This window comes from Aeromonas sp. QDB63 (assembly GCF_027707425.1).
GTDB lineage: Bacteria > Pseudomonadota > Gammaproteobacteria > Enterobacterales > Aeromonadaceae > Aeromonas > Aeromonas caviae.
The window spans coordinates 1-55676 of the sequence record NZ_JAPCIS010000023.1; the positions used below are offsets into that span (position 1 = coordinate 1).

Sequence of the window (55676 nt, forward strand, 5' to 3'; positions counted from 1 at the left end):
TAAAACGGCTCGATGACTTCCACCATGTTTTGCCATGGCAGAATCTGCTCCATGCGGGACAAGAAAATCTCTTTTCTAGTCTGACGGCGCTTACTGCTGAATTCACTGTCGGCGAAGGTGAGCTGATGACTCATAATGAACCCTTTTTCATGGCTCCAGATGACAAACATGATCTCATATCAGGGACTTGTTCGCACCTTCCCTAACAGTGTGCTTGCTGGATGACAAAAAGCCTAGGACTCGATCTTGCGCTCTTCAGCCCCAAATCAACAGCCGGCCTTCACGCTGCGTCCTTGCCCCTGTGGTGAGATGATTCGTTCAGATATCTCGTGCTACATTGCTCCCCTGATAAACGCCCTGTGAACCAATGGAGTGTCCCATGTCTGTCGTCCCCTATTCCGTGCTGGATCTGGTGCCCGTTCCCGAAGGTGGTCTGCCGGCCGAGTCGTTTCGCCACTCGCTGGATCTGGCTCGCCATGCGGAGCGCTGGGGTTACCATCGCTACTGGCTGGCGGAGCACCACAACATGCCGGGCATTGCCAGCGCCGCCACAGCGGTGCTGATTGGCCACCTGGCCGGGGGCACCACGACGTTGCGGCTCGGGGCTGGCGGCATCATGTTGCCGAACCACTCCCCCCTGGTCATTGCGGAGCAGTTCGGTACGCTAAGTTCCCTCTATCCGGATCGCATCGATCTCGGCCTGGGCCGCGCCCCTGGCAGCGATCAGCGCACCATGCAGGCGCTGCGCCGCCAGCGCAGCGGCGAGGTGGATGATTTCCCGGCGGATGTACGCGAACTGATGAGTTATTTTGGCGACGAGGTCGGTGCCGTGCAGGCGGTGCCGGGTCAGGGACTCCATGTGCCCATCTGGCTGCTGGGCTCCAGCCTCTACAGTGCCCAACTGGCTGCGGCCATGGGGTTACCGTTCGGCTTTGCCTCCCACTTCGCTCCCGCCATGTTGCTGCAGGCGCTGGAGATCTACCGTACCCAATACCGCCCCTCTGCCCGCTGGCCCAAACCCCATGCAGTGGTGTGCGTGAATCTGATCGCCGCCGACACCGACCGTGAGGCCCGCTTCCTGTTCACCACCCTGCAGCAGCAGTTCCTGCGTCTTTACCGGGGGGATGCCGGCAAGCTGCCACTGCCGGTGCAGACGCTGGGGGATGAGTGGTCTCCCCGCGAATTGATGGCGATGGAGCAGACCCTGGCTCGCTCCCTGGTGGGGGAGCCGGATCGGGTACGCCACGGCCTCAAGGCCCTGCTGGCCGAGACCGGTGCCGACGAGCTGATGTTCAACGGCCCCATCGTCGATCACCAGGCGAGGCTGCGCTCCTTTGAAATTGCCGCCGAGCTGATGCAGGCGCTATAAGCTCGACTCCCCGAAGAGCAGGGCGCTATCTTGCTAGAAGCGCCTCTGTCGCCCTGCTGTCAGGTCATCGAGAGGGGGCGTTGTGGGGAGGAAAGATGGGGTTTTTGCCCTCTCTATTTTATCTAATGCACTGAATTAAAAGGAAAGTCAGGTTGGTGTCAGGCTGCTGTCGTGTCGCATGCCACCCTCCGGCCCCTATGCTGGCCCCGTCAATCAACCACAAGGAGTTCGAGATGATCGTCAGGAAGTTGAGATTGCAGCGGGGCTGGTCACAGGAGCAGTTGGCCGCCTTTACCGGCCTGAGCGTTCGCACCATTCAGCGGATCGAGCAGGGTCAGCAGCCCGGACTGGAATCCCTCAAGGCCCTGGCCGCCGTCTTTGAGCTCGAGGTGGCGCAACTTGACGGTACAAGCCAACAGGAGCATGAGATGAGAGGGAGTGACACGATGGAACGGGATCCGATTCGGGTATCGGTAGAGGAGCGGGCCGCCATGCGTTATGTGGAGGGGCTCAAGGGCTTCTATTACCACATCGCCAGCTACCTGCTGGTAATATGCGGGCTGTTTGTCATCAACTACCTGAGCAACCCGGGCTATATCTGGGCCTGGTGGCCGGCACTGGGCTGGGGGTTGGGGCTGATCTCCCATGCCATCAACCTGTTCCAGCCCTTCAAGCTGTTCGGCCCCGAGTGGGAGCGACAGCAGATCGAGAAACGACTGGGACGCAAGCTCTAGGGTGAGCTGTGCACCATAAAAAACGGGCCCGGCAATACCGGGCCCGTTTTGTTTTATTGTCTGCAGCTACTTGGCGTTGGCGGGACTGTGAGTGACGATCAGGGCATCATCTTCATGGCACCACAGGGTTGCTCAGATTCAGCCGCTTATCGTCACTTGGCGTAGGTAGGGCAGGGGGTCGCGATCAGGGCATCATCTTCATAGCGCCACAGGGTGAGGCTGTTGCCCCAGACGCACCCGGTGTCGAGTCCCTTGATATCGGATTTGCCGGTGTTGCCCATCAGGGCCGCCCAGTGGCCGAAGACCAGAATGGGGTCATCCACATGGTGCTCGCGCTGCTCGAACCAGGGGCGCAGGCCCGGGGTCGATTCGGTGGGGCCCTTCTTGCATTTGAAGTCGAGGCGCCCGTCGAAGTAGCAAAAGCGCATCCGGGTGAAGCTGTTGATGATGTAGCGGTAACGCTCTATGCCTAGCAGGTTGTCGTTCCAGCTGTCGGGCTGATCGCCATACATGTTGTGCAGCAGCCAGCTGTACTGATCCCCGCGCAGCAGGCTCTCCACCTCCCGGGCACAACTGCGGGCGGTGTGGGCGTCCCATGCGGGGGAGAGGCCCGCATGCACCATCATGATGGGCAGGTCGGGGTGTTCTGCCAGCAGGGGACGGTGACGCAGCCACTCCAGCAGCTCGTCCCGATCCGGGGCCTCCATCAGCGCCTGCAGCTTGTCTTTCTTCTTGAGCGGGGCGACCCCGTGGGCTACCGCCAGCAGATGCAGGTCGTGGTTGCCGAGCACGGTGACGGCCTGCTGCCCCAGTGATTTGACGAAACGCAGGGTGTTGAGGGAGTCCGGCCCCCGGGCGACGAGATCGCCGCACAGCCAGAGCGTGTCGTTATCGAAGTCGAACTCGGCAAGATCCAGCAGACGGCGCAAATCGTCGTAGCAGCCCTGGATATCACCGACGAAACAGTTCGCCATGAAACCTCAGTTGATTATGTTGGGGACGGCCAGCGTGAAGGGGGCGATGGGGGCTTCGAATTGTTGCCCCGATTCATCCTGCAGGATGTAGCTGCCTTCCATCACGCCAAGCGGTGTGGCTAGGGGAACGCCACTCTGGTAGGAAAAGGTCTCGCCGGGGGCGATCAGGGGTTGTTCACCGACCACGCCGGGACCTTCCACTTCCAGCATCTTGCCATTGGCATCCGTAATGAGCCAGCGTCGATGCAGCAGTTGCACCGTGCCCGGACCCAGGTTCTCAATCTCGATGCGATAGAGAAAATGGTAGGGATCTGCGGTTCCCGCCACATAGCTGGGGTGGGGGCGGACCACTATCCGGGCTTGGGTCATGGGATCAGGCCTGTTGCTGGTCGGCCAGCCAGTTGGCGATCGTGACGAACTGCTCGAGGGAGAGATTCTCCGGGCGCAGGTTGCCATCGATGCCAAGCTCGGTCAGCTGGGCGTCGGTGATGAAGTTGGAGAAGCTGTTGCGAATGGTCTTGCGACGCTGGCCGAAGCCTTCGGTGCAGACCCGGTTCAGGCAACGAATGTCTTTCGCGACGATAGTCGGGTTCTTGTGCGGGATCAGACGCACCACGGCGGAATCCACCTTCGGCGCCGGCTTGAAGGCGCCCGGGCCCACTTCCAGCACCGGCACTACCTGACAGTAGTACTGGGTCATCACGCTCAGACGGCCATAGGCCTTGCTGCCCGGGCCGGCGGCCAGACGCAGCACCACTTCCTTTTGCAGCATGAAGTGCATGTCCTCCACCCGGTCGGCAAATTCGCACAGGTGGAAGATGAGCGGGGTGGAGATGTTGTAGGGCAGGTTGCCGAAGATGCGCAGCGGCCCCTTGCCTTCCCCCATCAGGGTGCTGAAGTCAAAGCGCATGGCATCGGCTTCGATGACGGTCAGCTTCTCTTTCAGGGTGGGGTGTTCGCGCAGACGTGCGGCAAGATCCCGGTCCAGCTCGACCACGGTCATCTTGTCCATCTGGGCGGCGACCGGCTCGGTGAGCGCGGCCAGACCCGGGCCAATCTCCACCAGATTCTGACCCGGTTGCGGGTTGATGGCGGCCACTATCTGGTCGATCACATACCGGTCGTGCAAGAAGTTCTGACCGAAACGCTTACGGGCCGTGTGGCCCATGTGCACCTTACTGCTCATATCTTTTTTTCTCTACCATCTGGATGGCGTGGTTGATCGCGGTGGTGAGGCTGCCGGGGTCTGCCAGGTTCTTGCCTGCCAGATCCAGCGCGGTGCCGTGGTCCACCGAGGTACGGATGAAGGGAAGTCCGAGGGTGATGTTGACCGAGTTGCCAAAGCCCTTGTACTTGAGCACGGGCAGCCCCTGATCGTGGTACATGGCGAGTACCGCATCCGCATCCTTGAGGTATTTGTCCTGGAACAGGGTATCGGCCGGCAGCGGGCCGACCAGATCGATCCCTTCCTGGCGCAGGGCGGCCAGGGCGGGTTCGATGACATCGATCTCTTCACGGCCCAGATGACCCCCTTCCCCGGCATGGGGATTGAGGCCGCAGACATAGATCCGGGGCTGTTCGATGCCGAATTTGCGCTTGAGATCCGCATTCAGGATGCGGATCACCTTGCCAAGGCGATCCTCGGTGATGGCCTTGGCCACATAGGCAAGGGGAATATGGGTGGTCGCGAGGGCCACTCTCAGCCCTTCGGTGGCCAGCAGCATCACCACATCGGCGGTGTCGGACTGCTGGGCGAAGAACTCGGTGTGACCGCTGAACGAGACGCCCGCCTGGTTGATGATCCCCTTGTGCACCGGCCCGGTCACCACGGCGGCAAATTCGCCGCTCAGGTTGCCGTCGCAGGCGCGCTGCAAGGTAGCCAGCACATAGGCGCCGTTGCCCTCATCCAGCTTGCCTGGCACCACGGGGGCGCCGAGCGGCACGGGGCAGACGGTCAGAGTCCCCGCCCGCTGCGGACGAGTGGGGGCGCTTTCGTCATAGGGTTCAAGCTCGACGGGCAGCCCCAGCAGGGCGGCCCGTTCGCGCAGCAGGGCGGGATCGACGATCACCACCAGCTGATGGGGCCAATCCTGCTGGGCAATCTGCAGGACCAGATCCGGACCGATCCCGGCCGGTTCACCCGGGGTGATGGCAAGCCGGTGGCAGCTCTGTTGTGCCTCGGTGTGCCCTGGATGCGCCTTGATCATCTGCGTGTCGCCCATCAATTGGGTTCGATCTGGATGTAGGCTTCGTCGCGCAGCTCATCCAGCCAGGCCTGGGACTCTTCGGCGAAGCGGCGGTTGAAGATGAGCTGGTAGGCGCGTTGCTCCTGGGCCTTGCCGGTGGCGTCCTGGCTGCGGCGATCCTCGAGCTGCACGATGTGCCAGCCGTGGCTGGTGCGGAAGGGTTCGCTGATCTGGCCCGGTTGCAGGCGACCCAGCATGTCGCGGAATTCCGGCACATAGACGTTGGGATCAGACCAGCCCAGCTCGCCACCCTGCACCGCAGAGCCCGGATCCTCGGAGTATTTCTCTGCCATGCTGGCAAAGCTGGCCTTGCCGCTCTTGATGTCGTGCAGGATGCCGTCCAGGGTGCCCTTGGCCTTCTCCTCGCTCAGGATGATGGAGGGCTTGATCAGGATGTGGCGCGCCTTGACCTCGGTCTGCATGACCTGTTGCTGACCCTTGGTGTCGAAGATCTTGATGATGTGCAGACCGGCGCCGGAGCGCAGCGGGCCGACGATGTCACCCTTGCCGGCCCCTTGCACGGCTTCCGCCATCAGGGTGGGCATCTCCTGCGGGCTCAACCAGCCCCAGTCACCCCCTTCCAGCGCCTTGGGACCGTTACTCTCGGCAATGGCCAGCTTGCGGAAGTCGGCCCCCTCTTTCAGGGACGCCAGAATGCGCTCGATCTTTGCCTTGGCAGCGTTGAGCTGCTCGGCATTCGGGTTGTCCGGCAGCGCGACCTGGATATGGCCGATATGATATGACGTCTGCTGCTGGCCCTGTTTGCTCAGGGCCTCGACCACCTGCTTGACCTCCTGATCGGAGATGTTGATGCGACGGCGGACCTGGCTGCGGCGCACCTCGTTCATCAGGATCTCGCGGCGCACCTCCTCACGGTACTGGGCGTAGGTCAGGCCTTCCCGCTCCAGTTGGGCGCGCAGTTGCTCCAGGTTCATCTTGTTGTCGGCGGCAATGCTCTGGATGGCCTGTTCCAGCTGGGTGTCACTGATCTTGAGCCCCTGGCGCTCCGCCAGTTGCAGTTGCAGGCTCTCCTGGATCAGGCGATCCAGTGCCTGCTTGCGCAGGGTGACGTCATCGGGCAGGGACTGGCCGCTCTCCTGGGCAGAGGCCTTGACCTTTTGCACCAGGGCCTCCTGCTGACTGGCCAGCACCACATCCTTGTTGACCACGGCCAGCACCTTGTCCATCAGCTCGGGGGCGGCGAGTGCACCCTGGCTCATGACTCCGAACAGGCCTGCGGTCAGCAGGGAAATCAACGTCTTCTTCATATCCATCTCTCAAGGCGTTTGCCAGACCGGTTACTGGTCTCGCAGGTTAAACGGACGAATGTAAGGCAGTGCTTCGGTGTCCAGGGAAGTGCCCTTGGAGCCGGTACCCACGCTACCCAATCCTTTCATTTCAAATTGAATGCCGAGGCTGCGCTCGGACGTCGGGGTCAGGTTCACGTTGTCTGGCGTGTTGACCCATTCCAGGTTGAAGTTGATGCTCCAGCAGCAGGAGTCGTATTTCAGACCCACCTTGCGGTCCACTTTGACGTTCTGGTTGAGCTCCTGATAGTAGCCGCCATAAAGGTGCCAGCGATCGTCCAGCGGGGTGGTCAGCAGCAGGCCGATCTGGTTGAGATCCGTCACCTGGCCCTTGTGGTCGAGGTCGTAGTTGGCATCCCGCACGAAGCGGTGGTTCAACTGGCTGATCAACTTTTCGTGACGGTATTCCAGGGCGCTGTTGGCAGAGCTTATCTGGCGCTGTTCCATATCATATTGTGCCCCCGCATGGGCATACCACTGCTCGTTGATCTTGGCGTCACCCTCGAACGACAGCGGGGAGCGGGTATTGGTGCTCAGCTCATCGCTGCTGTAAAGCTTGACCCTGGGCGCCACGAAGTCGAAGGCTTGGGCAACGGCCAACCGGATTCGTTCATCCCCGGCCGGATCATAAATGCGGGTGGTGACCCCCAAGGAGAGCCGGTTTGAGTCGCTGATGCGGTCCAGACCGGCGAAGCGGCGATCGCTGAAGAGGCTGTAGTAGTCCTGGCGCATGGTGGTGGAGTCATAGACACCGATGTTGTCCTGATCCTTGTAGGGCACATAGAGGTACTGGAATTCAGGCTCCAGGGTCTGGTTGGCACCCTCGCCAAACCACTGCTGATCCCGCTCGAAGGTCATGCCGCCCTTGAGACGGAACGAGGGCAGTACCCGGGTGATGGTCCCCTCTTCCAGGGTGACGTCGCCGCCCTCTCTCGGGGTGAAACGATTGGTGAAGGTGCTGCTCATCTGGTCAGGCACCGTCTGGTCGTAACGGGTGTACATCAGCTTGTACTGGCTGTCGAGGAAGTAACCCGCCTCGTCAACGAGGGGGATAGTCAGGGTGGGGGCCGTGTAGACCCGGGTGCCGGTGTAGGCTTCACCCTTGTTCTGCTCGATGGCCTGATCGTTGTTGTAGCCGAAGTTGGTCAGCTCGGTATTCCAGGCCAGATCGTACCAGCTGCCCTGCTGGTAGTAGTTGTGGTTGATGCGCGGCATCAGCTCGTGGGGCTGCTGGGCGCTGGCCAGCAGGATCTGGTAGGTCCGTACCTCGGCATCGAGGTTCCAGTTCTGCTGGTAGTAACCCGCCTTCAGGGATTGCTGCAACTGGTTGTCGACCTGGGTCCCCACCTTGGGGGTGAAGTCGTTGAAGTAGTTGTAGTCCTGGTCCCGTACCTTGGTGTAGTCCACCGACACCCGCATGGCGTTGTCCATGAACATGGAGGTGTGGCGGGCACTGAGCAGGTAACGGTGACCATCAGAGAGATGCTGATTGAGGCTGGCCGTCTCGTCGTACTGCTTGTCGTCCGCCAGGTTCTCGAAGTAGAGGCTCCCCACGTGGGCCGGGTCCGGCATGTAGCGGAACTCGACCTGTTCCATCAGGCCCCGTCTGTCCATGAAGCGGGAGGTGATGGTGGCATCGTAGTTGGGGGCGATGTTCCAGTAGAACGGCTGGGTGATGTCCATACCGTTCTTGGAGCTTTGGGTATAGCCCGGGTAGAGCAGACCGGTCTTGCGCTCATCCTTGATGGGGAAGTTGATATAGGGGAAGTAGAAGACCGGATAGTCATAGAGCCAGAGGCTGGCGTTCCAGGCCTCCCCAAATACCTCGGACTGATCGATGTCGATGCTGCCGGCCTTCAGGGTCCAGGCCTCCTGGCCCGGTGGGCAGGTGGTGTACTGGGCCCCTTCCAGAGTGATGTTCTGGTTGTTGTTGGTCATGGTCACCTTTTCGGCGAAGCCGCGCACCGGTGAGCCATGGACCTGATACTTGCCCTCTTCCAACTCGGAGTTCTTGGTGTCCAGGTTGGATTTCAGGGTTTTGTCGCTGGTGACCGTGATCTGGCCATCGTTGTAATAGATGTTGCCGATGGCGATGACATCCCGGCTCTTCTGGTCGAGCTGGGCATAGTCGGAGTCGAACTTGCGCACGCCCTGGCGCACCTTGACGTCACCCTCGTAGACGGCGGTACCGCCCTGCTTGGCCTCCAGGCGATCGGCATCCACCTCGACGGGCTGGGCATTGGCGTCCTGGTCCGCACTGGGCTTCTCTATCTTGGGAACATAGTCATAGCAGAGGCTGTCGAGGATCCCGGTAGCGGGTGGCGCATTGAGTGGCGCTGCCTGGGCCATGAGCGGGCTCAGGGCAGGAACAAGGCTGATGGTCAGGGCGATGGGACAGGAGTATCCCAGTGTCCATTTTGTCATGTGAAAGGCTCGCGCAATCCGTAGTAAAAACGGTGGATTCAGGGCATGCATTTTATGTCAGGATCCATCGAGTTGACATTGCATGTCATTGCTTTATGTTAGCCGGCAATGATAAAGCATTATTGCGGCCAGGGCTAACAGCCAAGTGCTGCTTTCCAACTTGGTTCCCGACTCATGCACGATCGCGCTTCCCTGCTTTTGCAATGGGCTCGCCGGATTTCCGGTGACGCCAACCTCTCGTTGACGCTTATTTCCGGTGACGCCAGTTTCCGCCGCTACTTCCGGGGCGGCGGTCTGGTGTGGGTGGATGCTAATCCGAAAACCGAAAAAAATCATGAATTCGTTCGCAATGCCACCGCCCTGCACGATGCGGGGCTGCTGGCCCCCGAGGTAAAGGGGGTCGACTACGAGCAGGGATTGCTGGCGGTGACGGACCTGGGGGATACCCAGCTTATCGGCTGCCTGAACGAAGCGAGCGTACTGGCCTGGTATGGCAAGGCCATCGCCCTGCTGCCAAGGCTCGGCACTGTGGCGCTCGAGCTCGAGCCCTTCGATGAGGCCTTCATGGCCCGCGAAAATGCCATCTTCCCCGAGTGGTTGCTGGGACATCACCTACAACTGACCCTGAGCGATGAAGAGCTGCAGTTGCTGGCGGAGACCTTCGCCTGCCTCACGGCGAGCAACCAGGCCCAGCCACAAGGAGTGATGCACCGGGACTTCCACAGCCGCAACCTGATGGTGTGCGGCGGGATGAACCCGAAGGAGAGCGACCTCGCCCTTATCGACTTCCAGGACATGGTCATCGGGCCGCTGAGCTATGACCTAGTTTCCCTGCTCAAAGATTGCTACGTGCGCTGGCCGGACGCGGTGATCGAGCAGGGCATGCGACTTGGCTTCGACACCCTGCAAGGGGCCGGCCTGCTCGGCAATCTGGACTATGCCGCGTTTCGTCGCGCAGCCGATCTCACCGGCATGCAGCGCCATCTCAAGGCGGCGGGTCTCTTCACCCGCCTCTATCACCGCGATGGCAAGGCCGGCTACCTCAAGGACATTCCCCGCACCCTCGGCTATGTGGTCGATGTTTGTCGCAGCCATGGCGCCGCCTATCCGGTGCTGGCCCGCTTCGGCCAGTGGCTGGAGCAGGTGGTGCTGCCCGGATTGGCGCGCACCGGGGTGACACCATGAAGGCGATGATCCTGGCCGCGGGGCGGGGGGAGCGGATGCGCCCGCTCACCGATCTGCTGCCCAAGCCGCTGCTGGCGGCGGGGGGCAAGCCGCTCATCGTGCACCATATCGAAAAACTCAAGGCAGCCGGCGTGACCACACTTGTCATCAACCACGCCTGGCTCGGACACAAGCTGGTGGCGGCACTCGGCGATGGCAGTGCGCTCGGGGTATCCATCCACTGGTCGGCCGAAGAGAGCGCGCTCGAGACCGCCGGCGGCATCGTGCAGGCGCTGCCTCTGCTGGGCAGCGAACCCTTTCTGGTGATCAACGGCGATACCTGGCTCGACCTGGATTATCGCGCTCTGGTGAACCAGCCGCTTGGGGAGGATCTCGCCCACCTCTGGCTGGTGCCCAACCCTCCCCAGCATCCGCAAGGGGACTTCTCCCTGCAAGCGGGTCGGGTGCTGGACACCCCGGCCCTCACCTTCAGCGGCGTCGGCCTCTATCACCCCGCCGCCTTTGCCGGCTTGCCCTGCGGGGTGCGCAAGCTGGCCCCCCTGCTGCGCGACTGGATGGCGCTGGGACGGGTGGGTGGCAGCCTGCTGGCTGGCGAGTGGCGCGACATCGGCACAGTGGATCGGCTGCGCGAGCTGGACGAGCAACTGCTCGCCGGCACCCATTAACATCACGAGGTCTTGAACCATGCGTATTTGGGGCAAGGTGCTTGGCACCTTCTTCGGTTTTCTGCTCGGCAACATCTTCGGTGCCCTGCTGGGCCTGTGGATCGGCCATCGCTTCGATCGGGGCATGGGGATCCGCGGGGCCTTCCAGCGGGCACCCAGCCAGCAGCAACAGGCCGTCTTTTTCCATGCCACCTTCGCCGTCATGGGCCACATCGCCAAGGCGAGCGGCCAGGTCACCGAGCACGAAATACGGGTCGCGTCCAACCTGATGGACAGGATGCGGCTGGCCGGAGAGCAGCGGGTACGGGCTCAGGAGTCGTTCCGCCTTGGCAAGGAGGCGGACTTCCCCCTGCGCGAGACCCTGGCGGAGTTTCGCCAGGCGAGCCTGGGGCAGCGTGACATCCTGCGCTTCTTCCTCGAGGTCCAGCTGCAGGCCGCCTTCGCCGACGGTCAGGTGGAGGCGAACGAGCGGGCCATCCTGCAAACCATCGCCGACGAGCTGGGGTTCAGTCGCATCGAGCTGGCCCGCATTCTGGCCATGGCCGAGGCCCAGATGAACTTCTTCCACCGTCAGCAACAGCAGGGCAGTGGCCAGGGGCAGCAATACCGTCAGGAGCCCCCCTCCCGGGATCGCCTCAAGGATGCCTATCAGTTGCTTGGGGTGAACGAGAGCGACAGCGATCAGGAGATCAAGCGTGCCTATCGCAAGGAGATGAGCAAGCATCACCCTGACAAGCTGGCTGCCAAGGGATTGCCCCCCGAGATGATGGAGATGGCCAAGGAGAAGACCCAGGAGATCCAGCAAGCCTGGGAGTGGATCCGCGAGGCCCGCGGTATTCGCTGAGCCCTGTACCCGCCAAAAAAAATGCCCGTCGATGACGGGCATTTTTGTTTTCAGAGTCTGGTTTTTCTTTTCATGGAAGAAAAATCAGTGGGCATCGACCCAGACAAACTTGAGGACGAAGAGCAGAGCCACCACCAGCACGCAGGGGTTGATCTCGCGCCAGCGGCCGGTGCCCGCCTTCATCACGCAGTAGGAGATGAAGCCCACGGCGATCCCCTCGGTGATGGAGAAGCTGAACGGCATCATCACCGCGGTCATGAAGGCCGGCACCGCTTCGGTCAGGTCTTCCCACTTCACCCGGGTCAGCTCGGAGCACATCAGCACGCCCACGTAGATGAGGGCCCCCGCTGCGGCATACGCCGGCACCATGGCGGCGACCGGAGAGAAGAAGATGGCCAGCAGGAACAGGATGCCCACCACGATGGCGGTCAGGCCGGTGCGACCGCCGACGGCGACGCCGGAGCTGCTCTCGATGTAGGCCGTCACGGACGAGGTCCCCATGAAAGCGCCGCCGACGGAGCTGACGCTATCGACCACCAGGGCCTGCTTCATGCGCGGGAAGTGTCCCTTGTCATCCGCCAGCTTGGCGCGGTTGGTCACGCCGATTAGGGTGCCGGAAGAGTCGAACAGGTTGACCAGCATGAAGGAGAAGATGATCCCGGCGAGGCTGATGTCCAGCGATCCCATCAGATCCAGCTGGCCGAAGACGGGGGTGATGCTCGGCGGTACGGAGACGAAGCCCTTGAAGGTGACGTCGCCGAACAGCCAGCCCAGGGTGGTGGTCACCACGATGGCGATCAACACGGCGGAGTGGACGCCACGGGCGGAGAAGATGCAGATGAGGAAGAATCCCAACAATCCCAGCAGGCAGGGCAGGGAGGTGAGGTTGCCCACGGTCACCATGGTGGCGGGGCTCGCGACCACGATGCCGGCATTGTGCAGGCCGAGCAGGGCGATGAGCAGACCGATGCCGGCGGTGATGCCGACCCGCAGGGTCAGGGGAATGTTGGCGATGAGCCAGTAGCGTACCCGCAGCAGGGTCAGGATCAGCAGGCCCAGCGCACCCCAGAAGATGGTGCCCATGCCGACCTGCCAGGAGTAGCCCATGCCGGCCACCACCACGAAGGCGAAGAAGGCGTTGAGGCCCATGGCGGGAGCCAGGGCGATGGGCAGGTTCGCCAGCAGACCCATCAGGATGCTGCCGATGCCGGCGATGAGGCAGGTGGTAACGAACACGGCCTGGGTGTCCATGCCGGCCGCAGAGAGGATCTGCGGGTTGACGAAGACGATGTAGACCATGGTCAGGAAGGTGGTGATGCCGGCGATCACCTCGGTGCGGGCCGTGGTGCCATGACCGCGCAGGGCAAACAGGCGCTCGAGCAATCCCTGCCCGGCAGCCGGGCTGGCGGTCTGCCCGGTAGCGTGATGTGGTTGATTCATGTTGGATTCCAATGGGTGACGTGAAATAGGCAGCAGGAGGCCCGGCCCATCCATGCGGGGCGACGGACCCTGATTCTGGCGGTGAAGTGACCAGACTCGTCCTGATACCGTGACAGCGCGCACATTTTCACACAGGCGGCCAGGTTTACAAACCCCGGATGTGCGAGGCGGATCAATGAATAGAGTAAAAATTCAAACGTTTTCCCCCGGAGGCAGGAAAAAGGGGACCAATAGAGCCCCGTTTCCACATCGGGATCAACGGTTTTTCTGGTAGCGTTCGATAAGCTGGCTCAGCACGGCATCGCTCTGCTCCAGCAAGGGATCGAGGGCCAACCCCATGCGTTGTAGCAGCAGGGTGGCCTGGGTTTCGCTCAAGGGACGGCCATCGAGGAAGTTGGCCTGCTCGGCCAGTTGCTTGTCATGGCGGGGCAGCAGCACCCAGTGCACTCGTCGGGGTTCGATGGCGGCGAGGATCCGGTTGGCGGCCGCGCAGAAGGTATCGATGTGCTGCTTGCCATCCGGCCCCAGACAGCCGGGTTCGAGCCGGATCTGGATGGTGAGTCTGGTGGTGGAGGCTTGGGTCATGGGTCGCTATCGCTGGGGTAGAGGTGGAGATTGTAAGTCAGAAGAGGCAAAAAAGGGGAGCCCCGGCTCCCCTTGTGACGTCATACCTGGCGGCGCGGCTGTTGCCTCGCCTTACTTGGCAATGCGCTTGTACTTGGCGCGGCGCGGCTGGATAGCCTCGGCACCGTAGGTTTTCTTCTTCCACTCTTCGTATTCGGTGAAGTTGCCTTCAAAGAATTCGATCTTGCCCTCGTCCTGGTAGTCCAGGATGTGGGTGGCGATGCGGTCGAGGAACCAGCGGTCGTGGGAGATGACCATGGCGCAACCCGGGAACTCCAGCAGGGCGTTCTCGAGGGCGCGCAGGGTTTCGATGTCCAGATCGTTGGTCGGTTCATCCAGCAGCAGCACGTTGCCGCCGGTCTGCAGTAGCTTGGCCAGGTGCAGACGGCCACGTTCACCACCGGAGAGCTCGCCGACCCGCTTCTGCTGGTCGGAACCCTTGAAGTTGAAGCGGCCGATGTAGGCGCGGCTCGGGAACTCGTAGTTGCCGATGCGCAGGATGTCCTGGCCGTCGGCGACTTCCTCGAACACCGTCTTCTTGTCGTTCATGCTGTCGCGGAACTGATCCACGGAGGCCAGCACCACGGTGTCACCCAGGGTGATGGAACCGGAATCCGGCTGCTCCTGACCCGACATCATGCGGAACAGGGTCGATTTACCGGCACCGTTCGGACCGATGATGCCGACGATGGCACCCTTCGGAATGGAGAAGGAGAGATCGTCGATCAGCTGGCGGTCGCCATAGGACTTGCAGAGGTTGGCCACCTCCACCACCTTGTCGCCCAGGCGCGGTCCGGGCGGAATGAACAGCTCGTTGGTCTCGTTGCGCTTCTGGTAGTCGTTGGTGTTGAGCTCTTCGAAGCGAGCCATACGAGCCTTGGATTTGGCCTGACGGCCTTTCGGGTTCTGACGAACCCACTCCAGTTCCTTCTCGATGGACTTGCGACGGGCGGCTTCGGAACTCGCTTCCTGGGCCAGACGGGCATCTTTTTGCTCCAGCCAGGAGGAGTAGTTGCCCTCCCAGGGGATGCCTTCGCCGCGGTCCAGCTCCAGGATCCAGCCCGCCACGTTGTCGAGGAAGTAACGGTCGTGGGTGATGGCCACGACGGTGCCTTCGTAGTCGTGCAGGAAGCGCTCCAGCCAGGCCACGGATTCCGCATCCAGGTGGTTGGTCGGCTCGTCCAGCAGCAGCATGTCCGGTTTTTCCAGCAGCAGGCGGCACAGGGCTACCCGGCGGCGCTCACCCCCGGAGAGGTGCTTGATCTGGGCATCCCAGGCCGGCAGGCGCAGGGCGTCGGCCGCACGCTCCAGCTGGTTTTCCATGTTGTGGCCGCCCTGGGCGGCGATGATGGCTTCCAGCTCGCCCTGTTCGCGGGCCAGCTTGTCAAAATCCGCATCCGGGTCGGCGTAGGCTGCATAGACCTCGTCGAGGCGCGCCATGGCGCGTTTGACGTCGCCGACCGCCTCTTCGACCGCTTCGCGTACGGTCTGCTCCGGATCCAGCTTCGGCTCCTGGGGCAGGTAGCCAATCTTGATGCCGGGCTGCGGACGGGCTTCCCCTTCGATCTCGGTGTCGATACCCGCCATGATGCGCAGCAGGGTCGATTTCCCGGCGCCGTTCAGACCCAGCACGCCTATCTTGGCCCCCGGGAAGAAGGAGAGGGATATGTTCTTGAGAATATGACGCTTGGGCGGCACGACCTTGCCAACCCTGTTCATGGTGTAAATAAATTGAGCCATTGGCTAATTCTCTTCCTTTCAGCAGTTTAATGTCTTGGCATTAACAAACTGATGTCGTGGTGGGGCCGGGCCGACGGGCCGTCAACCCGGTTCCAAAAAACCCGTCGATTGTAAACCAATGGGAGAGGGGCGGCAAAGCCGGGCGCCGCAGGCCGGGACGGCCGACAGGCGCGAGGGAAGAGGGGCAACCGGGTAAGCTCAGCGCGGTGAGTTGCGGCGGGCCGGTTTGTCAGGATCCTGCCCCGAGTAGTAGAGCACCCGCTGCACATACTCCTGGGTTTCCTGATAGGGCGGCACACCGCCGTGGCGCAGCACGGCCTGCTCCCCGGCGTTGTAGGCGGCGCTGATCCTCACCCAGTCCGGACCGAACTGCTTCTCCAGCCACTTCAGGTAGATCATGGCACCACGGATGTTCTGCTGGGCATCGAACGGCCGGGTCACGCCGAAGCGGGCCTGGGTTTCGGGAATGAGCTGCATGACGCCCTGCGCCTGCTTGGGGGAGACGGCGGTACTGTTCAGATTGGATTCGGCGATGGCGATGGCCAGGGCGAGTTGAGGGTCCACTTTGTGACGCTGGGCGGCCTGGCGGATCATGACGGCCAGCTTTTGCTTGGCCTGTGACTGTCTGGCCAGGTAGCGCTCCTGATCGAAGGGGGTACTGGGGCGCACCCAGGGGGCTCCGCCACCGCCTCCAATGCCGCAGGTACCCAGGGGCGCATTGCCGACCCGCTCGTTGTAGTAACGGGCGGCTTGCTGGTTGCCAAGGCGCATGGCCATGGCCAGGTAGGCGTTGGCGCTGCGGGCATTGCGGATCCCCTGGGGGCCGCGGGCCAGCAGGCGGCCGATGCGGTAATAGGCTTCCGGGTTGCCAAGGTTGGCGGCGGTGCAGTAGTGGGCGATGGCCTGCCGCGGATTGCCCTGTTCCATGGCGGCGCCCTGGCGCAGTGCGCTCATGGCCTTGGGGGCCTGACGAAAGGGATCTGCGTGGGAAGTGGTGGCGAGCAGTATCAGGAGTCCCCAGCCCCAGAGTCGTTTTTTCATGGAAACCTCGTCGTTGGTATCCGCAACATATAGGCCCGATCCGGGGAGGGACGCCAGCCAGCAGATGGAACATCTGGTTATGTGGGTGAGCGGCAGAGATGAAAACGGTATGGAACTTTTGGTGCAGAGGAGAGGCGGTATGGCTCCCGGGTCAGTGACTGCTTTGATAGATTTGTTAATTGAAGTTCAATATGCTGACACAGTTGTTTTCTAACGCCTTGTATTTGCATGATGTCAGCCAGGCCTCGATGCAATGTCGTCGGGTCTGCCGGGTGAATCGATAGCGCCTCTGATGAGGGCAGGATGTGCATATGGTCGAATCGGTCGATATCTCTGTCGTGGTACCCGCCAAGGATGAGCGGGACAATCTGGCCCCGCTTGTCGGCGAAATAGATGCCGCCCTTGGGGGCAGGTTCGAGTACGAACTTATCTATGTGGACGATGGCAGTGTGGACGACAGCCATGTGGTGCTGCGCGATTTGCAGACGCGTTTCACCAGGCTGAGGGTGCTGTGCCATGTCCATGCCGTGGGCCAGAGCATGGCGGTGCTGAGCGGTGTGCGCCACGGGCGTGGCGACTGGCTGGTGGTACTCGACGGCGATGGTCAGAACGATCCCGCCGACATTCCCGCCATGCTGGAGGAGGCGATGCGCCGCTACCAGAGCGATCCATACCAGGTGGGCCTCATCGGCCACAGGGTCAACCGCCGTGACGACTGGGTCAAGCGCCTCTCTTCAAAGCTGGCCAACGGCTTTCGCGATCTGCTGCTGCGCGACGGCATTCCGGATACCGGCTGCGGGCTCAAGGTGGTGCGTCGCGACTGGTATCTGAAACTGCCCGCCTTCAATCACATGCACCGCTACATCCCCGCGCTGATCCAGGCACAAGGGGGGCGCATGGCGCCCTGGCCGGTCAACCACAGGCCACGCCAGGCGGGCATCTCCAAATACGGGGTCTGGAACCGGCTCTGGGTCGGGCTGGTGGACGTGGTCGGGGTCTGGTGGTTGCTGCGCCGATCCAAGGTGGTTGAAATCCGGGAGATGCTGGAGTGATGGACACCTGGCTGTCTACCCCCATCGACTGGCTGGACTGGACCGGGGTGCATGTCACCGGCTGGAAGCTGATCGGCTACACAGGGGCGCTGATGTTCGGCGGACGCTGGCTGGTGCAGTTTCTGGCGTCCAGGCGGGCGGGACGACCCGTCATCCCGCGCCTGTTCTGGTACATGAGCGTGCTCGGCAGCCTGATGACGCTCAGTTACTTCACCTTCTCTCCCAAGCAGGACTCCGTCGGCGTGCTGCAAAACCTCTTCCCCACCTTCACCGCACTCTACAGCCTCTATCTCGATATCCAGCATCGGGGCTGGCGGCGGGACAAGGCAGTGACCGGGGAGGCCCGTCATGGTGAGTGATCGCACCCTGCTCAATCAGACGTCCCTTGGCTGGTTGCTGCTGATCGCGCTGGTGGTGCTGGGGGCCGGGCTGGGTCTGCGGGATCCCTGGCCGGCGGACGAGCCGCGCTTCGCCCTGATCGCCCGGGAGATGGTGGAGAGTGGCCAGTGGCTCTTCCCCATGCGCGGCGGGGAGCTCTATCCGGACAAGCCGCCGCTGTTTATGTGGGGGATCGCGATCGGTTATGTGTTGACTGGCTCTATCAAGGTGGCCTTTCTGCTGCCCTCCCTGCTGTCTGGCTTGCTGACCATCTTGCTGGTGTGGGATCTGGGGCGCCGCCTGTGGGATCCGGCGACGGGATTTCTGGCGGGCTTGCTGCTGCTCTTTACCGTCCAGTTCACCCTGCAGGCCAAGACGGCGCAGATCGACGGCCTGGTCACCTTCTTCATCACCCTCGGTCTCTATGGTTTTCTGCGCTTCCTCCTCTGCGGTGGCGGGTGGCGCTGGTACTGGCTCGGCTGGTTTGCCGCGGGGCTTGGCGTCATCACCAAGGGGGTGGGAGTACTGGCCCTGCTGGTGCTGCTTCCCGCGCTCTGGACCCACAGGGCACAAATCCGCGCCGCGCCTTTGTCAGCCTGGCTGAAGGCCCTGCTCGGGCCGCTGGCCATGGCCCTGGCGATGGGCCTCTGGCTGGTCCCCATGCTGGAGGCCGTGACCCGAAGCGGAGATCCCCTCCTGCTGGCCTACAGAGACAACATACTGCTGCGCCAGACGGTGACTCGCTATACCAGCGCCTGGCACCACGTCAAACCCTTCTGGTACTACCTCACCTCGGTGATCCCGCCGTTCTGGCTGCCGCTCTCCCTGCTGCTGCCCTGGCTGGTGGTGGCCTGGCGGCGCGCCATCCGGGCGCAGGACAGGCGTATCCTGCTGCTGCTGGGTTATCTGGTGCTGGTGGTGCTGTTTTTCTCCTGCTCGCCGGGCAAGCGGGGCGTCTACATCACACCCGGTACGCCCGCCCTGGCGCTCCTTACCGCACCCTTCATCGGCACCCTGCTGGTCCGGGTCTGGCCGGGGCGACTGCTGGCCGGGCTCGGCTGGCTGCTGGGGGGGGCAGGGCTGGTGGGGGCTCTGGTGCTGGCATTTAGCGACAGAGTGGCCAGCCGTCTGGGGGAACTGGGGCCGGATCCCTGGCTTCCCCTGCTGGTGCTGGGGGGATCCTTGCTGCTGATCAATGCCTGGCTTCGCCGGGCGCCACTGACCGCCATTCTCAGCTCCCTGGCGGTGGGGTGGTTGATCTACTCCTGCTGGATCAGCGTGCGCCTCAACGAGGTGCGCACCCCTCAGGCAGTCATGGCATTGGCGGCGCAGAAGGTGCCTGCGGGGGATGAACTGCTGCTGGCGGGATTCAAGGAGCAGCATCTGCTGTTTAGCCTGCAACCAGTGAAACATTACCCTTATCTGATGGGGGACGGGGAGCAGGCCCGGGAAGCTGCCGCCTGGATAGGGGCTGCCCCCGGGCGCTGGGTACTGGGGAGCGCCGACCTGATGGTGAGGTGTTTTGACCCCGCGAAGATGGAAAACCTCGGCAACCGTCACCGCACCGACTGGCTGCTGGCAGGCCCGCAGGCCCTCAAACCCGCCTGTCGTGGGCTCTCCCCCACCATGGTGCCCTTCAGCTATACCCCTTCATCCTGAGCGCAGGGTCTGAGCCAGGGGACCCTGCCACCTCGTTTGGCTCAGACCCGGTAGTAGTCCCGATACCAGCGGACAAAGCTGTCTACACCTTCCTTGAGCCCGATACGGGGGCGATAGCCCGTGGCGTCGAACAGCGAGCGGGTGTCGGCCCAGGTGGCGAGCACGTCGCCGGGCTGCATGGGCAGCATGTTGCGGATGGCCCGTTTGCCGAGGGCCGACTCGATGGCATCCACGAAGTCCAGCAGCCTGACCGGGCTGCCGTTGCCGATGTTGAAGAGGCGATAGGGGGCCGGGCTGGCGTCCGGGGCTCCCTGCCAGTGGGCATCGCCCGCGGGGGGGCTGTCTGAGATGCGCACTACCCCCTCGACGATGTCGTCGACATGGGTGAAATCCCGGCTGAGCTGGCCCTGGTTGTAGAGGTCGATGGGGTCGCCGTTCAGGATGGCGTGTACGAACTTGAACAGGGCCATGTCGGGCCGACCCCAGGGGCCGTAGACGGTGAAAAAGCGCAGCCCGGTGGTGGGCAGGCCGTAGAGATGGGAGTAGGAGTGGGCCATCAGCTCCCCCGCCTTCTTGCTCGCCGCATAGAGGGAGACGGGATGATCCGCCCCATCGGACGGTTTGAACGGCATCTGTTCGTTCAGCCCGTAGACCGAGCTGGAGGAGGCATAGACCAGATGCTGCACTCGGGTCTGGCGACACCCCTCCAGCACGGTGAGGTGGCCGGTGAGGTTGCTGTCGGCGTAGGCGAAGGGGTTGTCCAGGGAGTAGCGCACCCCGGCCTGGGCCCCCAGATGGATCACCCGGTCAAACTGCTCGCGGGCAAAGAGCGAAGCCATGGCCGCGCGGTCCGCGAGATCGGTGCGCTCGAAGCGAAAGCCGGGCAGAGGCGTGAGCAGGGCGAGGCGCGCCTCCTTGAGACTCACCGCGTAGTAGTCGTTGAGGTTGTCTATCCCCACCACCTGATGGCCGTCGCCACAGAGCCTGCACGCCACATGAAATCCGATAAACCCGGCGGCGCCGGTGACGAGGTACTTCATCGCTCCTCCTGATGAGCCAGGCTGTCGCCACGGCCGATGGCATAGTAGGTGAAACCGCGCTGGCGTAGACGGGCCGGATCATAGAGGTTGCGGCCGTCGAAGATGATGGCCTGCTTCAGGGTCTGGCGAAGCAGGTCGAAATCCGGTGCGCGGAACTGTTGCCACTCGGTGCAGACGAGCAGGGCATCGGCCCCCTGAAGGGCGGCTTCCTGGGTGTCGCACAGGAGCAAATCTGCCCGCTGGCTATAGAGGCGGGCGGCCTCGGTCATGGCCTCGGGGTCGAACGCCTGCACCTTGCCTCCTGCCGCCCAGATCGCCTCCATCAGCACCCTGCTCGGGGCTTCGCGCATGTCGTCGGTATTGGGTTTGAAGGCGAGTCCCCATAACGCGAAGGTGCGCCCCGACAGACTGGCACCAAAATGGTGGTGCAGCCGGGTCATGAGCCTGTGCTTCTGCGCCTCGTTGACCTGCTCCACCGAGCGCAGCAGGGGGGTCTCGCACCCCGCCTCCTTCGCGGTGTGGATCAGCGCCCTGACATCCTTGGGGAAGCAGGATCCGCCATAACCGCAGCCTGGGTAGATGAAGTGGTGGCCGATGCGCGGATCGGCACCGATACCCTTGCGCACCTCCTCGATGTCGGCGCCCAGGGCTTCGGCCAGGGTGGCCATCTCGTTCATGAAGGAGATGCGGGTCGCCAGCATGGCGTTGGCGGCGTACTTGGTCAGTTCGGCGCTGCGTGCATCCATCCGCAGGATGCGGTCTCGCTTGCGGTTGAAGGGGGCGTAGAGCTTCTCCAGCAGGGAGAAGGCGTGATCGGAGTCGGTGCCGATGATGATGCGATCCGGCCGCAGGCAGTCGGCGACGGCGACGCCCTCCTTGAGAAATTCGGGGTTGGAGACCACGTCGAGCGGAAGGTCGAGACCACGGTCGGCGAGGCGCTCCGCAATGTGTCGCCGTACCCGGCTGGCGGTGCCGACAGGCACAGTGCTCTTGTTGACCACCACCTTGCCCCCTTGCATCAGGCGGCCTATGGTGTCCGCCACCGTCATTACCTGATGGAGGTCGGCAGACCCGTCCTCGTCCGGCGGCGTTCCGACCGCGATGAAGATAAGCTCGGCAAACTCCACCGCCCGGGCCGGGTCTGTGGTGAAGATCAGGCGACCGGCCTGATGGTTGCGCTGCACCAGGGGGGCGAGACCGGGCTCGAAGAGGGGAATGCGCCCCTCTTTCAGGCCCGCGACCTTGTCGGCATCCACATCCACGCAGGCCACCTTGTGACCCATCTCCGCCAGTACGGCGGCCTGAACCAACCCGACATAACCTATTCCGAATACGGTGACTCTCATCCGCTGTTGTTCCGCTGGCAGTGACAAGCGACTCATTCTAGAACGATTCGGGCGCGGGGGCAGCGGCCCGTTTCAGGTTTTTCAGCATCAGGCCGGCGGTGAGTGTGGGACATTTTGGTGCAAGGATTGTAACGCCTGGATGACGCGCACCATTTTGGCGCGTGAAGGGCGGGACTTGTGATCCATCTCACTCAAATTGGAGACTGTCGGCATAACGAAGCCCCGGTTAACGGGGCTCGCTCCGCCCGACGGGCGGCCAACACTCTCTTGCTTCGCGACTGGATACCTGGTTATGGACAACACTTCACGCTCTGCGCACCCGCTCTATGAGGATGTGCTCGCCTTGCTGACCGCAGCAGGCTTCGTTTCCCTCGGCATCTTCCTGTTCCATCAGGTCGGCCTGCTCACCGGTGGCACCGCCGGCCTGGCGCTGCTGCTGCAACAGGTGACCGGCATCAGCTTCGGCCTGCTGTTCTTCGCCATGAACCTGCCTTTCTATGCCCTGGCCTGGCTCAGAATGGGGCCGCGTTTCACCCTCAATACCTTTGCCGCCGTGGCCACCGTCTCCTTCATGACGGATCACCTCAACGCCGTGCTGCAAATCGGCAAGATCGAACCCGTCTATGCGGCGCTGATCGGCGGCACCCTGATCGGCATGGGGCTGCTCATCATGTTCCGCCACAAGGCGAGCCTGGGGGGCTTCAACATCCTGGCGCTCTTCATTCAGGACAGATGGGGTGTGCGGGCAGGCAAGCTGCAAATGGGGCTGGATTGCGCCATCGTGGTCGCCTCTTTCTTCGTGGTCTCCCCCTGGCTGCTGGCGCTTTCCGTGGTGGCAGCCATCATCTGTAATCTGGTGTTGACACTCAATCACAAGCCGGGGCGCTACCAGATAGCCTGATGTGCCCAGGGGATTGCCCTGCTGGTCAGCCCAGGGCTGGATACCGCAAAAAGACAGAGCGCCTGATGGCGCTCTGTTGCTATCTGCCCCTGGGGGTCACACCACCATGGGGACGCCGCTCTCGGGGTGGTGGATCACCTGTGCGGGGTAGTCGTAGAGTCGCGCGATGAGCGCCGGGGTCAGCACCTCGCCTGCGCTGCCGTCAGCCATCAGCCTGCCCTGCTCCAGCATCACCAGCCTATCGGCGTAGCGGGCTGCCAGATTGAGGTCGTGCAACACCACCAGCACGGCGGTGTTGCGACCGGCCAGCGCCCGGGCCATGGCGAGCAACTGGTGCTGGTATTTGAGATCCAGCGCCGAGGTGGGCTCGTCCAGCAGCAGCAGCCGCGCTTGCTGCGGTTCCTCCGGGGCCTGCCAGATCTGGGCCAGCACCCGGGCGAACTGCACCCGTTGACGCTCCCCGCCGGAGAGGCCGGGATAGAGGCGGTTCGCCAGATGGTCGACCCCGGCGTGGGTCATGGCGGCGCGGACAATCTCGTCGCGCCGGCTGGCAGGCTCGCTGTGGGGCAGCCGGCCCATGGCCACCACCTCTTCGCACAGGAAGGGGAAGCTCAAGGAGGAGCTTTGCGGCAGCACACCGACCCGGTGGGCCAGAGCGTTGCCGGCCCACCCCCTGCGGGTCTGGCCGAACAGGTGGATCTCCCCTTCATGTTCCAGCTCGCCGGTCAGGCACTTGAGCAGCGAGCTTTTGCCCGCCCCGTTGGGGCCGAGCAGGGCGGTCAGGCTGCCGGCATGCAGGTCGAGATCCAGGCTGTCCAGGATAAGCCGGTTGCCGCGACTGAGGCGAAGGCCCCGGCAACTGAGCAGGGGGGAGGGGGATCCGGGCAAGGTGGCGATCTCCTGTTACAGGGTTCGGCGGCTCTTGACCAAGAGCCAGATGAAGAAGGGGGCACCCAGCAGGGCGGTGATGATGCCGACGGGCAGCTCGGCCGGAGCGAGCAGGGTGCGTGCCAGCATGTCGGCCCCCAGCAGCAGGCCAGCCCCCAACAGGGCAGACAGCGGCAACAGGCGGACATGGTTGGGACCGGCCAGCAGCCGTACCAGATGGGGAACCACCAGGCCGACAAAGCCGATCATGCCCGCCACGGCCACCGCCACGCCGACACCGGCAGCGGTGAGCAGGATGAGGCGACGCTTCAGTGTCTGCACGCTCACCCCCAGATGCCGTGCTTCTCCTTCTCCCAGCAGCAGGGCGTTGAGGGGATTGGCATCGCGCATGAACAGCAGCAGCAAAGCGGCCAGGGTCAGCAGCGCCAGCGTCACATCGACCGGCTTGCCTGCCGCCAGGGAGCCCATCTGCCACAGGCTCAGGTTGCGCAGCATCTGATCGTCGGCGAGATAGGTGAGCAGTCCGATGACGGCGCCGGAGAGCGCCGTGATGGCCACCCCGGCCAGCAGCATCACGGTGACCGAGGTGCCCCCTTCCCGGGTACCCAGCAGATAGACGAGGGTGGTGGTGAGGGCTCCGCCGAGAAAGGCGAGCAGGGGCAGCAACCCCAGGCCGAGCAGGCTCTGCAGGTGCGAGCCCAACGGGGCGAGCAGCACGATGGCCAGGGCCGCGCCGAGTGCCGCCCCCCCCGACACCCCTATGATGCCGGGGTCTGCCAGGGGGTTGCGAAACAGTCCCTGCATCACGGCGCCGCAGAGGCCGAGAATGCCCCCCACGGCGATGCAGAGCAGGGTTCGTGGCAGACGAATCTCCTGCACGATCAATAATTTGTGAGCCTCAATCCCGCTCTGTGGTCCGGCAAACAGGGCGCGCAGGCTCTCACCAAGGGAGAGGGACATGGGGCCGGTCGCGAGGGACCCGACCAGCAGCAACGCCAGCGCGCAGCCGGTCAGGGCGAGCAGCCAGGGCAGAGGCAGGCGCATCAGGAACCCTGCTTGATCCACTGGGCGATCTGGTTCGCCTGTTGCAAGGAACGAAGGCTGAGGCCCCCTTGCAGGGCATGTCCGTCGATGGCGTGGATAGCCTTGTTCTTGCCTGCCGGGGTGGCTGACAGGGCGGGCACCTGACTCAGGACGGCGTCGGGATCCTGATACTGCTGCCAGTCGCGGCCGCTCACCAGCACCAGATCAGGTTGCAGCTCGATGAGGGATTCGGTGGAGACGGGCTTGTAGTCGTGGAGCCCAGCCACCGGATTGACGCCGCCCGCCAGGGTGACGAGGGCGCTGGCGGTGGTGTTGCCACCGGCGATGCTGGTGGGCTGACCCTTGTGCAACAGCAGGAAGGCGACCTTGAGGGGCTTGTTCTGCTTCGCCTGCGCCGCCAGGGTATCGCTCTGGGCGGCAATCTCCTCCTTGAGCTTGCTCCCTGCCGCCTGGTCACCCAGGAGATGGGCCAGGGTGTCGATACGCTCGTTGAGGTTGGCCAGCGTAGGGGCTGTGGCCATGACCTCGACCTTGACGTTGGCACGGCGCAACTGATCAAGCGTGCTGTTCGGGCCCATCTCGTCGCTGCCGACCACCAGGGTCGGAGAGAGACTCAGGATCCCTTCGGCGGCGAGGGCACGGTGATAGCCGACCTTGGGCACGCCTCTGGGCTCCGGACTGCTGACATCGGTGGCGACCAGGCTCTGCTCGCCCCCCAGTGCCAGGATGAGTTCCGTGGTGGCCGGGCCTATGCTGACGATACGCTCCCCCGCCATGACGGATGGGGAAGAGAGGGAAAGGGCACAGCCGAGCAGGCTGAATGCGAGGGCAAAACGACGGCCCATGCGAACCTCCGAAGGGTGAATGAAATAGGGTTGCCGCCGAGAATATCAAGTCGTCCATCAAAATGCACTGAGAATGAAAGCGATTATCAATTGCGTTAATTGAGGTGCTTTATTACAGTATCCGCCGCGACACCGAGCACCATCGCCAGATCATCCAGGGAGAACCGATGAGCATTGCACAACGCATTCACGCGCTGCTGGAGCAAGACCCGAGCGCCCACCCGTCCACCCTCGCCACCGAGCTGGCCGTCAGCGAGTGGGAGGTGGTACGCCATCTGCCTGCCGCCCTGATGACGCAAGTGCCGGCCGGGGAGGCCGAAGCCCTGCTGGCGAACCTGGCCAGCTGGGGTCAGGTGACCACCATCGTCGAATCCGATGGCTCCATCTTCGAAGTGAAGGCTCCCTTCCCCAAGGGCAAGAACGCGCGCGGCTACTACAACCTGATGGGGCGGGACGGGGAGCTGCACGGCCACCTCAAGCTCGACAACGTGGCGGGCATCGCCCTGGTTAGCAAGCTCTTCATGGGCAAGGAGGGGCACTCCTTCCAGTTCTTCGGCCACAGTGGCCGCTGCATTTTCAAGATCTACCTGGGCCGGGACGAGCAGCGTCAACTGCTGCCTGAGCAGGTGGAGCGTTTCATGGCCCTGCGCCGTCAGTATCAAGAGGAAGTGAAAGCATGAGTGAACGTCAGGAGCGCCTGCAAAACCGCCTGCAACCGGAGATCCGCGAGTTCCGCGACGGTTGCCGTACCCTGCAGCTCGCCACTGTGGATGGCGAAGGCAACCCCAATGCCAGCTATGCCCCCTTCGTGCTGCAGGAAGATGGATACTATGTGCTCATCTCCGAGATAGCTCGCCACGCCCGCAACCTGCAACAGGTGCCCAAGGTATCGCTGATGCTGATCGAGGACGAAACCGGTGCCCGCGAGCTGTTTGCCCGCAAGCGTCTGACCTTCGATGCGGTCGCCGAGGTGGTGGCCCGCGACGACGCACGCTGGGAGAAGGCCGTTGCGGCGTTGGAAGGGCGCTTCGGCGAGATAGTCAAAGGGCTCTCCAACCTCAAGGACTTCGTGCTGTTTAGGCTCAAGCCCGAGCAGGGACTGTTCGTCAAGGGATTCGGTCAGGCATTCCGTGTCTCCGGCGACGAGCTGGTGGACTTCGTTCACCTGGTGGAAGGGCACAAACGCATCGACAACGGCGCCGAGCTGACCAGCCCGGCGGATGAACCCGTTTGAGGGGACTATCAGCGAGATGAGAAAACGGGCAGCCTGGGCTGCCCGTTTTGTTGTTATGTCCCGGGTTACTCCTGCCAGCCTGCCTGGTTGGGGAAGGCATCGCGATCGGCCTGGCTGGCGCTCTCGTTGCATTCCCCGCGGATCTTCCAGGAGGTCTGGCTGAGGACGATATAGCCGCTTCGGCAATACTTGCGCGTGGCCAGCATCTGGGTGAGCTGCTCGTCCTGCAGGGCTTCCCGGCGTTCCAGCAGGCTCTTGTCGCGGCGGCTCAGCCGGTTGTCATCTCCCTCCTGCAACCGGGTGGGCAGGACGTCGAGAGGGGCGGCCTCGAAGGTGAAGCGCTTGCTCCCGTCGTCGCTGATATGGGTGTGGAACAGGGGGGCCGGGCCATCGGGTGCTGCCCCCGGCAAGCCGGAGCAGGCGGTGAGCGCCGGTAACAGCAGCGTGAGGGCAACGGCAGAGAGTAGACGCACACAAGACTCCAATCGGGTGTTCACATCAGGACGGGCAGCTTAACACGCCCGCTCGGGTTGAATGGTGGCCAGCAGCTCATCCGTCGTGAGCAGGGTCACGCTTCTGCCTTGAGGCAGGCTCAGATGCCGCCACATGAAGTGGTGGTGCTGGATGATCTGCTCCGCACTCAGGTGCGGCCTGTCCGCCGTGGTATGGGCGTCGGTCACCGCAAAGGCGTCAAAGCCCCTGGCGGCGGCGCTGCGCAACGTGGTATCGACGCAAAAGTCGGTGGCACAGCCGCAGATGAGCAGTCTGTCTACCGACTGCTCTGCCAGCAGGAAGCCGAGCTCGGTGTCGAGGAAGCTGTCACAGGCGGTCTTGCGCACCCGGCTGTCGTGGGGAGACGGGGTCAGATCGGCGTGCAGTTGCCAGCCTGCACTGCCAGGTTCCAGCTCGGAACCCGGTTCGTCGTGTTGCACATAGATGACCCGTCCGTGTTGGCCCCGCACGCGATCGGCCAGACGATTGATGTTGGCGATGACCTGGGCATCCTGATGGCGGGGGTTATCGAACAACCCCTGTTGCATGTCGACGACGAGTAACACATCCATATGAAATCCTTGGGCTATTTTGAGGGTTGCAACCATTGGCTGCAGTCACGGCTTCGGGATTGATGCAGTGCGCCCATATCTTGCTTCATTTCCTTTGCATTTAGCCAGCGTTCCGGCAGGGGAGCGATGCGGACCCTGACATCGGCGTCTCTCCCGGGGTCTGTCTCGTCACCGGTTTGCGGCACGATGAGTGCCACCTTGAGTGCCGGATTGCGGCTGGCGATGCGACTGGCGATCCCGAGTCCCCCCTCCACGTGAAAGTTGCCTGCGATATGCATGATGCGCCTGCCGGGATGCTTGCCCAGATAATCCACCATGCTTTCGGCCATGGTGTCGTCCCAGCTGGTCTGGGCGGCGAAGCGACGGGCATTGCCGTCCGCATCCCCATGGTGCATGGAGGCCATGAACTTCTGGCGGTAGCCGTCATCCCCCAGAGTCAGCTCGCGGGCAATCTGGCTGCGGCGATTGGCCGGCAGTTTGTCGAGCCAGGCCGGTCCCTCCTGACCGACGCAGCTCACCAGGGGTTTGGGGGCATTGGCGGCGATCACTGGCAGGTGTTGCGCCTTGGCGAACTCCACCAGAGGGCGGTAATCACTCTGGTAGTTGGGCCAGGCATGGCCATCTCGAATGAGGGCCGATTCGCCGATGCGTCCGGCCAGGTAGGCATCCAGCACCGGCTGATCGGCGCGGCTGAACTGCTCCATGGAGAGCACCAGGGCCCGGCCATCGGCTTGCGACATCTCGTCAAGCCCTGCCAGCAGACGGGCCTGCAACAGATGGATGGCCGGGTGAGTGTGAAGCTCCCCCACCAGCACGATGTCGGCATCCGCCACCCGGGCCACCGCCTGCTCGAAGGTCAGCGCCTGCCCCTGGGCCGTATCGAGCTGTGCGTGATAGAGGGTCTCGGGTGGGGTGTTCTGCGGCGTGGTGGCGCAGGCGGCCAGCAGCAGGGGCAGGGCGAGCAGGGGGAGTCGTCGGATCATGGTTACTCATTCAAGAAACAGGAGGATGGGAAAAGGCTGCACCATGGGATGGCGGCATGGCGAGCAAAAAGTGGCGCCAGTGTAAGGGGGAATGATGACAAAGTGAAATGAGAATGATTCACTTTATTATTGATCTTTGTCTATGGCGGGGTAATATGCCTTCCGCTTGATAATAATTCTCAATAAGGACTTTGCAGTGGCGCACAACAACACCCCCTCCCTGATAGCCCTCGCCGTGGCGGCCGGGCTGATCTCCCCCGCTTTCGCCGCAGACAAGAAAGCCGATGAAGTCATGGTCGTCAGCGGCTCACGGATGGAACAGAAGCTGGAAGATGTTTCCGGTCCCATCGCCGTCATTACCTCGGAGCAGATTGAAGAGCAGGTCGTCAGCAACGTCGCCGATCTGTTCCGCTATGAGCCCGGGGTGAGCGTGCAGGGAGGCGCAGGAGATGCCCAGACCTTCACCATTCGCGGCATGAGCGAAAACCGGGTCAAGGTGGTGCAGGACGGTGTGCGCCAGAGCGATGCCTACAAGAATGGCGGCGTGGGTCAGACCTACTTCGACACCGACATGATCAAGCAGGTGGAAGTGGCCAAAGGGCCTGCCTCTGCCGCTTACGGTTCCGATGCTCTGGGAGGCGTCATTGCCATCACCACCAAGGATGCTGGCGACTTCCTCAAGGGTCGCGACAGCTATCTGGATGCGACCACGGGTTATGCCTCCAGCAGCCACCAGAGAATGGCCGGCATCACGGGGGCGCTGCGCACCGGGGAAGTCGAGAACCTGCTGCGCTACACCTGGCGCGATGGCGGTGTCACCCAGAATTATGACGGCGACAAGAACGAGTTCGACATCGTCAGCCAGGCCGTGCTGTTCAAGAGCAAGTGGAATCTCTCCGATGATCAGTTCCTGAAACTGACGGTGGATTACTTCACCGAGGGGCAGGATCCGGATGCCATCGATCTGACCAAGGCGGGCTCCGTCTTCAACCAGCCCATTACCGACAAGGAGACCGACAACCTCTCCCTGGTACTGGATCATGGCCTCACCCTGAACGCCCCCTGGGCGGATCGCGTGGACAGCAAGATCTACTACAGCCGCGCCAAGCAGACCCTGGATCAGTACGCTTCGTCCAAGTATCCGGTCATGCCGGGCAACCCCTATGTGACCAAGAACTCCCTGGATCACAACGGTTTCGAGCAGGAGAGCCTGGGCGCCCAGGTGAAGTTCAACAAGGCGCTCGCCAGCCAGCGTCTGGCCTGGGGCCTGGAATACGAGCATACCGACAACGAGCGCACCCGCTTCAAGGGGCCGACCGTTCCGGGTGACTTCGTTGGCTACAACGAGCTGAGCTTCCCCTCCACCACCAGCGAGCGCAGTGCGCTCTGGGCCTTTGACGAGATCAAGTTCGGCGAGCGTTGGGTGCTGACCCCGGGCGTGCGTTACGACTACTACAAGATGACCCCGGACGAGGATCCCGCCTACACCGGCGAGAACATGAAGAAGATCTCCGAAGGGGAGTTCTCTCCCAAGCTGGGGCTGGTGTTCAAGGCGCACGAGGCGGCGAACCTGTTCGCCCAGTACAGCCACGGCTTCAAGGCGCCCATGTATGACAACGCCTTCTCCACCCTGAACCACCAGGCGTATGGCTATCGCATCGAGCCCAACCCGAACCTCAAGCCAGAGAGCAGCGACGGCATCGATCTGGGGGTGCGCGGCAGCCGTGGCGGGTTCAGCTATGAAGTGGCCACCTTCTACAACAAGTTCGACGACTTCATCGAGCTGACGGCCGTGGGCACCGAAGGCCGTACCGCCCTCTATCAGTACCAGAACCTGGACAAGGCGACCACCAAGGGGGCCGAGGCCAAGGCGGACTACTGGTTGAACGAGCTGGTCAACGTCTGGGGCAACCTGGCCTACATCGAGGGCAAGGATGGCGAGGGCAACTACATCAACAGCCTGAGCCCCCTGAACGGCAGCGTCGGGGTGCGTCTGGAGCAGCCGAACTGGAACATCAACACCGCATTGCGCTTTGCCGACGACATGGACAAGGTGGGCAAGGATGCACGAGGCAACGACAACATCAAGAGCGCAGGCTGGGGCGTGGTGGATCTCTATGCCCAGTTCAAGCCGGTGCAGGACCTGCAGCTCAACGTGGGGGTATTCAACCTGTTTGACAAGGAGTACGTGAGCTACGAGAGCATCACCGGCCTTGCCGCCACCGCGGATACCAGCAAGCAGACCGAGCCTGGCCGCAACCTCAGTGCACGGGTCAAGTACGTGTTCTGATGGTCGTCGACCAGCATGAAGGAAAAGGGGCCCTCGGGCCCCTTTTGTCATGAAGGTCGGCGTCTGCAAAAAAGAAACCCGCCAGGGGCGGGTGGAAGGATTGCAACACTCATCAGGAAGCGGTGTTACCCAATAGACAGGGGGATGTGACAAAGGTTCAACTTTATTGATATTTATGGTTTTTATCTGTCATGCCGCCTGGGGATCCCCGTCCCGAAATCGGTTATCATTTGTGCCCCTTGTCATGCAGCCCGAGCCTCTATGCCCGCGTTCTCCTGGTTAGCCCTGTTTTTTGGCGCCTTCTACTTCGTTTATGGCGCCTACCTGCCGTTCTGGTCGCTCTGGCTGGAAGGCATCGGGGTGAGTACTGAACAGATAGGGCTGTTGCTGGGGGTGGGCATGGCCATCCGCTTTGCCGGCAACCTGATGGTGATGGGGCGAGTCAAGGGGGCCGGCCAGTTGCTGCCCGTCACCCGGCTGCTCTGTCTGCTGAGTCTGCTGGCCTTCCTCGGTTTCTATCTGGGCCACAGCCTCTGGTGGCTGGTGGTGCTGACCCTCGCGGCCAACTTCATCTACCCGACCCTGATGCCCATGGGAGAGGCGCTTGCCACCCGCATGGTGGTTCAGACCCACCTCGACTACGGCAAGGTGCGGCTGTGCGGCTCCTTTGCCTTTATCGTCGCCTCCACCCTGGTGGGGGCCCTGGTGGGCAACTTTGGCAGCGACTGGGTGCTGCACACCATGGTGGCCGGGTTGCTGATCATGCTGGGGCTCAGCCTGCTGCCGCTGCGACCCGCCCCCCAGGAGCTGCAAGGGGAGCGGGCCAAGGCCTCGCTGCTCGTCACGCTCAGGTCGGCCCCGGTGCGCCGCTTCCTGCTCATCACCGCCCTGCTGCAGGGGAGCCACGCGGCCTACTACGGTTTCAGCGCCATCTACTGGAAGAGCGCCGGCTACAGCGGCACCCTGATCGGGTATCTCTGGGCTCTGGGAGTAGTGGCGGAGATCGCCATGTTCGCCGCGGACAAGCGCTTCCTCCAGCGCTTCGGCGCCCAGACCCTGTTTCTGGTAGGGGCCCTTGGCTGCGTGGTGCGCTGGGTGCTGCTCGGCAGTTCTACCGACCTGGCGGTGCTGGTGCTCGGCCAGCTGCTGCACGGGGTCACCTTCTGCGTCAGTCACCTCGGCGCCATCCGCTTCATGACCCGCCAGTTGCCCGCGGAGCAGCAGATCCCCACCCAGGCGCTCTATGCGGCCCTGGGCCTTGGCATGACGGTGGCGGCCCTGATGGCGATCTGCGGCGTGCTGTTCGAGCCGCTGGGAGGCGGCATCTTCTTTATCATGGTGCTGGTAGTGCTGCCGGTCTTCGTGTTGCGGCTGCGTGAAGAGAGCCCTGAACAGGGCCGATGACACAGGTCTGCCGGTCTCTGGCGCGGCAGGCCTCCGACTTATCTGGACAAGGGAAGTAGAGAGATGCACCAAGGATGGCTGCTGATCGGATTGTCGCTCGCCTATCTGGGCTTGCTGTTCCTCATCGCCTATGTGGCGGACAAGAACAAGCGCCGTCGCCCCAAGGGGCAGCCTCTGCTCTACAGCCTGTCGCTGGCGGTCTATTGCACCTCCTGGACCTTCTTCGGCACAGTGGGCCAGGCCAGCGAATCCCCCTGGTCGCCGGTGCCCATCTACCTGGGCCCCATGCTGGTGTTCCTGTTTGGCTGGCGCTTGCTGGCCCGCCTCATCCTGGTGGCCAAGCGTGAGCACATCACTTCCATCGCCGATTTCATTGCCGCCCGTTATGGCAAGTCCCAGCGCCTGGCCATGGTGATCAGCCTCATCGCCGTCATGGGGATACTTCCCTACCTGGTGCTGCAGCTCAAGGCGATCGTCACCGGGCTCGATCTGCTGATGGCCAACAGCACGGGGGTCAGCCCCACCAGCAACATGGCGGAGCTGGCGCTGGGGGTCACCCTGCTGCTGGCCCTGTTCAGCATTCTGTTCGGCACCCGCAACCTGGATGCCACCGAGCACCACAGGGGCATGGTGGTGGCCATCGCCTTCGAGTCCGTGGTCAAGCTGCTCGCCTTCATGGCGGTGGGGGGCTTTGCGCTCTGGCTCATCATCGCCAGACCGAGCGAGGCGCGTACCCTGGTGGCGGGCGACTTCCTCGATGCGGTGGTGGCGGTGACGCCGGGCGGCCTGCTGGAGCTCGCCATCTACACCCTGATCGCCATGTGCGCCGTCATCTGCCTGCCGCGCCAGTTTCACGTGACCGTGGTGGAGAACAACCAGGGGCAGGATCTGCACTGGGCCCGCTGGATCTTCCCCCTCTATCTCTTCCTGATGGGGCTCTTCATCTGGCCGCTGGCGCTGGCAGGCAAGCAGTGGGTCGGGGCAGACATGGCCTCGGACACCTATGTGATAAGCCTCCCCATGTCCCTCGGATTCGACGGCATGGCGATGCTGGCATTTCTCGGCGGCACCTCGGCGGCCACCGGCATGGTGATCGTCTGCACCATCGCCCTGGCCATCATGGTGAGCAACGATCTGGTGTTGCCGGTCCTGCTGCGCCGGGTCTGGCAACAGGGGCGGGACGAACGCCTGATGCGGTTGCTGCTGCAGGTGCGTCGGGGCGCCATCTTGCTGATTTTGCTGGCGGCCTGGGCGCTCTATCTCTGGCTCGGGGATCTCACCAGTCTGTCACGCATCGGTTATCTTTCGTTCGGGGCCGTGGCGCAGTTCGCGCCAGCCCTGCTGCTCGGCCTGTACTGGCGTCATGGCAATCGCAAGGGCGTCTATCTCGGACTCTCCCTCGGGGTCAGCCTCTGGTTCGTGACCCTGCTGGCGGAGAGCGGACTGCTGGCAGGCTCCCCCCTCGAAGCCCTGCTGGCGCCCCCAGACTGGCCGGCGGTGCGGGATCTGAGTCTGGGGGCCTGGTGCCTCTTCCTGAGTCTTCTGCTCAACCTCGCCGGCTATGTGGCGGGCTCCCTGCTGTCACGGGCGGCGGTGAGCGAGCGGCTGCAGGCCGCTAACTTCGTCGGCAAGACGAGCCGGGATACCTCGGCGCTTTATCATGCGCGGGTCTCGGTGAAGGAGCTGGAGATGCTGGCGGCCCGCTTCGTCGGTTCCAGCCGCGTCAAGCGGGCCTTCGGTCGCTTCGCCGGCGAGCGGGGAGGCACCCTGGCGCCCCAGATGCAGGCCTCCGCGGAGCTCATCGCCCACACGGAGCGACTGCTGGCGGGGGTATTCGGTACCTCGTCCGCCCGCCTGGTGCTGGCCTCTGCCCTGCAGGGACGCAACATGCAGCTCGAGGAGATCGCCACCATAGTGGACGAGGCCTCCGACATGTTCCGCTTCAACCGCGGCCTGTTGCAGGGGGCAATCGAACACATGGGGCAGGGGATCTCCGTGGTGGACAGGGAGCTCAGGCTGGTGGCCTGGAACCGACGCTACATCGAACTGTTCTCCTATCCCCCCGGTCTCATTCAGGTGGGCCGTTCCATCGAGGAGATCATCCGCTACAACGCCGGACAGGGGTTGTGCGGCCAGGGAGACATCGAGGCCCAGGTGGCGCGGCGGGTCGCCTTCATGAAGCGTGGCAGCCCCCATGTCTCGGCGCGGGAGCGTCCCGATGGCCGAGTCATCGAGATGCAGGGCAACCCCATGCCTGCGGGGGGCTTTGTCATGACCTTCACCGATATCACCCCGTTCAGGGCGGCGGAGCGGGTGCTGCGGGAAGCGAACGAGCACCTGGAGGCGCGGGTGGCCGAGCGCACCCACGAGCTCTCCGAACTCAACCGCCAACTGCTGCTGGTAAACCAGCAGGTGGAGCGGGCCAACCAGTCCAAGAGCCGGTTCCTTGCGGCGGTGAGCCACGACCTGACCCAGCCGCTGAACGCGGCCAAGCTCTTTACTTCCTCCTTGCTGGAGATGCTGCCCCCGGAGGACGAACCGGCCCGCATCGCTCGCCACATCGACGACGCTCTGGGGGCGACCGAGGATCTCATCACCGATCTGCTGGACATCTCGCGCCTCGAGGCGGGCAAGTTCAAGGCGAAGAAGCTCGATTTCGCCCTGAGCGATGTGCTGGACAATCTCAAGGCGGAATTCGGCGTGCTGGCCCAGGCCGGTGGGATCCAGTTCTCCGTGGTGGAGAGCCGCCTTGCGGTCTACAGCGATGTGCGCTTGCTGCGGCGGGTGTTGCAGAACTTCCTCACCAACGCATTTCGCTACAACCCCGGCGGTCGGGTGCTGCTCGGCTGTCGCCGTATGGGGGAGAAGGTGCGCATCGAGGTGTGGGACAACGGCCCCGGCATCCCGGAGGGCAAGCAGGAGGCGATCTTCGACGAGTTTTCCCGCCTCGATCACTCCCGCACCGCCAGGGAGCAGGGGCTTGGCCTCGGGCTCGCCATCGCCCGCGGCATCTCGCTGGTGCTGGGTCATCAGCTCTCCCTGCGCAGCTGGCCCGGAGCGGGGTCCGTCTTTGCCATCACCCTGAACCTCGCGACCCGGCCCGTCATCCCCAGCCAGGTGACGACCCCGGCCCTGCGAGACAGTCAGCTGGAAGGGGTCAGGATCCTCTGCATCGACAACGAGGAGGATATCCTCATCGCCATGGCCTCGCTGCTGGGACGCTGGGGCTGCGAGGTGCGCTGTGCCCAGAGCCTGGAGCAGGCGGAAGAGATCATCGGCGGCGGCTTCCTGCCTGCGCTGGTGCTGTCGGACTATCACCTGGATGACGGCAAGACCGGGTTGCAGGCGTTGCACATGATCAGGCTGGCCCATGGCAACGGTATCGGCGGCATCATCATCAGTGCGGATCGCAAGAGCGAGTTGCAGGCACAGATCCGTGAGCACGGCTTTGGCTACGTGAGCAAACCGGTCAAACCTCTCAAGCTGCGCGCCCTGATGAACAGCCTGCTGATGCCGGTTCAGTGACTGGTCTCACATAATCGAGCATTGGCTGAACATTTTCTGGATGCCATCCAGGTGTCATGATCGGCGATGATGGTGCCTCTTTCGTCGCCATTTGCCGAGTTTGGTGATAATTGAGTCTTGTTGGGTGTCACTTTTGGCAGGTGGCACCCGAGCGACTCTCCTCTATAGTCATTCGGCGATTATTTTTGTCGCAAATCAAGTTGTGCAAAAAGGCAAACCGGATGAAAGTCCGGGACGCAAAGCTTCCGGTCTAAGGGTCTGCGTACCTAGGATAGCGGGGCCACCACAGGTTGTATCGTCCATGGGCCAAGCCATGGTTGCGATGTTGTCTGCGTTACCTGGCAGGTTGCGTTGCCTTTTTCGTTGTTAATTCCAATAACGAAATAAGGAAGTTCAAATATGTTAAGTCCAAAACTTTCCCTGCTGGCGCTTCTGGTCGGGGGGCTTTGCACTACCTCCGCCTTCGCCGCTGCCCCGGGCAAACCCACCATTGGCTCCGGCCCCACCAAGTTTGCCATCGTTGAAGTCAATCAGGCCGCTTCGGCCTACAACCAGCTGGTGACCGTCCACAAGGATGGCGCTCCCATCAGCGTGACCTGGAACCTCTGGTCCGGTGACGTCGGACAGACCGCCAAGGTACTGCTCGACGGCAAGGAGGTGTGGTCAGGCCCGGCCTCCGCCGCGGGTACTGCCAACTTCAAGGTCACCAAGGGGGGGCGTTACCAGATGCAGGTGGCCCTGTGCAACGCCGACGGCTGCACCCTCTCCGACAAGAAGGAGCTGATGGTCGCCGATACCGACGGCAGCCACCTGGCGCCGCTCAATGCGCCCCTCAAGGAGAACAACAAGCCCTACGCCAACAAGTCCGGCAAGGTGGTGGGGGCCTACTACGTGGAGTGGGGGGTCTATGGTCGCAAGTTCACCGTGGACAAGATCCCGGCCCAGAACCTGACCCATATTCTCTACGGCTTCACCCCCATCTGCGGTGGCAACGGCATCAACGACAGCCTCAAAGAGATCTCCGGCAGCTTCGAGGCGTTGCAGCGCTCCTGTGCGGGCCGCGAAGACTTCAAGGTCTCCATCCATGATCCCTGGGCGGCGATCCAGATGTCCCAGGGCAACCTCAGCGCCTGGGATGAGCCCTACAAGGGCAACTTCGGCAACCTGATGGCCCTCAAACAGGCCCACCCGGACCTCAAGATCCTGCCGTCTGTCGGCGGATGGACTCTCTCCGATCCCTTCTATTTCCTGGGTGACAAGACCAAGCGCGATACCTTCGTCGCCTCGGTCAAAGAGTTCCTGCAGACCTGGAAATTCTTCGACGGCGTGGACATCGACTGGGAGTTCCCGGGCGGACAGGGGGCCAACCCCAGCCTGGGCGGCCCGAATGACGGCGCCACCTATGTGGTGCTGATGAAGGAGTTGCGAGCCATGCTCGATGAACTGGAAGCCGAGACCGGCCGCCAGTATGAGCTGACCTCGGCCATCAGCGCCGGCGGTGACAAGATTGCCAAGGTGGATTATCAGGCGGCCCAGCAGTACATGGACCACATCTTCCTGATGAGCTACGACTTCAGCGGCGCCTTCGGCCTGACGAATCTGGCCCACCAGACCAACCTCTTTGCCTCCAGCTGGGATCCGGCCACCAAGTACACCACCGACAAGGGCGTCAAGGCGCTGCTGGGTCAAGGGGTGACACCGGGCAAGATTGTGGTGGGGGCGGCCATGTATGGCCGTGGCTGGACCGGAGTGAAGAACTACCAGGCCGGCAATCCCTTCACCGGCACCGCTACCGGACCGGTGAGCGGTACCTGGGAAAATGGCGTGGTGGATTACCGCGACATCGTCAACAACCGCATGGGCGCAGGCTGGGAGCAGGGCTATGATGAGTCGGCCGAGGCCCCCTATGTCTTCAAGGCCAGCAGTGGTGACCTCATCACCTTCGACAACGACCGCTCGGTCAAGGCCAAGGGGCAGTACGTACTGGCGAACCAGCTCGGCGGTCTGTTCGCCTGGGAAATCGATGCGGACAACGGCGACATCCTCAACGCCATGCACGAGGGGCTGGGCCACGGCGAGGGTACGCTGCCGCCGGTCAACAAGCCGCCGGTTGCCAATGCCGGCAGCGATCTGAGTGCCACCGGCCCGGCCGAGGTGACCCTCAACGGCAGTGCCTCCCACGATCCGGAAAACGGGGCGCTGACCTACAGCTGGAAACAGGTCTCCGGACCCCAGGCCAGCCTGCTGGATGCCACCCAGGCCAAGGCCCGTGTGGTACTGGATGCCGTCAGCAGCGACATCAATCTGGTGTTCGAGCTGACCGTGACCGACGATCAGGGGCTCTCGGCCAAGGATCAGGTGGTGGTCACCAACAAGGCGCCGCAGCCGAACCTGCCCCCCGTGGTCAGCGTACCGGCCAGTGCGACCGTCGAGGCCGGCAAGCAGGTGAGCATCAAGGCCACCGCTTCCGATCCCAATGGTGATGCCCTGAGCTATCAGTGGACAGTGCCGGCCGGGCTCAGTGCCACCGGTCTGGACAGCGCGACCCTGGTGGTAACGGGTTCGAACGTGACCAGTGATACGGCCTACGATCTGACCCTGGTGGTCACCGACGGGGCGCTGGATGCCACAGCCGTTACCCGCCTGACCGTCAAGCCGGCCAGTACAGGTGGTGGCTGCGAGGCCAGCGATCCGGATGCGGCCAACCACCCGGCCTGGAGTGCAGGTACCGTCTACAACACCAATGACAAGGTGAGCCACAAGCAACTGGTGTGGCAGGCCAAGTATTGGACCCAGGGCAACGAGCCGAGCCGCACCGCCGATCAGTGGAAACTGGTGAGCCAGGTGCAACTGGGTTGGGATGCCGGAGTGGTCTACAACGGTGGTGATGTCACCAGCCACAACGGCCGCAAGTGGAAGGCCCAGTACTGGACCAAGGGCGATGAGCCCGGCAAGGCCGCCGTCTGGGTCGATCAGGGCGCGGCGAGCTGCAACTGATCTGCCGTGATGAAAAATGGGGCCGAGGGCCCCATTTTTGTCTTGTTGCGTGGTCGGGTGTCTCTTCCCTGTCAGGGGAAAGGCGCACTCGCTTTGTCAAAAAGGCCCGTCAGGGCCTTTTTTCATGGTATGTCACCGGTTTACAGCGGTTTTTGCCACAGGCTGAGCAGCAGATCCTGCTCGAGGGCGTCGGGCCCCTGGTGGGTGAAGGCATGGCGCTGCTCGCCGCTGGCACGCCAGCCGAGGCGGCTGGTCTCCAGAATGTGCTCGCGCAGGCCCTGATCCAGCGCCGTACTGAACTGGGCGCGTTGCTGGGCAACATTGACAAGCCCGGTGAAGGCGGGCCAGCTCAGGGGATGTTCCATGCTCACCGGATTGAGGCTGACGCGCAATTGCCACTGATGGCGAGGGCCTGGCTGCACGTGGAGCAGATAGCCGCCCGGCGCCAGCCAGCTGACCAGGAGTTCCGTCTTGACCTTGAGGTCGTTGACCAGCAGCACCTGGGCCGTGCCAGGCAGCAGCGGGGCGCGCGCCGGGTCGGCGATGACGAACTGGCCTTCCGGTTGCGCCTTGTTGGCAGCGAAGATGGCATTCTTGGCCAGATCGAAACCGCCGACCTGCCAGCCGGGCAGCCGCTCAGCCAGGGCGCGGCAGTAGTACCCCTCGCCACAGCCGAGGTGGACAAGCTCGCGCTCGCCAAGAGGAGCGAGCAGGTTCGCCATGGCGTCCACCAGAGGCAGTTGGTGGCCTTGTTCCAGGAAGCGGCGCTTGGCGCGCAGCAGGGCCCGGCTGTCGCTGTCCTTGGGGTTCTTCTTGCCGGGGATGAGGTCCAGATAGCCTTCCGGTGCGGGATCGAAGTGGTGCTTGTTGTCGCAATAGACCCCGCGGGAGGCGGCATGAAGGTGCAGGGGGCTGCGGCAAAGGGGGCATTGAAGGTGCATAGGAGTTCTCTTGGCGAAGGCCATGACGGCGGGGCGCTCGGGATTATAGGGGAGAGGATCGGAAAAGGCTGCCATGGGCAGCCTTTTTATCCAACGGCGCTGTGCGGGCGCCGTCGGCGGAACCCGGTCAGCGGGTACCAAACACCACTATGGTCTTGCCGTGGGCGGAGATGAGCTCCTGCTCTTCCAGCATCTTGAGGATGCGGCCGACGGTTTCACGGGAGCAGCCGACGATCTGGCCGATCTCCTGGCGGGTGATCTTGATCTGCATGCCATCCGGATGGGTCATGGCATCCGGCTGTTTGGCCAGGTTGAGCAGGGTCTGGGCAATGCGGCCGGTCACGTCCAGGAAGGCGAGGTTGCCGACCTTCTGGCTGGTGTGCTGCAGGCGTTTGGCCATTTGACCGGATAGACGCATCAGGATGTCCGGGTTGACCTGGATCAGCTGGCGGAACTTCTTGTAGGAGATCTCGGCGACTTCGCAGGCGCCTTTGGCACGTACCCAGGCGGAACGCTCCGGATTCTCGTTCTCTTCGAACATCCCCATCTCGCCCAGGAAATCCCCCTGATTCAGGTAGGAGAGGATCATCTCCTTGCCTTCGTCATCCTTGATCAGGACGGCGACGGTGCCCTTGACGATGTAGTAGAGGGTTTCCGCTTTTTCACCGGCGTGGATCAGGGTGCTCTTGGCGGGATACTTATGAATGTGGCAATGCGACAAGAACCACTCAAGGGTGGGATCGCTTTGCGGTTTGCCAATGATCATGAGACTTCCTCTGTAGTGTCATTTTTATGGACTGTGCGTCCAGGCAAGTTGCCAAGCTTGCCATTCCTTACTCTTTGGTCGCAGTAGAATAAGAGCCTTTGCCTGTGCTGACAAGGCTTTGGGGTTTTGCCGTCCACCGGTGAGCCGCCATCTGCTGCGTCGTCCGGGGCATTCTAGGCAAGAAGAGGAGGTCGGATGTTGATTTCGATCTATTTCCCTTTGGGTCGTTGTCCGTTTCGCAGGAGAGGCTTGTCGCCACAAACGGGGCTTTATCGCCGGGAACGGGCAAGAACCTGGCGCATGTGCCACTCGACCCCGGCTTGAGGTATGCTATGGGCGTTAGAACCGTCGTCATTGAGAGGAAAGTGAGAGATGAAAGCCAAGGTCAGCTGGGTGGAAGGCATGAAGTTTGTGGGGGAGAGCGAGTCCGGTCATCAGGTGACCCTGGATGGCGCCAACCCGGGTGAAGGTGCCAGCCCGATGGAGATGATCCTGCTGGCTGTCGGCGGTTGCAGCTCCATCGATGTGGTCTCCATCCTGGAGAAGGCCCGTCAGTCCGTGACCGCCTGCCATGTCGAACTGGAAGGGACCCGCGCCGATACCGTTCCCCGGGTATTTGAGCAGATCCACCTCAAGTTCGTGGTGACCGGCAAGGGGTTGGCGGAGAAGCAGGTCGCCCGTGCGGTGGATCTGTCCATGGAAAAATATTGTTCAGTTTCCCTGATGTTGGAAAAAGCGGTAGAAATTACCCATAGTTATCAAATTCTTGAGGGTTGACCGCTATAGTTTGTCCCGTCGATAACGCCATGACATAAGGAAAGTGCGATGAAAAAAATGATGATGTTGCTTCCCCTGTTCGGTCTGGCCGCCTGCAGCATGCCGCAGCCGACCCAGTATCAATACAGCCAGTATCAGTGCGGGGAAGAGTTGCTGGCCATCACCTATGATGCCCAGGCCGACATGGTGCAGTTCCCTTATGCCGGTGTCTATCACAAGTTGGGGCGCATCGAGTCGTCCAAAGAGACTGCCAGCTATTCCGACGGGGTGACTACCTTCTCCCGCCAGGACAAGCAGGCCACCCTGGTCAAGAGCGGTGTGACCCAGCTGACCTGCGAGTTGAAGTGACCCTGATGCCGTCACGGCGTGCATGGAAAACGGCCTGCGTGAAGCAGGCCGTTTTTGTTGAAAGAGACATCAGTCTGACGGTAGCGAGCCCAGCAACTGGGCGGCCAGTTGCTGGCTAAGCTGGCCACGGGCTTCCTCTGCGACGGGCACGTCGCTGGCGAGCTGGATGGCGCTGCTCCACACCGCTTTCTGGCTATGCCCGTCGAGCAGCACGACGGCCAGGGTCCCCTTGCGGGCATTGGCGGCGGCGTTCAGGCCAGGTGTCATGCCGAGGCGGGAGAAGATCTCGCCATCGCTCATGTCCTGGCTGCCAGCTACCCCGATGGCGACCCAGACGTCGGCCTCATCCAGGGGAACGCTGCGCCAGCCTTTGCCGTCCAGTTGCCGGATGACGGCCTGCTGTACCGGCTCGAGCCAGGGCGCGGCGCTGTTGCCCGCATACTGGAATTGTTCGGCCAGCGCATAGCGTGGTGTCGCCCCGTAGGTCCAATGCTCCGCCGGGCGAACCACCATGGTACCCGTTTCGACCGTGGGTGCGGCGGGGCCGGAGCTGCAACCCCCCAGCAGGGTTGCCAGCGTGAATGAGAGAAGTGCAGCGCGCATCATTAAGCTCCTTGGCTCAGGTGATCTTGCCCGTTTCGATCAGTTGCTGGATCAGGGGGCGCAGGATCAGTTCCATTGCGAAGCCCATCTTGCCACCCGGCACGACGATGGTGTTCATCCTGGACATGAAGGCGCCGTCTATCATCGACAGCAGGTAGGGGAAGTCCACCTGCTTGATGCCCCGAAACCTGATCACCAGCATACTCTCGTCCAGGCTGGGTATCACCTTGGCGCTGAAGGGGTTGGAAGTATCGACGGTCGGCACCCGCTGGAAGTTGATGTGGGTGCGGGAGAACTGCGGCGTGATGAAGTTGATGTAGTCATCCATGGAACGCACGATGGAGTCGGTCACCGCCTCGCGGGAGTGGCCGCGTTCCGAGGTGTCGCGAATGAGCTTCTGGATCCACTCCAGGTTGACGATGGGCACCACGCCGATGAGAAAGTCCACGTGCCGCGCCACGTTGTGCTCCCCCGTGACCACGCCGCCATGCAGTCCTTCGTAGAACAGCAGATCCGTCTCGCCGGGCAGATCCTGCCAGGGGGTGAAGGTGCCAGGCATCTGGTTGAAAGGCACTGCCTCGTCGAAGCTGTGCAGATAGCGCCGGTACTGGCCGGTGCCGCTCTGGCCATACTCCTGGAAAAAGGACTCCAGCAGACCGAAGTCGTTGGCCTCCGGGCCGAAGTAGCTGATATGCCGCCCCTGCTCCCGGGCCTTGCGGATAGCCACGTCCATCTCGGGCCTGGTGTAGCGGTGAAAACTGTCCCCCTCGACCACGGCCGCCTTGTATCCAAGCTGGTGGAACATGGAGCGGAAGGCGTTGGTGGAGGTGGAAGTACCGGCACCGGACGAACCGGTGACCGCGATGATGGGATGCTTGGCGGACATAGAATTCTCTCTTCCTTGGGAGTTCCGTTATAAGGGGTGGCCCAAAGTGCGGTCAAGTGCGCCGTCATCCTCCCGCTGCCCCCACGCTTCCCGGCAATAGCTGTGAACAAGGGCTGCCTTGTGCTCTGGGTACGTTGGAATAGGTGCTGCTGGGTGGCGAACTGGTCATGCGGCCTGATGATGTGTGCTGGATAGGGGGAGGGCGGGGTGAGCCGCCCGATAAGCCGTGACCGCGTTACGCCTGGGGGAAGTCGTCAGTGGGTGACTTGCTTAAATGAGTCTTTGGGACGACATTGACACTTTCGTGCAGCTCGCTGTAGACAAGCACGGCGCTACCTTGTAGCAATTGTTGCCTGACTGCTTCGACCTTGTCGGTCAGGCTGACATCCTGTTCACCGTATTCGGTGCCTTCTTGCAGCACAAAGTGTTCGAGCAGGTTGGTGAGGGTGTCCGGCTCCAGTTCTTGCCAGGGGATAATCATGATTTCATCTTCACTCAGTGGATTGCGGATATTGTCGGTGTCTGGTCGGCAAGCGCAAGGGATTTGTCTCGTTTTGGACGAGGGGTGCCATGCCATCCATTGACGAACGCCGACCCTCCAGTCAATTCGAACAGCACCTGTTCGATGCCCGCCACCGCGCCCTGAGCGCCGGTTTGCGCTGGTACTGGGTCATCAATCTCATCGCCCTCGTATTTCTGCTGACCCGCTTCTACATCTATCGGGATGCACACCTGGTACTGGTCGGCAACCTGCCCTGGTCCTACAAATGGCAGCTCTTTGCCATGATAGGTGTTGGCCTGCTGCTGCCGCTCGGGTGGGGCTGGCTCTCCCGTCAATCCCATGCCATCTGGCTGGTGTCCCTGTGCGTCTGTGCCCTGGCCTGGGGGCTAGCCTGGGCCATGGTGGGTTACACCATCTCGATCGTCGACTTGAAGGGGGGCTTCAGTTTCATTTTCAACATGGTCAGTCTGTTGCTGCTGACCGGTCTCGTCGCCGCGTATTGCGATGTGCGGCTGTTTTACGCCCTGGTGTCGGTCCCCCTGCTGTTCTTGTTGGTGAGAGCCTCCTGGAGTCCTGAGCCCTTTGTTCTGGTCAACACCATCGTGGTCGGGGTCTTGCTGGTGGTGCTGGAGACGGGACGGCGCATGCTCAACGGCTGGTTCGAGCTTGCGGTGTCAAGGGAGCACGACAACCTGATGCTGGCAAACAAGATGAATGCCATGGCCAACCGGGATCCCCTGACCGGCATTGCCAACCGTCGCCACTTCGATCAGGCGTGCAAGCGTGCCATTGCGCAAGGCACCACCCAGGATGTACCGCTCACCGTGATCCTGCTCGATGTGGATTTCTTCAAGCGCTACAACGATCGCTATGGTCATCAGGCGGGGGATGAGTGCCTGATCCTGGTGGCCGAGTGCCTGGAGGAGAGTGTGCGGGAGCCCGGCGATCTGGTGGCGCGCTACGGGGGAGAGGAGTTCGTGGTGCTGCTGCAGGAGACGACGCTGGCCGGTGGCCAGGAGGTGGCGGAGCGCATTCGCGCCACTCTGGCGGCCAGGGCTCTGCCCCATGAGGATTCCGACGTTTCCCCCCACCTCACCCTGAGCCAGGGGATAGCCCAGTGGCGAGCCGGGGAGAGCCTCGTCATGCTGCTCGAGCGGGTCGATGGCGCCCTCTATCAGGCCAAGGAAGAGGGGCGCAACGGTTACCGGTTCGCGCCCTGAGTCTGTTCCCGCAACCACTGGCTGATGCGCTCATCCAGCCAGAAGCGGGGGCGCCAGGGAGAGCCGTGCAGGAAGCCCACGTGGCCGCCCTGGCGGCTCAGCTCGTAGCGCACCAGAGGGGAGAGCTGCTCCGCCGCCGGAATGACGGCATCGGTCATGAAGGGATCGTCGGCGGCGTGAATGACGAGGGTCGGGATGGGAATGCGGGCCAGCATGCCCAGGCCGGAGCAGGTCTGGTAGTAGTGATCGGCGCTCTCGAAACCATGGAGCGGTGCCGTCACCAGCTCGTCGAACTCCCTCAGTGTGGCGATGCGGGTGATCTGGGCCGGCTGCCAGCGCGCCCGTGCCGCGCTCTGGCGCCGGATCTTGCTTTGCAGGTTGGTTCGCATGGTGCGCAGCAGGTAGTTCTGATAGACCCGTGAGAAGCCCTGATTGACCCGATCGGCACAGCTTGCCAGTTGCAGCGGGGCCGATACTACCACCGCCGCCTTCAATGGTGCCGGGCAGGCCCGCGCCAGCAGATTGACCAGCATGTTGCCCCCCAGGGAATAGCCGATGGCGACCAGGGGACGGCCAGGAAAACGCCGCCCCAGCTCGACAATTACCGCCTGGGCGTCCTCGATGGTGCCTGAGTGATAGGCCTGCAGCAGCCGATTCGGCTCGCCACTGCACCCCCGAAAGTGCATCAGCACCGCCTCGTTCCCTTGCCGCTGCAGGTGGGCAAAGAGCCCCTTGGCATAGTGGGAGTGAATGCTCCCCTCCAGTCCGTGGAACACCACCACCAGGGGTTGTTCATCCTGGACGGGTTCGCCGCTCCAGGCCAGATCAACGAAATCGCCGTCCGTAAGTTCGAAGCGCTCCTGGATGAAGCGGGCAGGCGAGCGGCGCAGCCACTTGGGCAAAATGGTTTGCAGATGGGGGTTGCGGGCCCACCAGGGGGCGTGAAAGTGGCTTTCTGTCAACATGCAACGACTCGGAAGAGCAGGGAGGAAAAGGGGGCGGCGAGCCCTTGGCTCGCCGCGACATCAGGCCATCAGACGATCGTGGTGCTCGGCGCCGCGCAGCATGGCCTGGATCAGTTCGTTGGCTTCAAACTTGGTGAGCGCCTCGTGGGCGCCGACCTGATGGGCCCGCTCCACGCTGATCTCGCTGGAGAGGGAGGTGTGCAGGATGATGTAGGCTCCCGCCAGCTTGGCATCGCTCTGCACCTCGAAGGCCAGCTCGTAACCATCCAGTCCCGGCATCTCTATATCGCTCACCAGGATGTCGATCCGCGTGCCCTGGGAGACCCGGGTCTGCATCAGGGTGAGGGCGTCGCGTCCGTTGGTGCAGACCTCGTAGGGGATATTGATGTAATCGAGCGCCGCCATGAGCTGGCGACGGGCAACGGAGGAGTCGTCCACCAGCAGGATCCGCATAGGCTTGAGCCGCTCGCGCTGCACGTCGGTCAGCACGGGGTAGAGATGGCTGGGATCGTCCGGATAGACCCGCGACAGGATGAGCTCCACATCCAGCAACTGGATCAACTGATCTCCCACCCGGGTCACGCCGGTGACGAAGACGTTCTGTCCCAAGGAGGGAGGGGGCGGCTCGATGTCACGCCAGTTGCACTCGGTGATCTTGTCGATGCCCCGCACCAGAAAGCCCACCAGGGTGCGGCGGCAATCGGTGATGATGATGAAGCAGTGGGGCATCTCCTCCCGGCTGATGGGGCGGTAGCCCACGGCCATTGCCATGTCGATCACCGGGATGGTGATGCCGCGCATGCTGGCGGCACCGAGCACGGTGGGATGGGATTGTGGTAGAGCGGTGAGCTGGGTGTAGGGCACGATCTCCTTCACCTTGAGGGTACCGATGGCGAAGGATTGTCTGGCAGAGAGGTGGAACAGCAACATGCCCTGGGATTGGTTGGCCTTGCTCGTCATGGCGGATGTCCTGTTGATCTAGTCGGTGACGGTCAATCGGGTGTTCAGCATAAAGGATGGTGACATGAATGACTCCTTTGTTGTTAGCGGCGGTGAGCCGCAAAACTGGATTTCTTTTGTCATCCTTTTATGCCTCTCTTATCGGGTCGCGGACGGCTGAGGGGAGAGGGGCGCCCCGAGCCATTGCAGATGAGCCTCGGCCAGCGCGCTTTCATCCCGATAACCCAGCCTGCTCACCACCTGTGACGGTGTGCTGCCGCTTCGCAGCAGGCGAATCCCCTGCAACAGTTGCCACTGATCCTGCAGTGCCCGGGCGTCCGGGCCCTCGAGACCGCGAGTGCCCAGCAGGGTCTGCCAGGCAGCCACGCTATCCGGCTGCGCTCTGGCCAGGGCTTGCCAGGCATCTTGCAGTGCCTGATCCCCCAGTGACGAGATGGTGCAGCCGTGCAACTCATCTCCCACCACTTGCAGCCGCTGCCCATAGGGGCCTTGCCAGTCGCGTGGGCGTGACCAGGCCGCCAGGCTGTCCAGCAGTGCGTCCATCAACGGGCTTGCCTGCAACCAGCCAGCCTGGGCGGGCTGGGGCACCCGCACGGAGCAGGCCAGTAGATCATGCTGGCAGCCAGCCAGAGGGGTGAAGGCGGCGAGGGCATCGGCACAGAGCCAGAAGTGGCTGCCAGGTGTCAGCAGCAGCTCATGGGCACCCAATTTCAGCAGCGCCACCCCCTGGGTGACGCGCAGCAATTGGCCCATGGGGGAGCGCTTGCGGGGGCCGACCTGAAGGGTGGAAGTGGAAAAATGCTGATATTCGATGGCGTGATGCATGTAAAAACCCTGATATGATGCTGCCTGGAGGTAACAAAAATGGAAACCAGACGTAAAAAACGCTTCATTGCCGGGGCGGTTTGCCCGGCGTGCGGCAAGATGGACACCATGATGCTGTATATGGAGCATGGAGTCGAGAAGGTGACCTGTGTCGAGTGCGGGGATACCCAGGTGCAGACCCAGGAGCAGGTGGACAAGGCGACGCGCGAGGCGGAGCAGGTGATAGGGGTGTTTCGTCCCGAGTGAGGGCCATGCCTCAAGGTGATGGTACGCCGGTCAGGCTGGTCGCTGTTGATGACTTTTTCATCACACTGAAGCCGGGCCGACCATATGCTTGTCTGCCTTTTTGAGGTATTCTGAGCCCGTTTTTTTCTATCCGCAGGATCCCTGACATGAAAGTAGCTCCCCTGAGCGTGGTTACGCTGGAATACACGGTCACCGACGAACACGGTGAAGTCATCGACACCACTGTCGGTAAAGAGCCGCTGGTGTATCTGCACGGTACCCGTTACCTGGTCTCCGGCCTCGAAGCCGAGCTGGAAGGTCGCAGCGTGGGCGAGGCGTTCGACGTCACCCTGACGCCGAACCAGGCCTATGGCGAGTACGACGAGAATCTGGTGCAGGAAGTGCCCGGCGAGCTGTTCGACGGTATGGAAGTGTCTGAAGGGGATACTTTTGTGGCCGAGACCGACGACGGCCACCGCCCGGTGACCGTCATCGAGGTGTCCGAGGAGTTCATCAAGGTGGACGGCAATCATCCCCTGGCTGGCGTGACCCTGGGCTTCAAGGTCGAGATCAAGGACGTGCGTGCCGCGACCGCCGAAGAGCTGGCCCATGGCCATGTGCACGGCGCTGGTGGCTGCGGTCACGATCATGGTCATGACCATGATCACGATCACGATCATGACCACGGTGGCTGCTGTGGTGGCCATGGTCACAACCATGCACACGATCACGGCGACGATCACGGTCACGGTGGTTGCTGCGGTGGTGGTGGTTGTGGTGGCAAGGGCCATCAGCACTGATCACGGCCTGGCCGATGATAAAAGAACCCGCGCATGGCGCGGGTTTTTTTATGGCTGGCACGCATCAGTAGTGCGGTGGCGGCGTCTCTTCGGCCATGCTGGCGATCTGGCTCGGCTGTACGCTCTGCAATTTATCTACCAGTAGATGGATCTGGTGTTTGAGCCGGTCCAGCTCGCGACCCTGGGTGGTGACCTCGTCGTTGAGCTGCTCCACCGTGTATTCGGCAAAGGCGAGGCGGCTTTCCAGGGTTTCGAGGCGTTCGTTTAGTTGCTGACTCATGGGCCTTTTGGTCCTTACTTGATAGTCCAGATTTCAGCCAGGCCACTGGAGCTGGCACTGACGAGGTGGTTATTGTCGCGCAAAGCCACGCCATAGACCACAGCGCTCGGTGGTTTCACTTTGGGATGGGGCGAGACGCGCCAGCTCTGCAACGGCTGGCCGTCACTCACCTGCCACAGAGTGAGCTGGCGGGAGGGGGCGCCGGTGATGAGCCAGTTGCCGCCGTTGGCGAAGCGGGCGCTGGTGTAGACCTCGAAGCGGTGATCATATTGCAACCTGCTGTGCTCCTTGCCGGTTTTGAGATCCCAGATGCTGGCCTGGCGACTGTCTGCGGTGAAGGCGAAGCGTCCGGACGGATCCAGTCTCGCCATCACGACTCGCCCGGCGTGGTTGAAGCGCCACACCACCTGGCCCGTGCGGGTATCCCACAGATAGGCGCTGTAATCGTTGCCGCCGGTGAGGGCATAGCGACCGTTGGGGGAGAGATCCACCGTGTTGACCTGTTCGGTGTGGCCGAGGAATTGCAGCCGGCGTCCGGTCTGGGTGTCGACCACTTCCGCCTTGCCGTCTTCACGGCCGATGAGCACCTGGCGGCCATCCGCCGAGATCGCCGCATCGCGCAGGGGGGATTCTGGCAGGGAGTAGTAGCCCTGGGAGCGGCCATCCTGCAAGCGCCAGATGGCGAAGGTGTGCTGAGTGGCGGTGATGGCATGGCTGTCATCGGGGGAGAAGCGGGTCAGGGTGACGAACTCCTCCTGGTCGTCGCTCTGGCGCCAGCGCCAGCGCTCCTTGCCCTGTTCCAGATCCCACACCACAGTGCCCTGACTCAGGCTGGAGACGAGCGCGAGCTTGCCGGAACTGACGAGATCCGCGCTCAGCAGACCCTGGTTGGCGAGGTGGATCTGCTGGCTGGGAAGTGAGCGTTGTTCGCACCCCGTCAGCATCAGGCAAATACCGATGAGATAAATGGCACTTTTGATCATTTTTCCTGTCTCATGCTTTCGTTACCTGCGATCACGGCGTTAGTATAAGGCGCTTATCACGATAAACCTCTCATTTCACGAAGGAACCGAGAGCGGTATTTAGAGTTTTGGAGAAACTGATGAACAATTTTCTGAAGGTGTCCCTGTTGGCTGCGGCGGTTGCCGTCGGTCTGACTGCTTGCCAAAAAGATGAGAAACCTGCTGCGACCAACACCGCAGAGGTCAAGGCAGAAGCCAGCAAGCCGGCAGAGGCCCCCAAGGCTGAGGCCAAGAGCTTTGAAGAGCAATCCGGCTATGCGATCGGCCTCTCCATGGGTCGTTATATCGCCAATACCCTGGAGCGCCAGCAAGAGCTCGGCATCAAGCTGGACAACACCGTGATCCTGAAGGGTGTCACCGACGGTCTGGGCAAAGAAGCCAAGATGACCGACGAGGAGATCCAGAAGGTTCTGCAGGAATACGACGCCAAGATCAACGAGCTGACTAAGGCGAAGGCCGACAAGGATGCCGTGGAAAACCTGAAGAAGGGTGAAGAGTTCCTGGCTGCCAACGCCAAGAAAGAGGGCGTGAAGAGCACCGAGTCCGGCCTGCAATATCAGGTCGAGAAGATGGGTGACGGCGCCAAGCCGAAGGCCACCGACATCGTCAAGGTGCACTACACCGGTACCCTGACCGACGGCACCAAGTTTGACAGCTCCGTCGATCGCGGCGAGCCGGCTACCTTCCCGCTCAACCAGGTGATCCCGGGCTGGACCGAAGGGGTGCAATTGATGCCGGTCGGTTCCAAGTTCAAGTTCTTCCTGCCGTCCAAGCTGGCCTATGGCGAGCACGGTGCAGGTTCCATCCCGGCCAACGCCGTGCTGGTATTTGACGTAGAGCTGCTGGCCATCGAAAAACCGGCTGCCGATGGCGACAACGCCAAGAAATAAGCTCAAAGCACCATAAAAACGGCTCCCCAGGGAGCCGTTTTTGCTTGTGTATTGTCGCAATCCCCCGGATAAAGCGATGAGGCCGTCTTGAGTGTGTGGCGGCTAGCCCCCAGAATAGACAACAAAATCAAGCGCAAGGATGGATCTCGTGGCTGAAAGCAAACCCCGTGTCCTGTTGGTGGAAGATACCCGCAGTCTGGCGGTCGTCTATGAGCAGTATCTGGCCCAGGATGGCTACGAGGTGCAGCTGGCAGATTGTGGCCAGCAGGCTTTGGCACAATTGCTGGCAAGCCCGCCCCCCGTGGTGCTGCTCGACCTGGAGTTGCCCGACATGTCCGGCATGGACATCTTGCAGCAGATCACGGAGCGGCAACTGCCCTGCTCCGTGGTGGTGATCACCGCTCACGGCTCGGTGGATGTGGCGGTGGAGGCGATGCGGTTCGGGGCCTTCGATTTTCTCACCAAGCCGTTCGATGGCAAGCGCCTGTGCGCCACGGCGCGCAATGCCCTGAAGCACCAGCAGCTCAGCTCGCTGGTGGCCCAGTATCGGGAAAACTTCGAGCGCAGCTCCTTTGCCGGTTTCATTGGCGCCTCCATGGCGATGCAGGCGGTCTATCGCATCATCGAGAGCGCGGCGCCGAGCAAGGCCACCGTCTTCATCACTGGCGAGAGCGGCACCGGCAAGGAGGTGTGCGCAGAGGCCATCCACCAGTGCAGCCCGCGTCGGGATCAGCCCTTCATCGCCCTCAACTGCGCCGCCATCCCCCATGACCTGATGGAGAGCGAGATCTTCGGCCATGTGAAGGGGTCGTTTACCGGTGCCCAGGGGGATCGCAAGGGGGCGGCCAGTCTGGCGGACGGCGGCACCCTCTTCCTCGACGAGATCTGCGAGATGGATCTCGACCTGCAGAGCAAGCTGCTGCGTTTCATCCAGACCGGCACCCTGCAGCGGGTCGGCAGCGGCAAGCTGGAGACGGTGGATGTGCGCTTTGTCTGCGCCACCAACCGGGATCCCCTGGTGGAGGTCAAGGCCGGACGGTTTCGTGAAGACCTTTACTACCGGCTGCACGTGATCCCGCTGGCGCTGCCCCCCCTGAGGGAGCGGGGAGAGGACATCCTGCTGCTGGCCCGGGAGTTGCTGCTGCGTTATGCCGGTGAGGAGAACAAGCGGTTCAGGGACTTTGATGCGGACGCAGTGCAGGTGCTGCTCGACTACCCCTGGCCCGGCAACGTGCGCGAGCTGCAAAACGTGGTGCGCAACATAGTGGTGCTCAACGATGGCGAGCTGGTGAGCCCGGATATCCTGCCACCTCCCCTCAACGGGGGGCGTACCCTGGCCCCGGAGCCTGCGGTCGGGATCGCGGATCCCCAGTCAGAATCCGTCGTCGTTCGCAGGCAGGTCCGTCCGCTCTGGCAGGTGGAGAAGGAGGCCATCGAACAGGCCATCGCCAGTTGTGACGGCAACATCCCCAAGGCGGCGGCCCTGCTGGAAATAAGCCCCTCCACGATTTATCGCAAGAAGCAGAGCTGGGAAGAGGCGAGTCCGGCCTGAGCCGTCACCTCTGCTCCAGGGCAGACATGCTGATGTGCGGGGCGGCCAATTGGTCGCCCCGCACCCTTATCAGAGTTTGGCGAGCTGCTTGAGCCTGGCCAGTCGTTCTGCCTCGTTGGCGGTGAACCAGCCATCCTGTGACAGCAGAAACCAGGCGCGGGCAAAGTATTCGGGCGCCGCGGGATCATTGAGCACGAGCGCATTCTCCCCCAGCTCCTCGAACACATAGCCATCCTCGGGGGTGCCAGCGGCGGTCATGTCGTCGCGCAACTGCGCCAGTTCGGCCATGGCCTGTTCATGGCGATCCTGGGCCCGGCTCAGGCGCGCCAGACTCCAGCGGGCGATAAAGGCTTTGCCCTGGTTGTTGTGCTGCTCGTGCCAGGCCAGGCACTTTTGCTGACAGGCGATGGCCTCGTCGAGGCGACCCAGCTCGAACAGGGTCCAGCCCTGATTGTTGTAGAGGGTGGCGAGCCAGCCTCGTGCCCGCTTGTCGTGACTGCGCTCGGCCAGGGTCATCGCCAGCTGGTGCCAGTGGCTCTGCTCCTCCAGGGGGGCGGCGATGGCCACCATGTGGGCCGCATCGATGGCCAGATAGTGCTCTTCGTGCTGCTCTCCCAGTTGCCAGGCCTGTTCAAACAGGGCTCTGGCGCTGGCCTTGTCACCGGCGGAGTTGAAGGTGCGGCCACGCTCCAGCAAGGCGCGCAGGCGGGCCCGTGGAGTCGCCTCGGTGAGGCGGGGTTCTATCTCGTCGAGCAGCTGGTGCGCCTGCGCAAACTGGCGTTGCAGCGAATGGGTGCGGGCTATCTGGGTGAGGAGCTCCAGCTCCCATTGCAGGTTGGCGGCACGCGCCTCGGGCAGCAGTGCTTGAAAACGCTGGGCGCTGGCAACGGGATCCTGATAATCCCACAGTGCCATGAAATCGGGCGGATTGTTCATCTGGCCTCCATGCCGGTTATCCGCCCACCAAGATGCCTGAAGGCCATTCTTTGTACAAGAAGGGGGGCTGGCGCCATCGTGACGCCAGCGCTTGCCGATCAGTAGACCATGGCAAGGCTCATCAGCATCAGACCCAGGGCAGCAAAGGCTCCCTCCTTGATAGCCAGGCGCGGTACCAGTGCCTTGGGCAGGGCAGGGAACAGGCTCAGGGCAAAGCCGAACCCCGGCATCAGCCAGTGGAAAGCAGGGCTTCGCAGGGCGGGATCCGCAGCGCCATTGATGACGATGAGCAGGATAAAGAGGGTGAAGGCGGGCAGGATAAACCAGCGGGCATGGCCGGCGGCGACCGCCCGCAGTGGCGAGATGCGATAGAGCACCAGGGTCACGAGGAAGAGGGCGAGGGGAGCCAGCAGATAGAGCGGGGCCGGGTTCATGATGAGTGTCTCCTGACAAGGGGGGCAGAGTGTAGGCAGTCCGGGTGGAGAATGACCAGCCCCCCGCGCCCGGGCTGTGAAGCGGATCGCAGGGCAAAGGTTTGCCTGGGCAGGATCAGCGGAACCAGAACCAGAGCACGGCAAATACCAGCCAGCTCAGCATCAGCAGGATCCAGGGCAGCGGGTGCTGGCGGGTGAGCTCGATGACCTCGGCTTCGCTCTCCTCTTCCCGTGTCTCTTGGGAAGAGTGCCTGGCTTTGGCTTGCAGTTTCTTCTGGCGGCTGGCCTCGCGGGCCTTCGCCTTCATCTGTTTCTTGTATTCGTCTATGCCCTTCTGGATCCCCTGGGCGATGAGCTGGGTTTGCTCCTTGGTCTGCCCCGGCTTCTGGTTGGCACGGGCGATCTTCATCGCCTCCTGCTGGGTTTCGGGGGAAATTTTGTCGTACTTGGCCATTCCAGGCACTCCTTGGCATTGATTGGCGGGCAGTATGCCATAACCGTTACCGGCGGGCTGCCATCATGGGGGAAATTGCTCTGTGAGTGGGGGGCCTCTGTTCCAAATAGGGGAAACAGGTTGCGTGGATGATCACATTTGGCGGAATTTGTGAGTCGCCGATGAAAAACCGTCACATGTTGTTTGTTATATTACCGCCCGATCCTGGATAGGGTCGTCCAATAACAAAATAACAAGGTGATATGGAAATGAATTATAAATTTGTCAAAGGAAGTATCGCACTGGCAGTGCTTGCCGCATTGAGCGGCTGCAATACCTCAAGCAACGACAGCGTCGCCCCCTGCACCGAAAATGTCTGCAAGCTGACCATTTTGCATACCAATGATACCCACGGTCGTTTCTGGCACAACGACAAGGGCGAATATGGCATGGCGGCCCAGAAGACCCTGGTCGAGCGGCTGCGTTCCGAGGCGAAAGCGGCGGGCAGCGAAGTGCTGGTGCTCTCCGGCGGTGACGTCAACACCGGGGTGCCAGAGTCGGATCTGCAGGATGCAGAGCCGGACTTCATGGCCATGAACAGCATCCGTTACGATGCCATGGCGGTGGGCAACCACGAGTTCGACAACCCCCTGACCATCCTCGAGAAACAGCGTCAGTGGGCCCAGTTCCCGATGATCTCCGCCAACATCTATGACAAGACGAGCGGCAAGCGCTACTTCGATCCCTACAAGGTGTTCAAGCTGGAAAGCGGCCTCAAGGTCGCCGTGCTGGGTCTGACCACAGAGGACACCGCCCAGCTGGTGGATCCCAACAACGTCCAGACCCTGGAGTTCCGCGATCCGACCACGGAAGCCGCCAATCTCGGCAAGCAGATCCGCGACAACAAAGAGGCGAACCTGGTTCTTGCCATCACCCACATGGGCCATTACGAGAATGGTCAGCACGGCAGCAACGCACCGGGTGACGTGGAAATGGCCCGTGCGCTGCCGGCAGGCACCCTGGACGCCATCATCGGTGGTCACTCCCAGAACCCGGTCTGCATGGAGC

General features: G+C 62.5%; 54 protein-coding genes, 1 pseudogene and 1 riboswitch (1 of these 56 running past the window's edge). Of the genes and pseudogenes, 23 read left to right on the plus strand and 32 right to left on the minus strand.

Annotation, left to right across the window (positions count from 1 at the left end; genetic code table 11):
- Positions 1 to 134 (minus strand): annotated as a pseudogene (locus PG879_RS14160) (IS5/IS1182 family transposase); the annotation flags it as partial.
- 245 nt (positions 135 to 379) lie between these two features.
- Here PG879_RS14160 and PG879_RS14165 point away from each other — a divergent pair.
- Positions 380 to 1369 (plus strand): luciferase-like monooxygenase, encoded by a 990-nt coding sequence (locus PG879_RS14165; RefSeq protein ID WP_210601815.1) that lies wholly within the window; start codon positions 380 to 382, stop codon positions 1367 to 1369.
- 233 nt (positions 1370 to 1602) lie between these two features.
- A complete protein-coding gene (locus tag PG879_RS14170; RefSeq protein ID WP_206865755.1) occupies positions 1603 to 2103 on the plus strand; it encodes a 2TM domain-containing protein in 501 nt (166 codons plus the stop codon).
- Between the two features lie 152 nt (positions 2104 to 2255).
- Here the strand turns inward: PG879_RS14170 and PG879_RS14175 are convergent, their stop codons facing one another.
- From PG879_RS14175 to lptD, 6 genes are read right to left on the minus strand one after another with little or no spacing between them, the layout of a single operon-like run.
- Positions 2256 to 3077, minus strand: coding sequence for a symmetrical bis(5'-nucleosyl)-tetraphosphatase (locus PG879_RS14175; protein WP_210601814.1), 822 nt, complete (start codon positions 3075 to 3077; stop codon positions 2256 to 2258).
- Positions 3078 to 3083: 6 nt separating this feature from the next.
- The gene (gene apaG / locus PG879_RS14180) at positions 3084 to 3446 is read right to left on the minus strand and encodes a Co2+/Mg2+ efflux protein ApaG (RefSeq protein WP_010673206.1); all 363 of its coding nucleotides are present in this window, start codon (positions 3444 to 3446) and stop codon (positions 3084 to 3086) included.
- A gap of 4 nt (positions 3447 to 3450) precedes the next feature.
- Entirely contained in the window at positions 3451 to 4263 is an 813-nt protein-coding gene (rsmA, locus tag PG879_RS14185) for a 16S rRNA (adenine(1518)-N(6)/adenine(1519)-N(6))-dimethyltransferase RsmA (RefSeq protein ID WP_010673207.1), read from the minus strand.
- Complete coding sequence (gene pdxA / locus PG879_RS14190; protein ID WP_246875544.1) at positions 4253 to 5299, minus strand: 4-hydroxythreonine-4-phosphate dehydrogenase PdxA; 1047 nt, start codon at positions 5297 to 5299, stop codon at positions 4253 to 4255. The genes rsmA and pdxA overlap by 11 nt, the downstream gene beginning before the upstream one ends.
- Entirely contained in the window at positions 5299 to 6591 is a 1293-nt protein-coding gene (gene surA / locus PG879_RS14195) for a peptidylprolyl isomerase SurA (protein WP_010673209.1), read from the minus strand. Before surA ends, pdxA begins: the two co-directional genes overlap by 1 nt.
- Positions 6592 to 6621: 30 nt before the next feature.
- Positions 6622 to 9054, minus strand: a complete 2433-nt coding sequence (lptD, locus tag PG879_RS14200; protein WP_039040025.1) for an LPS assembly protein LptD — start codon at positions 9052 to 9054, stop codon at positions 6622 to 6624.
- Between the two features lie 174 nt (positions 9055 to 9228).
- Here lptD and PG879_RS14205 point away from each other — a divergent pair, with 174 nt between their 5' ends.
- The 3 genes from PG879_RS14205 to djlA are packed head-to-tail and all read left to right on the plus strand — an operon-like array spanning position 9229 to position 11748.
- Positions 9229 to 10239, plus strand: coding sequence for an aminoglycoside phosphotransferase family protein (locus PG879_RS14205; protein ID WP_052816415.1), 1011 nt, complete (start codon positions 9229 to 9231; stop codon positions 10237 to 10239).
- Complete coding sequence (gene murU / locus PG879_RS14210) at positions 10236 to 10904, plus strand: N-acetylmuramate alpha-1-phosphate uridylyltransferase MurU (RefSeq protein ID WP_201996042.1); 669 nt, start codon at positions 10236 to 10238, stop codon at positions 10902 to 10904. Before PG879_RS14205 ends, murU begins: the two co-directional genes overlap by 4 nt.
- A 19-nt stretch (positions 10905 to 10923) precedes the next feature.
- A complete protein-coding gene (gene djlA / locus PG879_RS14215) occupies positions 10924 to 11748 on the plus strand; it encodes a co-chaperone DjlA (RefSeq protein ID WP_069784555.1) in 825 nt (274 codons plus the stop codon).
- Positions 11749 to 11832: 84 nt separating this feature from the next.
- Here the strand turns inward: djlA and PG879_RS14220 are convergent, their stop codons facing one another.
- The 4 genes from PG879_RS14220 to PG879_RS14235 form a co-directional block, all read right to left on the minus strand.
- Complete coding sequence (locus tag PG879_RS14220; protein ID WP_104454691.1) at positions 11833 to 13188, minus strand: NCS2 family permease; 1356 nt, start codon at positions 13186 to 13188, stop codon at positions 11833 to 11835.
- Between the two features lie 255 nt (positions 13189 to 13443).
- Positions 13444 to 13773: a hypothetical protein gene (locus tag PG879_RS14225; protein WP_270830346.1), complete on the minus strand. Its 330-nt coding sequence runs from the start codon at positions 13771 to 13773 to the stop codon at positions 13444 to 13446.
- A gap of 111 nt (positions 13774 to 13884) precedes the next feature.
- Entirely contained in the window at positions 13885 to 15552 is a 1668-nt protein-coding gene (gene ettA, locus PG879_RS14230) for an energy-dependent translational throttle protein EttA (protein ID WP_010673216.1), read from the minus strand.
- 198 nt (positions 15553 to 15750) lie between these two features.
- Positions 15751 to 16593 (minus strand): lytic transglycosylase domain-containing protein, encoded by an 843-nt coding sequence (locus PG879_RS14235; protein ID WP_048208292.1) that lies wholly within the window; start codon positions 16591 to 16593, stop codon positions 15751 to 15753.
- A gap of 311 nt (positions 16594 to 16904) precedes the next feature.
- Between PG879_RS14235 and PG879_RS14240 the strand changes: the two genes are divergently transcribed.
- From PG879_RS14240 to PG879_RS14250, 3 genes are read left to right on the plus strand one after another with little or no spacing between them, the layout of a single operon-like run.
- The gene (locus PG879_RS14240; RefSeq protein WP_210600390.1) at positions 16905 to 17645 is read left to right on the plus strand and encodes a glycosyltransferase family 2 protein; all 741 of its coding nucleotides are present in this window, start codon (positions 16905 to 16907) and stop codon (positions 17643 to 17645) included.
- Complete coding sequence (locus PG879_RS14245) at positions 17645 to 18004, plus strand: lipid-A-disaccharide synthase N-terminal domain-containing protein (RefSeq protein ID WP_210600392.1); 360 nt, start codon at positions 17645 to 17647, stop codon at positions 18002 to 18004. Before PG879_RS14240 ends, PG879_RS14245 begins: the two co-directional genes overlap by 1 nt.
- Positions 17994 to 19682 (plus strand): ArnT family glycosyltransferase, encoded by a 1689-nt coding sequence (locus tag PG879_RS14250; RefSeq protein ID WP_210600394.1) that lies wholly within the window; start codon positions 17994 to 17996, stop codon positions 19680 to 19682. The genes PG879_RS14245 and PG879_RS14250 overlap by 11 nt, the downstream gene beginning before the upstream one ends.
- A gap of 41 nt (positions 19683 to 19723) precedes the next feature.
- Here the strand turns inward: PG879_RS14250 and PG879_RS14255 are convergent, their stop codons facing one another.
- Positions 19724 to 20722, minus strand: a complete 999-nt coding sequence (locus PG879_RS14255) for an NAD-dependent epimerase (protein WP_202015623.1) — start codon at positions 20720 to 20722, stop codon at positions 19724 to 19726.
- The gene (locus tag PG879_RS14260) at positions 20719 to 22068 is read right to left on the minus strand and encodes a UDP-glucose dehydrogenase family protein (protein WP_270830347.1); all 1350 of its coding nucleotides are present in this window, start codon (positions 22066 to 22068) and stop codon (positions 20719 to 20721) included. The genes PG879_RS14255 and PG879_RS14260 overlap by 4 nt, the downstream gene beginning before the upstream one ends.
- Positions 22069 to 22360: 292 nt before the next feature.
- Between PG879_RS14260 and PG879_RS14265 the strand changes: the two genes are divergently transcribed.
- Positions 22361 to 22969, plus strand: coding sequence for a YitT family protein (locus tag PG879_RS14265; RefSeq protein ID WP_039040037.1), 609 nt, complete (start codon positions 22361 to 22363; stop codon positions 22967 to 22969).
- 96 nt (positions 22970 to 23065) lie between these two features.
- Here PG879_RS14265 and PG879_RS14270 read toward each other — a convergent pair whose 3' ends face one another.
- Genes PG879_RS14270 through PG879_RS14280 form a run of 3 tightly spaced genes read right to left on the minus strand, consistent with a single transcriptional unit; the run spans position 23066 to position 25746 of the window.
- Positions 23066 to 23857: a heme ABC transporter ATP-binding protein gene (locus PG879_RS14270; protein ID WP_042864344.1), complete on the minus strand. Its 792-nt coding sequence runs from the start codon at positions 23855 to 23857 to the stop codon at positions 23066 to 23068.
- 15 nt (positions 23858 to 23872) lie between these two features.
- Complete coding sequence (locus PG879_RS14275; RefSeq protein WP_164882007.1) at positions 23873 to 24904, minus strand: FecCD family ABC transporter permease; 1032 nt, start codon at positions 24902 to 24904, stop codon at positions 23873 to 23875.
- Positions 24901 to 25746 (minus strand): heme/hemin ABC transporter substrate-binding protein, encoded by an 846-nt coding sequence (locus PG879_RS14280; protein WP_103260746.1) that lies wholly within the window; start codon positions 25744 to 25746, stop codon positions 24901 to 24903. The genes PG879_RS14275 and PG879_RS14280 overlap by 4 nt, the downstream gene beginning before the upstream one ends.
- A 167-nt stretch (positions 25747 to 25913) precedes the next feature.
- On the opposite strand from PG879_RS14280, the gene hutX reads away from it, so the two are divergent.
- Complete coding sequence (gene hutX / locus PG879_RS14285) at positions 25914 to 26426, plus strand: heme utilization cystosolic carrier protein HutX (protein ID WP_042881286.1); 513 nt, start codon at positions 25914 to 25916, stop codon at positions 26424 to 26426.
- Positions 26423 to 26980: a heme utilization protein HutZ gene (gene hutZ / locus PG879_RS14290; protein ID WP_010673228.1), complete on the plus strand. Its 558-nt coding sequence runs from the start codon at positions 26423 to 26425 to the stop codon at positions 26978 to 26980. Before hutX ends, hutZ begins: the two co-directional genes overlap by 4 nt.
- A 65-nt stretch (positions 26981 to 27045) precedes the next feature.
- Here the strand turns inward: hutZ and PG879_RS14295 are convergent, their stop codons facing one another.
- The 3 genes from PG879_RS14295 to PG879_RS14305 are packed head-to-tail and all read right to left on the minus strand — an operon-like array spanning position 27046 to position 29027.
- Positions 27046 to 27453: a hypothetical protein gene (locus PG879_RS14295; protein ID WP_010673229.1), complete on the minus strand. Its 408-nt coding sequence runs from the start codon at positions 27451 to 27453 to the stop codon at positions 27046 to 27048.
- A gap of 39 nt (positions 27454 to 27492) precedes the next feature.
- Entirely contained in the window at positions 27493 to 28044 is a 552-nt protein-coding gene (locus PG879_RS14300; RefSeq protein WP_048208276.1) for a cysteine hydrolase family protein, read from the minus strand.
- Positions 28045 to 28058: 14 nt separating this feature from the next.
- Positions 28059 to 29027 (minus strand): ChaN family lipoprotein, encoded by a 969-nt coding sequence (locus PG879_RS14305; RefSeq protein WP_210600397.1) that lies wholly within the window; start codon positions 29025 to 29027, stop codon positions 28059 to 28061.
- 196 nt (positions 29028 to 29223) lie between these two features.
- On the opposite strand from PG879_RS14305, the gene PG879_RS14310 reads away from it, so the two are divergent.
- The 4 genes from PG879_RS14310 to PG879_RS14325 all read left to right on the plus strand — a co-directional run bounded on the left by PG879_RS14310 (position 29224) and on the right by PG879_RS14325 (position 39243).
- Positions 29224 to 31317 (plus strand): TonB-dependent hemoglobin/transferrin/lactoferrin family receptor, encoded by a 2094-nt coding sequence (locus tag PG879_RS14310; protein WP_210600399.1) that lies wholly within the window; start codon positions 29224 to 29226, stop codon positions 31315 to 31317.
- 261 nt (positions 31318 to 31578) lie between these two features.
- A complete protein-coding gene (locus PG879_RS14315) occupies positions 31579 to 32721 on the plus strand; it encodes a 3-phenylpropionate MFS transporter (protein ID WP_210600401.1) in 1143 nt (380 codons plus the stop codon).
- 63 nt (positions 32722 to 32784) lie between these two features.
- Positions 32785 to 36246: a hybrid sensor histidine kinase/response regulator gene (locus PG879_RS14320; RefSeq protein ID WP_210600402.1), complete on the plus strand. Its 3462-nt coding sequence runs from the start codon at positions 32785 to 32787 to the stop codon at positions 36244 to 36246.
- A 201-nt stretch (positions 36247 to 36447) separates the two neighbouring features.
- Positions 36448 to 36534, plus strand: a riboswitch (cyclic di-GMP riboswitch).
- 111 nt (positions 36535 to 36645) lie between these two features.
- Positions 36646 to 39243 carry a glycosyl hydrolase family 18 protein gene (locus PG879_RS14325; RefSeq protein ID WP_210600404.1) on the plus strand — a complete coding sequence of 866 codons (2598 nt, stop codon included), beginning with the start codon at positions 36646 to 36648 and terminating at the stop codon, positions 39241 to 39243.
- A gap of 140 nt (positions 39244 to 39383) precedes the next feature.
- On the opposite strand, the gene PG879_RS14330 is transcribed toward PG879_RS14325, so the two are convergent.
- Both PG879_RS14330 and crp read right to left on the minus strand, forming a co-directional pair.
- Positions 39384 to 40184, minus strand: a complete 801-nt coding sequence (locus PG879_RS14330; protein ID WP_010673236.1) for a putative RNA methyltransferase — start codon at positions 40182 to 40184, stop codon at positions 39384 to 39386.
- Positions 40185 to 40311: 127 nt separating this feature from the next.
- A complete protein-coding gene (gene crp, locus PG879_RS14335) occupies positions 40312 to 40950 on the minus strand; it encodes a cAMP-activated global transcriptional regulator CRP (RefSeq protein ID WP_010673237.1) in 639 nt (212 codons plus the stop codon).
- A gap of 372 nt (positions 40951 to 41322) precedes the next feature.
- Between crp and PG879_RS14340 the strand changes: the two genes are divergently transcribed.
- Positions 41323 to 41727, plus strand: coding sequence for an OsmC family protein (locus PG879_RS14340; protein WP_010673238.1), 405 nt, complete (start codon positions 41323 to 41325; stop codon positions 41725 to 41727).
- A 48-nt stretch (positions 41728 to 41775) separates the two neighbouring features.
- Positions 41776 to 42075 (plus strand): hypothetical protein, encoded by a 300-nt coding sequence (locus PG879_RS14345; RefSeq protein ID WP_041211192.1) that lies wholly within the window; start codon positions 41776 to 41778, stop codon positions 42073 to 42075.
- A 69-nt stretch (positions 42076 to 42144) separates the two neighbouring features.
- Here the strand turns inward: PG879_RS14345 and PG879_RS14350 are convergent, their stop codons facing one another.
- From PG879_RS14350 to PG879_RS14360, 3 genes are all read right to left on the minus strand, one after another.
- The gene (locus PG879_RS14350) at positions 42145 to 42678 is read right to left on the minus strand and encodes a lipoprotein (protein WP_043152620.1); all 534 of its coding nucleotides are present in this window, start codon (positions 42676 to 42678) and stop codon (positions 42145 to 42147) included.
- 16 nt (positions 42679 to 42694) lie between these two features.
- A complete protein-coding gene (locus tag PG879_RS14355) occupies positions 42695 to 43564 on the minus strand; it encodes a phosphoribulokinase (protein WP_010673241.1) in 870 nt (289 codons plus the stop codon).
- A 235-nt stretch (positions 43565 to 43799) separates the two neighbouring features.
- The gene (locus PG879_RS14360; protein WP_010673242.1) at positions 43800 to 44045 is read right to left on the minus strand and encodes a YheU family protein; all 246 of its coding nucleotides are present in this window, start codon (positions 44043 to 44045) and stop codon (positions 43800 to 43802) included.
- 89 nt (positions 44046 to 44134) lie between these two features.
- On the opposite strand from PG879_RS14360, the gene PG879_RS14365 reads away from it, so the two are divergent.
- Positions 44135 to 45286: a GGDEF domain-containing protein gene (locus PG879_RS14365; RefSeq protein ID WP_210600406.1), complete on the plus strand. Its 1152-nt coding sequence runs from the start codon at positions 44135 to 44137 to the stop codon at positions 45284 to 45286.
- Here the strand turns inward: PG879_RS14365 and PG879_RS14370 are convergent.
- The 3 genes from PG879_RS14370 to PG879_RS14380 form a co-directional block, all read right to left on the minus strand.
- Positions 45268 to 46251, minus strand: a complete 984-nt coding sequence (locus PG879_RS14370) for a hydrolase (RefSeq protein ID WP_210600408.1) — start codon at positions 46249 to 46251, stop codon at positions 45268 to 45270. The genes PG879_RS14365 and PG879_RS14370 overlap by 19 nt on opposite strands.
- A 60-nt stretch (positions 46252 to 46311) precedes the next feature.
- Entirely contained in the window at positions 46312 to 47211 is a 900-nt protein-coding gene (locus PG879_RS14375) for a chemotaxis protein (protein ID WP_210600410.1), read from the minus strand.
- A gap of 138 nt (positions 47212 to 47349) precedes the next feature.
- A complete protein-coding gene (locus PG879_RS14380) occupies positions 47350 to 48036 on the minus strand; it encodes a hypothetical protein (RefSeq protein ID WP_042016811.1) in 687 nt (228 codons plus the stop codon).
- A 39-nt stretch (positions 48037 to 48075) separates the two neighbouring features.
- Here PG879_RS14380 and PG879_RS14385 point away from each other — a divergent pair, with 39 nt between their 5' ends.
- Together PG879_RS14385 and PG879_RS14390 are read left to right on the plus strand one after the other, a co-directional pair.
- On the plus strand, positions 48076 to 48282 hold the full coding sequence (locus PG879_RS14385; RefSeq protein ID WP_010673247.1) for a YheV family putative zinc ribbon protein: 207 nt from the start codon (positions 48076 to 48078) through the stop codon (positions 48280 to 48282).
- 146 nt (positions 48283 to 48428) lie between these two features.
- The gene (locus tag PG879_RS14390; RefSeq protein ID WP_202041117.1) at positions 48429 to 49061 is read left to right on the plus strand and encodes an FKBP-type peptidyl-prolyl cis-trans isomerase; all 633 of its coding nucleotides are present in this window, start codon (positions 48429 to 48431) and stop codon (positions 49059 to 49061) included.
- Between the two features lie 64 nt (positions 49062 to 49125).
- On the opposite strand, the gene PG879_RS14395 is transcribed toward PG879_RS14390, so the two are convergent.
- Complete coding sequence (locus tag PG879_RS14395; RefSeq protein WP_010673249.1) at positions 49126 to 49341, minus strand: SlyX family protein; 216 nt, start codon at positions 49339 to 49341, stop codon at positions 49126 to 49128.
- 14 nt (positions 49342 to 49355) lie between these two features.
- On the minus strand, positions 49356 to 50324 hold the full coding sequence (locus PG879_RS14400) for a WD40 repeat domain-containing protein (RefSeq protein ID WP_210600412.1): 969 nt from the start codon (positions 50322 to 50324) through the stop codon (positions 49356 to 49358).
- 119 nt (positions 50325 to 50443) lie between these two features.
- Between PG879_RS14400 and fkpA the strand changes: the two genes are divergently transcribed.
- Together fkpA and PG879_RS14410 are read left to right on the plus strand one after the other, a co-directional pair.
- Positions 50444 to 51253, plus strand: coding sequence for an FKBP-type peptidyl-prolyl cis-trans isomerase (gene fkpA / locus PG879_RS14405; protein WP_029313875.1), 810 nt, complete (start codon positions 50444 to 50446; stop codon positions 51251 to 51253).
- Between the two features lie 148 nt (positions 51254 to 51401).
- A complete protein-coding gene (locus PG879_RS14410) occupies positions 51402 to 52805 on the plus strand; it encodes a sigma-54-dependent transcriptional regulator (protein WP_042881314.1) in 1404 nt (467 codons plus the stop codon).
- Positions 52806 to 52874: 69 nt separating this feature from the next.
- Here the strand turns inward: PG879_RS14410 and PG879_RS14415 are convergent, their stop codons facing one another.
- The 3 genes from PG879_RS14415 to PG879_RS14425 form a co-directional block, all read right to left on the minus strand.
- Entirely contained in the window at positions 52875 to 53741 is an 867-nt protein-coding gene (locus PG879_RS14415; RefSeq protein ID WP_202015653.1) for a tetratricopeptide repeat protein, read from the minus strand.
- 98 nt (positions 53742 to 53839) lie between these two features.
- Positions 53840 to 54175, minus strand: a complete 336-nt coding sequence (locus tag PG879_RS14420) for a hypothetical protein (RefSeq protein WP_010673254.1) — start codon at positions 54173 to 54175, stop codon at positions 53840 to 53842.
- A gap of 115 nt (positions 54176 to 54290) precedes the next feature.
- Positions 54291 to 54629 carry a DUF2956 domain-containing protein gene (locus PG879_RS14425; RefSeq protein ID WP_104451749.1) on the minus strand — a complete coding sequence of 113 codons (339 nt, stop codon included), beginning with the start codon at positions 54627 to 54629 and terminating at the stop codon, positions 54291 to 54293.
- Positions 54630 to 54877: 248 nt separating this feature from the next.
- On the opposite strand from PG879_RS14425, the gene ushA reads away from it, so the two are divergent.
- On the plus strand, positions 54878 to 55676 hold the 5' end (the start) of the coding sequence (ushA, locus tag PG879_RS14430; RefSeq protein ID WP_210600414.1) for a bifunctional UDP-sugar hydrolase/5'-nucleotidase UshA. The gene runs 872 nt beyond the window's last position; only the first 799 of its 1671 coding nucleotides appear in the window; the start codon lies at positions 54878 to 54880; its stop codon lies off the right edge, out of view.

Excerpts from the sequence above, each read along its gene's own strand:
- PG879_RS14240 (WP_210600390.1), top strand. The coding sequence starts at position 16,905 with ATGGTCGAATCGGTCGATATCTCTGTCGTGGTACCCGCCAAGGATGAG.
- PG879_RS14300 (WP_048208276.1), bottom strand. The coding sequence starts at position 28,044 with ATGGATGTGTTACTCGTCGTCGACATGCAACAGGGGTTGTTCGATAAC.
- PG879_RS14385 (WP_010673247.1), top strand. The coding sequence starts at position 48,076 with ATGGAAACCAGACGTAAAAAACGCTTCATTGCCGGGGCGGTTTGCCCG.
- PG879_RS14340 (WP_010673238.1), top strand. The coding sequence starts at position 41,323 with ATGAAAGCCAAGGTCAGCTGGGTGGAAGGCATGAAGTTTGTGGGGGAG.
- PG879_RS14255 (WP_202015623.1), bottom strand. The coding sequence starts at position 20,722 with ATGAAGTACCTCGTCACCGGCGCCGCCGGGTTTATCGGATTTCATGTG.
- PG879_RS14325 (WP_210600404.1), top strand. The coding sequence starts at position 36,646 with ATGTTAAGTCCAAAACTTTCCCTGCTGGCGCTTCTGGTCGGGGGGCTT.
- PG879_RS14165 (WP_210601815.1), top strand. The coding sequence starts at position 380 with ATGTCTGTCGTCCCCTATTCCGTGCTGGATCTGGTGCCCGTTCCCGAA.
- crp (WP_010673237.1), bottom strand. The coding sequence starts at position 40,950 with ATGATCATTGGCAAACCGCAAAGCGATCCCACCCTTGAGTGGTTCTTG.
- rsmA (WP_010673207.1), bottom strand. The coding sequence starts at position 4,263 with ATGAGCAGTAAGGTGCACATGGGCCACACGGCCCGTAAGCGTTTCGGT.
- PG879_RS14265 (WP_039040037.1), top strand. The coding sequence starts at position 22,361 with ATGGACAACACTTCACGCTCTGCGCACCCGCTCTATGAGGATGTGCTC.
- PG879_RS14245 (WP_210600392.1), top strand. The coding sequence starts at position 17,645 with ATGGACACCTGGCTGTCTACCCCCATCGACTGGCTGGACTGGACCGGG.
- PG879_RS14235 (WP_048208292.1), bottom strand. The coding sequence starts at position 16,593 with ATGAAAAAACGACTCTGGGGCTGGGGACTCCTGATACTGCTCGCCACC.
- PG879_RS14225 (WP_270830346.1), bottom strand. The coding sequence starts at position 13,773 with ATGACCCAAGCCTCCACCACCAGACTCACCATCCAGATCCGGCTCGAA.
- PG879_RS14260 (WP_270830347.1), bottom strand. The coding sequence starts at position 22,068 with ATGAGAGTCACCGTATTCGGAATAGGTTATGTCGGGTTGGTTCAGGCC.
- PG879_RS14170 (WP_206865755.1), top strand. The coding sequence starts at position 1,603 with ATGATCGTCAGGAAGTTGAGATTGCAGCGGGGCTGGTCACAGGAGCAG.
- PG879_RS14350 (WP_043152620.1), bottom strand. The coding sequence starts at position 42,678 with ATGCGCGCTGCACTTCTCTCATTCACGCTGGCAACCCTGCTGGGGGGT.
- hutZ (WP_010673228.1), top strand. The coding sequence starts at position 26,423 with ATGAGTGAACGTCAGGAGCGCCTGCAAAACCGCCTGCAACCGGAGATC.
- PG879_RS14400 (WP_210600412.1), bottom strand. The coding sequence starts at position 50,324 with ATGATCAAAAGTGCCATTTATCTCATCGGTATTTGCCTGATGCTGACG.
- PG879_RS14305 (WP_210600397.1), bottom strand. The coding sequence starts at position 29,027 with ATGATCCGACGACTCCCCCTGCTCGCCCTGCCCCTGCTGCTGGCCGCC.
- PG879_RS14425 (WP_104451749.1), bottom strand. The coding sequence starts at position 54,629 with ATGGCCAAGTACGACAAAATTTCCCCCGAAACCCAGCAGGAGGCGATG.
- PG879_RS14370 (WP_210600408.1), bottom strand. The coding sequence starts at position 46,251 with ATGTTGACAGAAAGCCACTTTCACGCCCCCTGGTGGGCCCGCAACCCC.
- PG879_RS14175 (WP_210601814.1), bottom strand. The coding sequence starts at position 3,077 with ATGGCGAACTGTTTCGTCGGTGATATCCAGGGCTGCTACGACGATTTG.
- pdxA (WP_246875544.1), bottom strand. The coding sequence starts at position 5,299 with ATGGGCGACACGCAGATGATCAAGGCGCATCCAGGGCACACCGAGGCA.
- surA (WP_010673209.1), bottom strand. The coding sequence starts at position 6,591 with ATGAAGAAGACGTTGATTTCCCTGCTGACCGCAGGCCTGTTCGGAGTC.
- hutX (WP_042881286.1), top strand. The coding sequence starts at position 25,914 with ATGAGCATTGCACAACGCATTCACGCGCTGCTGGAGCAAGACCCGAGC.
- murU (WP_201996042.1), top strand. The coding sequence starts at position 10,236 with ATGAAGGCGATGATCCTGGCCGCGGGGCGGGGGGAGCGGATGCGCCCG.
- PG879_RS14320 (WP_210600402.1), top strand. The coding sequence starts at position 32,785 with ATGCACCAAGGATGGCTGCTGATCGGATTGTCGCTCGCCTATCTGGGC.
- ettA (WP_010673216.1), bottom strand. The coding sequence starts at position 15,552 with ATGGCTCAATTTATTTACACCATGAACAGGGTTGGCAAGGTCGTGCCG.
- PG879_RS14395 (WP_010673249.1), bottom strand. The coding sequence starts at position 49,341 with ATGAGTCAGCAACTAAACGAACGCCTCGAAACCCTGGAAAGCCGCCTC.
- PG879_RS14220 (WP_104454691.1), bottom strand. The coding sequence starts at position 13,188 with ATGAATCAACCACATCACGCTACCGGGCAGACCGCCAGCCCGGCTGCC.
- PG879_RS14380 (WP_042016811.1), bottom strand. The coding sequence starts at position 48,036 with ATGCATCACGCCATCGAATATCAGCATTTTTCCACTTCCACCCTTCAG.
- PG879_RS14420 (WP_010673254.1), bottom strand. The coding sequence starts at position 54,175 with ATGAACCCGGCCCCGCTCTATCTGCTGGCTCCCCTCGCCCTCTTCCTC.
- PG879_RS14315 (WP_210600401.1), top strand. The coding sequence starts at position 31,579 with ATGCCCGCGTTCTCCTGGTTAGCCCTGTTTTTTGGCGCCTTCTACTTC.
- fkpA (WP_029313875.1), top strand. The coding sequence starts at position 50,444 with ATGAACAATTTTCTGAAGGTGTCCCTGTTGGCTGCGGCGGTTGCCGTC.
- PG879_RS14365 (WP_210600406.1), top strand. The coding sequence starts at position 44,135 with ATGCCATCCATTGACGAACGCCGACCCTCCAGTCAATTCGAACAGCAC.
- PG879_RS14330 (WP_010673236.1), bottom strand. The coding sequence starts at position 40,184 with ATGCACCTTCAATGCCCCCTTTGCCGCAGCCCCCTGCACCTTCATGCC.
- PG879_RS14250 (WP_210600394.1), top strand. The coding sequence starts at position 17,994 with ATGGTGAGTGATCGCACCCTGCTCAATCAGACGTCCCTTGGCTGGTTG.
- lptD (WP_039040025.1), bottom strand. The coding sequence starts at position 9,054 with ATGACAAAATGGACACTGGGATACTCCTGTCCCATCGCCCTGACCATC.
- PG879_RS14355 (WP_010673241.1), bottom strand. The coding sequence starts at position 43,564 with ATGTCCGCCAAGCATCCCATCATCGCGGTCACCGGTTCGTCCGGTGCC.
- PG879_RS14345 (WP_041211192.1), top strand. The coding sequence starts at position 41,776 with ATGAAAAAAATGATGATGTTGCTTCCCCTGTTCGGTCTGGCCGCCTGC.
- PG879_RS14280 (WP_103260746.1), bottom strand. The coding sequence starts at position 25,746 with ATGGGCCGTCGTTTTGCCCTCGCATTCAGCCTGCTCGGCTGTGCCCTT.
- djlA (WP_069784555.1), top strand. The coding sequence starts at position 10,924 with ATGCGTATTTGGGGCAAGGTGCTTGGCACCTTCTTCGGTTTTCTGCTC.
- PG879_RS14205 (WP_052816415.1), top strand. The coding sequence starts at position 9,229 with ATGCACGATCGCGCTTCCCTGCTTTTGCAATGGGCTCGCCGGATTTCC.
- PG879_RS14360 (WP_010673242.1), bottom strand. The coding sequence starts at position 44,045 with ATGATTATCCCCTGGCAAGAACTGGAGCCGGACACCCTCACCAACCTG.
- PG879_RS14375 (WP_210600410.1), bottom strand. The coding sequence starts at position 47,211 with ATGACGAGCAAGGCCAACCAATCCCAGGGCATGTTGCTGTTCCACCTC.
- apaG (WP_010673206.1), bottom strand. The coding sequence starts at position 3,446 with ATGACCCAAGCCCGGATAGTGGTCCGCCCCCACCCCAGCTATGTGGCG.
- PG879_RS14415 (WP_202015653.1), bottom strand. The coding sequence starts at position 53,741 with ATGAACAATCCGCCCGATTTCATGGCACTGTGGGATTATCAGGATCCC.
- PG879_RS14390 (WP_202041117.1), top strand. The coding sequence starts at position 48,429 with ATGAAAGTAGCTCCCCTGAGCGTGGTTACGCTGGAATACACGGTCACC.